The 44,056-nt window shown below is 69.6% G+C and carries 44 protein-coding genes (1 of these 44 running past the window's edge); 22 read left to right on the top strand and 22 right to left on the bottom strand.

The features are described from left to right. Positions 1-400 precede the first annotated feature (400 nt). The 3 genes from Ahu01nite_RS10175 (at position 401) to Ahu01nite_RS10165 (ending at position 2,075) form a co-directional block, all read left to right on the top strand. Positions 401-1,012, top strand: a complete 612-nt coding sequence (locus Ahu01nite_RS10175; protein ID WP_203836197.1) for a YdeI/OmpD-associated family protein — start codon at positions 401-403, stop codon at positions 1,010-1,012. An 86-nt stretch (positions 1,013-1,098) separates the two neighbouring features. Next, positions 1,099-1,440 (top strand): immunity protein Imm33 domain-containing protein, encoded by a 342-nt coding sequence (locus Ahu01nite_RS10170; RefSeq protein WP_438874765.1) that lies wholly within the window; start codon positions 1,099-1,101, stop codon positions 1,438-1,440. Between the two features lie 164 nt (positions 1,441-1,604). Further along, the gene (locus tag Ahu01nite_RS10165) at positions 1,605-2,075 is read left to right on the top strand and encodes a hypothetical protein (protein ID WP_203836196.1); all 471 of its coding nucleotides are present in this window, start codon (positions 1,605-1,607) and stop codon (positions 2,073-2,075) included. Positions 2,076-2,098: 23 nt separating this feature from the next. On the opposite strand, the gene Ahu01nite_RS10160 is transcribed toward Ahu01nite_RS10165, so the two are convergent. Continuing rightward, positions 2,099-3,043, bottom strand: a complete 945-nt coding sequence (locus Ahu01nite_RS10160) for an SDR family oxidoreductase (protein ID WP_203836195.1) — start codon at positions 3,041-3,043, stop codon at positions 2,099-2,101. Positions 3,044-3,139: 96 nt separating this feature from the next. On the opposite strand from Ahu01nite_RS10160, the gene Ahu01nite_RS10155 reads away from it, so the two are divergent. Beyond that, positions 3,140-3,991, top strand: coding sequence for a helix-turn-helix transcriptional regulator (locus tag Ahu01nite_RS10155; protein ID WP_203836194.1), 852 nt, complete (start codon positions 3,140-3,142; stop codon positions 3,989-3,991). 10 nt (positions 3,992-4,001) lie between these two features. Here the strand turns inward: Ahu01nite_RS10155 and Ahu01nite_RS10150 are convergent, their stop codons facing one another. From Ahu01nite_RS10150 to Ahu01nite_RS10120, 7 genes are all read right to left on the bottom strand, one after another. After that, positions 4,002-4,619 carry a TetR/AcrR family transcriptional regulator gene (locus tag Ahu01nite_RS10150; RefSeq protein ID WP_203836193.1) on the bottom strand — a complete coding sequence of 206 codons (618 nt, stop codon included), beginning with the start codon at positions 4,617-4,619 and terminating at the stop codon, positions 4,002-4,004. A gap of 573 nt (positions 4,620-5,192) precedes the next feature. Then, positions 5,193-6,236: a helix-turn-helix domain-containing protein gene (locus Ahu01nite_RS50315; protein ID WP_239158756.1), complete on the bottom strand. Its 1,044-nt coding sequence runs from the start codon at positions 6,234-6,236 to the stop codon at positions 5,193-5,195. Then, the gene (locus Ahu01nite_RS10140; protein WP_203836192.1) at positions 6,233-6,802 is read right to left on the bottom strand and encodes an RNA polymerase sigma factor; all 570 of its coding nucleotides are present in this window, start codon (positions 6,800-6,802) and stop codon (positions 6,233-6,235) included. Before Ahu01nite_RS10140 ends, Ahu01nite_RS50315 begins: the two co-directional genes overlap by 4 nt. A 663-nt stretch (positions 6,803-7,465) precedes the next feature. Next, positions 7,466-8,404, bottom strand: coding sequence for a hypothetical protein (locus Ahu01nite_RS10135; RefSeq protein WP_203836191.1), 939 nt, complete (start codon positions 8,402-8,404; stop codon positions 7,466-7,468). 20 nt (positions 8,405-8,424) lie between these two features. Beyond that, a complete protein-coding gene (locus Ahu01nite_RS51795) occupies positions 8,425-8,589 on the bottom strand; it encodes a GrpB family protein (protein WP_369076630.1) in 165 nt (54 codons plus the stop codon). Between the two features lie 38 nt (positions 8,590-8,627). Continuing rightward, positions 8,628-8,690, bottom strand: a complete 63-nt coding sequence (locus tag Ahu01nite_RS51790) for a hypothetical protein (RefSeq protein WP_369076629.1) — start codon at positions 8,688-8,690, stop codon at positions 8,628-8,630. A gap of 28 nt (positions 8,691-8,718) precedes the next feature. Beyond that, positions 8,719-9,417: a hypothetical protein gene (locus Ahu01nite_RS10120; RefSeq protein ID WP_203836188.1), complete on the bottom strand. Its 699-nt coding sequence runs from the start codon at positions 9,415-9,417 to the stop codon at positions 8,719-8,721. 332 nt (positions 9,418-9,749) lie between these two features. Between Ahu01nite_RS10120 and Ahu01nite_RS10115 the strand changes: the two genes are divergently transcribed. Further along, entirely contained in the window at positions 9,750-10,217 is a 468-nt protein-coding gene (locus tag Ahu01nite_RS10115; protein ID WP_203836187.1) for a hypothetical protein, read from the top strand. 50 nt (positions 10,218-10,267) lie between these two features. Here the strand turns inward: Ahu01nite_RS10115 and Ahu01nite_RS10110 are convergent, their stop codons facing one another. The 4 genes from Ahu01nite_RS10110 to Ahu01nite_RS10095 form a co-directional block, all read right to left on the bottom strand. Further along, positions 10,268-12,445, bottom strand: a complete 2,178-nt coding sequence (locus Ahu01nite_RS10110) for an MMPL family transporter (RefSeq protein ID WP_203836186.1) — start codon at positions 12,443-12,445, stop codon at positions 10,268-10,270. Between the two features lie 3 nt (positions 12,446-12,448). After that, positions 12,449-13,048 (bottom strand): TetR/AcrR family transcriptional regulator, encoded by a 600-nt coding sequence (locus Ahu01nite_RS10105; RefSeq protein WP_203836185.1) that lies wholly within the window; start codon positions 13,046-13,048, stop codon positions 12,449-12,451. Positions 13,049-13,126: 78 nt separating this feature from the next. Then, positions 13,127-14,173 carry a diguanylate cyclase domain-containing protein gene (locus tag Ahu01nite_RS10100; RefSeq protein WP_203836184.1) on the bottom strand — a complete coding sequence of 349 codons (1,047 nt, stop codon included), beginning with the start codon at positions 14,171-14,173 and terminating at the stop codon, positions 13,127-13,129. Positions 14,174-14,257: 84 nt separating this feature from the next. Continuing rightward, on the bottom strand, positions 14,258-14,734 hold the full coding sequence (locus Ahu01nite_RS10095) for a nucleoside 2-deoxyribosyltransferase domain-containing protein (RefSeq protein ID WP_203836183.1): 477 nt from the start codon (positions 14,732-14,734) through the stop codon (positions 14,258-14,260). Between the two features lie 223 nt (positions 14,735-14,957). Here Ahu01nite_RS10095 and Ahu01nite_RS10090 point away from each other — a divergent pair, with 223 nt between their 5' ends. Together Ahu01nite_RS10090 and Ahu01nite_RS10085 are read left to right on the top strand one after the other, a co-directional pair. After that, positions 14,958-15,251 (top strand): hypothetical protein, encoded by a 294-nt coding sequence (locus tag Ahu01nite_RS10090; protein ID WP_203836182.1) that lies wholly within the window; start codon positions 14,958-14,960, stop codon positions 15,249-15,251. Then, entirely contained in the window at positions 15,248-15,997 is a 750-nt protein-coding gene (locus Ahu01nite_RS10085; RefSeq protein WP_203836181.1) for an alpha/beta fold hydrolase, read from the top strand. Before Ahu01nite_RS10090 ends, Ahu01nite_RS10085 begins: the two co-directional genes overlap by 4 nt. On the opposite strand, the gene Ahu01nite_RS10080 is transcribed toward Ahu01nite_RS10085, so the two are convergent. Both Ahu01nite_RS10080 and Ahu01nite_RS10075 read right to left on the bottom strand, forming a co-directional pair. Beyond that, positions 15,917-16,312 carry an STAS domain-containing protein gene (locus tag Ahu01nite_RS10080; RefSeq protein ID WP_203836180.1) on the bottom strand — a complete coding sequence of 132 codons (396 nt, stop codon included), beginning with the start codon at positions 16,310-16,312 and terminating at the stop codon, positions 15,917-15,919. The genes Ahu01nite_RS10085 and Ahu01nite_RS10080 overlap by 81 nt on opposite strands. Next, on the bottom strand, positions 16,309-16,614 hold the full coding sequence (locus tag Ahu01nite_RS10075) for an STAS domain-containing protein (protein ID WP_203836179.1): 306 nt from the start codon (positions 16,612-16,614) through the stop codon (positions 16,309-16,311). Before Ahu01nite_RS10075 ends, Ahu01nite_RS10080 begins: the two co-directional genes overlap by 4 nt. 122 nt (positions 16,615-16,736) lie before the next feature. Between Ahu01nite_RS10075 and Ahu01nite_RS10070 the strand changes: the two genes are divergently transcribed. From Ahu01nite_RS10070 to Ahu01nite_RS10040, 7 genes are all read left to right on the top strand, one after another. Beyond that, a complete protein-coding gene (locus tag Ahu01nite_RS10070; protein WP_203836178.1) occupies positions 16,737-17,414 on the top strand; it encodes a response regulator transcription factor in 678 nt (225 codons plus the stop codon). Continuing rightward, positions 17,411-18,763, top strand: coding sequence for a sensor histidine kinase (locus Ahu01nite_RS10065; protein ID WP_203836177.1), 1,353 nt, complete (start codon positions 17,411-17,413; stop codon positions 18,761-18,763). Before Ahu01nite_RS10070 ends, Ahu01nite_RS10065 begins: the two co-directional genes overlap by 4 nt. Then, positions 18,760-19,308 carry a GerMN domain-containing protein gene (locus Ahu01nite_RS10060; RefSeq protein WP_203836176.1) on the top strand — a complete coding sequence of 183 codons (549 nt, stop codon included), beginning with the start codon at positions 18,760-18,762 and terminating at the stop codon, positions 19,306-19,308. The genes Ahu01nite_RS10065 and Ahu01nite_RS10060 overlap by 4 nt, the downstream gene beginning before the upstream one ends. 165 nt (positions 19,309-19,473) lie before the next feature. Continuing rightward, positions 19,474-20,004, top strand: coding sequence for a hypothetical protein (locus Ahu01nite_RS10055; RefSeq protein WP_203836175.1), 531 nt, complete (start codon positions 19,474-19,476; stop codon positions 20,002-20,004). Then, positions 20,001-20,360: a hypothetical protein gene (locus tag Ahu01nite_RS10050; RefSeq protein ID WP_203836174.1), complete on the top strand. Its 360-nt coding sequence runs from the start codon at positions 20,001-20,003 to the stop codon at positions 20,358-20,360. The genes Ahu01nite_RS10055 and Ahu01nite_RS10050 overlap by 4 nt, the downstream gene beginning before the upstream one ends. Next, the gene (locus Ahu01nite_RS10045) at positions 20,357-21,118 is read left to right on the top strand and encodes a TIR domain-containing protein (protein ID WP_203836173.1); all 762 of its coding nucleotides are present in this window, start codon (positions 20,357-20,359) and stop codon (positions 21,116-21,118) included. Before Ahu01nite_RS10050 ends, Ahu01nite_RS10045 begins: the two co-directional genes overlap by 4 nt. Positions 21,119-21,311: 193 nt before the next feature. Next, on the top strand, positions 21,312-22,256 hold the full coding sequence (locus Ahu01nite_RS10040) for an alpha/beta fold hydrolase (RefSeq protein WP_203836172.1): 945 nt from the start codon (positions 21,312-21,314) through the stop codon (positions 22,254-22,256). On the opposite strand, the gene fxsT is transcribed toward Ahu01nite_RS10040, so the two are convergent. From fxsT to pdxR, 7 genes are all read right to left on the bottom strand, one after another. After that, positions 22,207-26,040: an FxSxx-COOH system tetratricopeptide repeat protein gene (gene fxsT, locus Ahu01nite_RS10035; RefSeq protein ID WP_203836171.1), complete on the bottom strand. Its 3,834-nt coding sequence runs from the start codon at positions 26,038-26,040 to the stop codon at positions 22,207-22,209. The two genes, Ahu01nite_RS10040 and fxsT, sit on opposite strands and share 50 nt — an antisense overlap. After that, positions 26,033-27,172 carry a TIR-like protein FxsC gene (locus Ahu01nite_RS10030; RefSeq protein WP_203836170.1) on the bottom strand — a complete coding sequence of 380 codons (1,140 nt, stop codon included), beginning with the start codon at positions 27,170-27,172 and terminating at the stop codon, positions 26,033-26,035. Before Ahu01nite_RS10030 ends, fxsT begins: the two co-directional genes overlap by 8 nt. Then, entirely contained in the window at positions 27,169-27,834 is a 666-nt protein-coding gene (locus tag Ahu01nite_RS10025; protein ID WP_203836169.1) for a TIR-like protein FxsC, read from the bottom strand. Before Ahu01nite_RS10025 ends, Ahu01nite_RS10030 begins: the two co-directional genes overlap by 4 nt. Positions 27,835-27,847: 13 nt before the next feature. After that, on the bottom strand, positions 27,848-28,741 hold the full coding sequence (locus Ahu01nite_RS10020) for an AAC(3) family N-acetyltransferase (protein WP_239158755.1): 894 nt from the start codon (positions 28,739-28,741) through the stop codon (positions 27,848-27,850). Further along, complete coding sequence (locus tag Ahu01nite_RS10015) at positions 28,729-30,948, bottom strand: FxsB family cyclophane-forming radical SAM/SPASM peptide maturase (RefSeq protein WP_275411725.1); 2,220 nt, start codon at positions 30,946-30,948, stop codon at positions 28,729-28,731. Before Ahu01nite_RS10015 ends, Ahu01nite_RS10020 begins: the two co-directional genes overlap by 13 nt. Then, positions 30,917-31,084, bottom strand: coding sequence for a hypothetical protein (locus Ahu01nite_RS10010; RefSeq protein WP_203836168.1), 168 nt, complete (start codon positions 31,082-31,084; stop codon positions 30,917-30,919). The genes Ahu01nite_RS10015 and Ahu01nite_RS10010 overlap by 32 nt, the downstream gene beginning before the upstream one ends. Positions 31,085-31,219: 135 nt before the next feature. Further along, positions 31,220-32,605: a MocR-like pyridoxine biosynthesis transcription factor PdxR gene (pdxR, locus tag Ahu01nite_RS10005; RefSeq protein WP_203836167.1), complete on the bottom strand. Its 1,386-nt coding sequence runs from the start codon at positions 32,603-32,605 to the stop codon at positions 31,220-31,222. A gap of 68 nt (positions 32,606-32,673) precedes the next feature. Here pdxR and Ahu01nite_RS10000 point away from each other — a divergent pair, with 68 nt between their 5' ends. The 4 genes from Ahu01nite_RS10000 to Ahu01nite_RS09985 all read left to right on the top strand — a co-directional run bounded on the left by Ahu01nite_RS10000 (position 32,674) and on the right by Ahu01nite_RS09985 (position 37,858). After that, a complete protein-coding gene (locus Ahu01nite_RS10000; protein ID WP_203836166.1) occupies positions 32,674-33,540 on the top strand; it encodes a DMT family transporter in 867 nt (288 codons plus the stop codon). A gap of 185 nt (positions 33,541-33,725) precedes the next feature. Further along, entirely contained in the window at positions 33,726-35,015 is a 1,290-nt protein-coding gene (locus tag Ahu01nite_RS09995; protein WP_203836165.1) for a PA0049 family protein, read from the top strand. A 598-nt stretch (positions 35,016-35,613) separates the two neighbouring features. Next, entirely contained in the window at positions 35,614-35,775 is a 162-nt protein-coding gene (locus Ahu01nite_RS09990) for a hypothetical protein (protein ID WP_203836164.1), read from the top strand. A gap of 1,093 nt (positions 35,776-36,868) precedes the next feature. Next, a complete protein-coding gene (locus Ahu01nite_RS09985; protein WP_203836163.1) occupies positions 36,869-37,858 on the top strand; it encodes an ADP-ribosylglycohydrolase family protein in 990 nt (329 codons plus the stop codon). 194 nt (positions 37,859-38,052) lie between these two features. Here Ahu01nite_RS09985 and add read toward each other — a convergent pair whose 3' ends face one another. Further along, positions 38,053-39,051: an adenosine deaminase gene (gene add, locus Ahu01nite_RS09980; protein ID WP_239158753.1), complete on the bottom strand. Its 999-nt coding sequence runs from the start codon at positions 39,049-39,051 to the stop codon at positions 38,053-38,055. A 59-nt stretch (positions 39,052-39,110) separates the two neighbouring features. On the opposite strand from add, the gene Ahu01nite_RS09975 reads away from it, so the two are divergent. From Ahu01nite_RS09975 to Ahu01nite_RS09960, 4 genes are all read left to right on the top strand, one after another. After that, positions 39,111-39,830, top strand: coding sequence for a SemiSWEET transporter (locus tag Ahu01nite_RS09975; protein WP_239158752.1), 720 nt, complete (start codon positions 39,111-39,113; stop codon positions 39,828-39,830). 116 nt (positions 39,831-39,946) lie between these two features. After that, entirely contained in the window at positions 39,947-41,053 is a 1,107-nt protein-coding gene (locus tag Ahu01nite_RS09970; protein WP_203836162.1) for a sugar ABC transporter substrate-binding protein, read from the top strand. A 69-nt stretch (positions 41,054-41,122) separates the two neighbouring features. Then, entirely contained in the window at positions 41,123-43,483 is a 2,361-nt protein-coding gene (gene pepN / locus Ahu01nite_RS09965) for an aminopeptidase N (RefSeq protein WP_203836161.1), read from the top strand. 10 nt (positions 43,484-43,493) lie between these two features. Beyond that, positions 43,494-44,056, top strand: the 5' portion of a protein-coding gene (locus tag Ahu01nite_RS09960) for a hypothetical protein (RefSeq protein ID WP_203836160.1). Its footprint extends 97 nt past the window's final position; only the first 563 of its 660 coding nucleotides appear in the window; the start codon lies at positions 43,494-43,496; its stop codon lies beyond the right edge, outside the window.

Genomic DNA, 44,056 nt, shown 5'->3' with positions numbered 1-44,056 from the left:
GCCCATTGACAGGGCGGGTGGCCCCGCATCCATGCCTGCCGACGACCTAGACAGCGATGGATCACTCGCGATGGATGGCGTCCGTACGCTCAGCCTGTGGAACGGCAGGAAGGGCCGACCCTGGCGCTGGCCCGCCGGCTCGCATCCGAGCTCGACGGCGCCGCCGAGACAGAGATCAATCGAACGGGTCACGGCCTGACAGCTCGAACCGCGCCGACGCGTGTGCGATTGACTGGGCCGACCGGACGTCGAGACCGGTTACGACGGCCGCTCCCGCTATGGCCGCGTTGGTCAAGGGTCACGCAGTGTCTTACGTACCGCTGAACGCGCTTGGTCAGCGCCGGTTGCCGTTCCGCGAGCACGTCGCCACTCAGGATGATCGCTCGACTAGCCTGCTGTGGTGGGAGCAACCGAACTGGACGAGTTGATCGTGGCCGACGGCGCGGCGCTGCGCGTGTGGCTGCTCGCCAACCACACCACTTCCCCTGGTGTGTGGCTCGCCCTGACCAGGAAGGGCGGCTCGGTCACCACGCTGACCTGGCAGCAGGCGGTCGACGAGGCACTGTGCTTCGGCTGGATCGACGGGCAGGCCCGCAAGCGCGACGAGGAGAGTTCCTGGCGGCGGTTGACCCCGCGCCAGCCCCGCAGCGTCTGGTCCCAGCGCAACGTCGCCCACGTGGCCCGCCTGGAAGCAGCCGGCCTGATGCTGCCCGCGGGCCACGCCGCGGTGGAAGCCGCGAAGGCGGACGGGCGATGGACGGCCGCCTACGCGCCGCCGTCGGAAGCGCAGATGCCGGCCGACCTGCTGGCCGCGATCGCCGCCGACCCCTCGGCGCAGGCAATGTTCGACGTACTCACCAACACCAACCGTTTCTCCCTCATCACCCGCGTCAACGGCGTCAAGCGCGCCGAGACCCGCACCCGGAAGATCGCCGAGTTCGTCGCGATGCTGGCCCGGCACGAGACAATCCACCCACAGCGAGCCAGACCGGCCGACCCGCCGACGCCCTGACGCGGCGCAGCTTGCCGCACGGGAGTTCGTGCTCCACCAGGGCCTCAACGAGCACGACGATCGACGTGCAAAGATCGGGCGTGCGGATGTTCTGGGCGCAGCGTCGGGTGTGCCGCCGGCTCGGCGTCCCCTCGCTTCGACCTGGGCCTGGGACGTTGACCGGGGTTGCTCTGGGGCGAGCAACTGAGCTGGAACCGTTGAACGCCATTCGTCATCTGCCCGTCGGGCAGTCCGACGGCTGGTACGTGTGGCGAGGCGGGCAGATCCCCCACGACGACGATGAGTTCTTCAGCCCCGTCCACGTCGAACACGCCAAGGATCACTTCCCCGAATTGCTGCCGTACCTGGCGCTTCCGCCTGGGTTCGGCGTGATTCTGGCGCCCGGGTATGAGGACGTTTGGCAGGACCAAGCACTCCTTGATCCCTGACTGCCAAATCGGTAGCAGCGCACTCACATACCGCCGAGCGCTCGAGCGCCGAGTGGACACCCGCTTCCCGTTCCACAGCTATGATCTTGGTCGACTCGGGGAGTGGTTGACGACGTTGGTACGTACGCTGCAATGCCGCCGGATGGCGAAGCTTCCGGTTCTGAATGACGGGGAAGGCCTCGTTGCGCCGGCCGTTCGAGCCGGTGCCGGACAACGCTCAGGTGTTCAGCGCGTCCGGCCGGGCGTTGCGGTCGTTCCGGGTCGGCGATGGCGTCGCGCATCTCGCCGTCGACGAGCCGGGCACCATCTGGGCGGGTTACTTCGATGAGGGTGTCTACAGCGGAGATCCGTTCAGCGCCGGCGGTCTCACCCTCTTCGACGAGTACGGACGGCAACTGTGGGCCTATTGGCCGCCGTCCGGGTTTGACGACATCGCCGACTGCTACGCGTTGAACGTGGGTCCTCGCACGACGTGGGCCTACTACTACATGGGATTCCCGCTGATCCGGGTCACCGATCACCAGGCCCGGTCCGGCCGCCCTCACCCCGGTGAAGAAGATGAACGTCGTCAGCACCCGCGGAAGCCGCCTCTACCTGCGAACCACCGACTCGGTCTTCACCGCCGACCTGGCTGAATCCTGAGGATCCGGACACCTGTCTAAGCGGCGGCGACCGGGAAGGCGGTTCGCGTACGGTCCTCGGAGATCTGCCAGATGCGGCGAGCCTCGTCCTCGCTGCGCAGCCGCGAATAGAGCGCCTGCTCGGCGGGCGCACCGCCTAGGTGGCCCGGGCCGCTGGGACCGTAGAAGCGTCCCCCACCATCCACTGCGGTAGCGGCGAGCAATGCCGGGAGCGGGGCGGTCTCCAGGGTCCCGACAAGCAACCCACGCGCGGACAGCGCCCGGATGACCCGCACCCCCACCGTGTCGCGGGCCCGACCGACCTCGGGACGTGCCGCCAGCAGGCTGGTCGGGGCGATGCCCGGGTGGGCGAGGTTGCTGGTGATGCCCCAGCCCCCGGCCAGGCTGCGCCGCTGCAGCTCCAACCCGAACAGACCAAAGGCGATCTTCGATTGACTGTACGCGCGGCCCCCGTTGTACGACCGTTCCCAGTTCAGGTCGTCCCAGTTGATCGCTCCCTGGTTCGCGGCGATGCTGAGCTGCGACGTCACCCGGGCCCGGCCGGCGCGCAGCAGTGGCAGCAGGTGACCGGTGAGGGCGAAGTGACCCAGGTGGTTGCTGCCGAACTGGAGCTCGAATCCGTCCGCGGTGACCTGCCGCTCGGGCGGCGTCATGACACCGGCGTTGTTGATGAGGAGGTGGATCGGCCGGTCCTCGGCCCGCAGCGTGGCGCCGAGCGCGGCGACGGACTCCAGTGACGACAGGTCGAGCTCTCGCAGGGAGACGACGGCGTCCGGATGCTGCTTCAGGATCGCAGCGATCGCAGCTGAGCCCTTGCGCTGGTTGCGGACGGGCATGACGACCTCGGCACCGGCGCCGGCGAGCCGGGTGGCCAGGCCCAGGCCGACCCCGTCGGAGGCGCCGGTGACGACGGCGAGTTTTCCGGTGAGGCTGGGGACCGTGAAGGCAGGTGTACGTGGCATGTCTTTACGATGCGCGCCGGAAGCGGCGTTATCCACGGCTTACCGATCCCAGGCTGAGCGATCCCTCTCCACCGGGGTGAGCGGTATAACCAGACTATGATCGATCGTGCCGGGCTCGCCGCATTCCTGCGCCACCGCCGGGAGTCCCTGCAACCCGAGGATGTGGGCCTGCCCCGCGGGACGCGCCGCCGGACCAGCGGCCTGCGCCGGGAGGAGGTCGCCGCGCTCTGCCACCTCTCGGCGGACTACTACAGCCGCCTGGAACGCGAACGCGGCCCGCACCCCTCCGACCGCCTGATCGCGTCGATCGCCCAGGGCCTGCACCTGTCGCACGACGAACGCGACCACCTGTTCCGGCTGGCCGGGCACAATCCGCCCGCGACTGGTACGGGTGGCGAGCACATCAGCCCCGGCATGCTGCGCATCTTCGACCGTCTCACCGACACGCCCGCCGAGATCGTCACCGAGCTCGGTGAGACCCTGCGGCAGACAGCGCTCGGCGTGGCCCTCACCGGCGACCTCAGCCGGTACACCGGCCCGGCGCGCAGCATCGGCTACCGCTGGTTCACCGACCCGGCCTTCCGCGCTCTCTACCACCCGGACGACCACCCGCTGCACGCCCGCGTCTTCGCCTCGGGACTACGCAGGGTAGTAACCCTGCGCGGCCCGGACTCGCACGCCGCGCACCTGCAGCGCCTCCTGCTCGCCCGCAGCGAGGAATTCCGCACCCTCTGGACCGACCACGAAATCGGCGTGACCTACCAGCACGTCAAACGCTACGTCCACCCCGAGGTCGGCCACCTCGAACTCACCTGCCAGGCCCTCCTCGACCCGGACCAGGCCCATTCCCTGCTTGTCTACACGGCCGTTCCCGGCAGCGAGAGCTACGACAAACTCCAGCTACTCTCCGTCATAGCCACGACCGCATCGGACCTGAGCGCGCACTGAACCGTGTCGATCAGGTGGGCAGGGGCGTGAGCGCATCATCCAAGGCCGCCCGGGCGCCGCGCAGGGCCAGCCGGAGCTGGTCGGGTGAGCGGCGGACCTGGGCCAGCAGCAGGCCGCCCTGGATCGCGGCCATGGTGAGGTCGGCGAGCTCCGTCACGTTCACGTTCGGGAGCAGGTCGCCCGACTCCTGCATCCGGCGCAGACCCGCGATGAGGGGGGCCTCCCAGCGGGCGAAGGCGTCCACGAATGCCTGCCGGGCGAGGTCGTCCCGGCCGCCGAGCTGAGCGGCCAGCGAGCCGATCGCGCAACCACCCACGGCGTCCTGCCGGGTCCCGTTGGCCACGATCGCGTCGAACCAGTGGTCGATGCCGGTGACCGTGTCGACATGCAGGAGCAGTGGTTCCTGCGCGGCCAGCACGGTGTCCACGGTCGCGTGGACCACCGAGCGGACGAGGTCGTCCCGGTCGTCGAAGTAGTGGTAGAGCTGGCTGCGGCCGACCCCGGCGGCGCGTTCGACATCATCCAGCGTCACTGCCGCGACGCCGTGCCGCTGGATGAGCTCAGCGGCCGCGTCGAGGATGCGGCCGCGGGTCGCGCGGCCCCGCGTGGTGGTCGGCGTGTGTCCCATGAAGCTCCCTACGAAGGAAGGAGAACTGTGTTCGCCAGCCCACCCGTCCGGCTCTCCGTGCTGGACACCACGCCCATCGGCCGCACCCCGGAGTCGGCGTTCGAGTCGCCCGAACGGCCGCGGATGAAAGGTCATTCGAGGCTGTTCAAGTTTGTCGATTATTCGCCCGCATATTCGGCCTGCGAATCCCATGGGGACAATCTAAGCCGATGTAATGATCCTCTCCGTGCACTTCCAAGGTTGGACTTTTTGCCACCACATTCGGTGTCTTTAGCGAGCTCTTTAGAGAGTTGCTGTTCGGGCTTATTGCAGGGTGTGGCACCGCAGGTGGTGGTCGGATGATCCGGCGTAGCATCTGGCTGAGTGCGGCCCATCGGGTCATCTCCTCGGAGACCACCGGGTTACGTTCATAGTCACGCGCCAATCGGTGGTTCGGGGTCAGCCAGGCCAAGGTCCGCCTCGACAACCCACCCTTTCGGGACAACTCGAACCCGCGCTGCGCGGCCCGCTTGCGCACCATCACCATCACCAAAATCCGCCAGGCCACTCGACCAGCCGGTCCCCGGAACTTGGTCAGCGAACATGTGCCATGGCGTTCAGGAGCACTTCGGAGAGTTGTGCGGCGGCCCGAACCGCGGCGAGCTCACCTCGATGCAGGATGGTGAGATCTTCGACAGCGCAGGCGGGTGGCGTATGGCTCGTCGCCGCGGCAAGAGCTTCATTCTCTCGAGCCCAAGTGGACACCGATTCGATCAGGGCGGTCGTCATCTGCGCGGGCGACATGTTCTCGGAGCTCAGTCGGACTAGCAACTGTTGCCGGTACGGCCAGTAGGACCAGACCTTGGTTTCGTCGAGAAGTTGTTCCACCGGGTCAGTGCGCAGGTAGCACCAGGCGAGCTGGACTGAGTCGGGCCGGCCGTCAGCGATTAGGTCATCCACCATGCGGTGGCGGGCATGGGAACCGGCTACTTCGTAGAAGGTGCTGCGGCACCCGTAGGGCCGGGCAGCGGCGACGATACTTCTCCAGGTCAGCGGGGCGTCCGGGTGAGCGACGAGAAGCTCGTGGGCCGCCCGGAAGTAGGTGACCTTCGTCTGCCAGTGATTGCGGCGGGGCGACGTGTTGCGCGAGAGCCGGGCGTGCCACTGCCCGGTGACAGTCCGACGAAGGTCCTTCTCGACCCTCAGACTCTGGTCCGCCAGCTCTTGCCGGCACTCCTCCGCAGAAGGCTCTGCAGTTCCCCATTCCATGAGAGCCGTGGCGGTGGCCATTGCCACGCCTCCTTCGGTGAGCAACTCGGAAGCCGTTTTCCAACGCGGAACCATTCCGCTCTTCGCCATCTCATTCACCTTCTGTGTCACCACCTCCAGGGGCTCGGCGAGGCGCACAGCAAGCGCATAGTGTACAGACTCTTTTGAGACGCCCTCCTCTTGAAGCTCAAGCATTGTCCGGAGGTAGACCTTTGTGGTCGCACCCGTTCTGTCGGCCGCTCTCCCTTGCTCCGCACGGAGGAGGACGTCAGCCAACCCAGCATCCAGGTCGAGCTCGACCCGATCGGTGTCCGTGTGGTGCGCGCGATCAAGGAGATCACGGACGGGGTCGCCAGCCGAGGAAATCATGGCCGCTCACCTTCTTCGCAGGAGTGAATCTCCGTCATTCGGGCCGCGATTGGTTGAATCCGCTGACGAAGCCGTTCGGCAACGGTGCGCACCGTAGAGCTGGTGATCTCGAGGATGCCAGCGACTTCGGCGCAGGTGAAGCCTTCAAGGAAGATGAGCACGCCTACCGACCTCATGCGGGGCGTCTGCTGTGCCAGCAGAGCCCTTACTGCCTCGAAGAGCATTGTCTCGGACGCAACGGACTCGACCGGCCGGCAGAACGCCTCCTCGATGTCTTCCATCTCGGTGTCCCCAAAACGACCGAGGGCTCGATAATGATCGGCAAGCTTATTCATGACTATGCCAATGACGTACCTTCGGTTTGTGTCCTGGCCAAGGCTTGATCTCGAATTCCATCGAGGTAGAAGCGCGACGTAGGCGTTCTGCATGACATCTCCGGCCAGGAACTTGTCGCCGGCGGCGGCACGTCTTACGAGGTCGAAGATTCCCTGGGAGGTGGCCTGGTAGAACTCGGCGAAACCCGGGAAGGGGTCCTCATTGTCCAGTGATCCTGAACGGGCAGCCACGTCTTACTCCCACCGAGGCCGGTTGTCGCCTCGTTCACTTTCACCAATCTCGATCCTGCCGTTGAAGTCAACTTCAAGACGTCCCTCATCAGCGGATCTGTCGACATAGTGTCGCAGCACCTGGTCCCCTCGAGCCAGCTCGCGGACTGTCGAGTGCCGTATCCAGCTGCGCATAAGCATGATCAATTGTCGGCATACGCCGGCACTGATCAGCAAAGTGGTCACATGCTGCCAGCCGTCCATGATCTGTTGCTCCCTTCGAATGTCATCAATAGCTCGTCGAAGAGAGCCGAAGCGTCTACAAGATCCGTCCATATTTTGGGTGACACCTGACCGGCGCCCGATGGCGGGCGCCGCGGACAGCGTTCGGCTCAATACTTGAGTTGGCAGGAGATGAGCGAGACGTCTTCATGATCGACTCGTGGAAGATCGCCTGACCGGATGTCGATGTTGCGCAGCGACATCCGGAGGAGCTGAGTCGGCTGCATGCCCCGCTTGCTGGCTGGTTCACCGGGGCGGCGCCGCGGCTTGCTCCGGCAGTCACCCAACCGGGCTGGTCACATTCCTGGAGGGCCCTCCTCGACCCGGACCAGGCCCATTCCCTCCTGGTCTATACACCCGTCCCCGGCAGCGAAAGCTACGACAAACTCCAGTTCCTCGCGGTCACCGCCACGAGTTCGCACCCGTGACGGTGACGCCCGCGACGATCCCCTCCACGCCGTCGCCGGTCAGCATCACCTTCGCGCTGCGGACCGGGTCGAGCTCCGTGACCGGCACATCCTGGTAGAGCAGGATGCTCTCCAGCTCGACGGCGCCATGCTCCGTCGCGAAAGAGGCGTGCAGGTGGACCGGGCCGGCCAGGCACCGCACGATCGCGGTGACCCGGCCGGCCGCCGAGTGCACCACCTCGTGAATCTGCAGGCTCACCGGGTTCGCCAGCACCTTCGTGATCTCGACCAGGCCGGGCTTCCCCGTGGACCGCGGCGAATACTCCTCGTCGCAGACCAGCGCCCCGTCGTCCTGGGTGCTCCACCGCACGTCGCTCTCGAGCAGTTGCCGGGCCGCTTCCCCGGCGACGGCCGGATCACATCCGGGTACGGCGACGCTCAGCAGCGCCTCGGCAACCCGCGCGCCCACCGCCTGGTGAGCGTCCACATCGCTGAGCGCGGTCAGCACCAGCAGCAGCCGCTGCTCCCTCGTCCCCAGCGTGCCCCACTCGACAAGCCGCTCGGCCTCGCGCCACGACAGCCCGGGCCCGTAACCGTGCCCCTCCCGAGCGGCAACGCTGAGACACCGCCCGTCGCCGGTCAGCACGACGTGGTCCTCGCCGCCCTCGTCGTCGTACCCGAACCAGATGACCACCGCATAGCCGGCGCTGACCCGCAGCACCGGCCACTGCCCCGACTCCTGGATCAGCTCGTAGAGCTCCAGCGGATCCTCGTCGCCGAACAGGGCCTCGACCAGCTCGCCATCGACGTTCCCGTCCACCAGGGAACACCAGAACGCCCGCTCGCCGAGCAGCCAGCTCCCGTCGCTCAGCACATCCGCGGAGACACCGTCATAGCGCCGCACGTAGTCCGCGGCCTGAGCTTCGTCGAGCACGGCCAGACCCTACACAGCCCCTACGACAAAACCCCCGGCCCGCTCGATCCTGCCACGATCGCATGCTTACCTCGCGTGTACGCCCGCCCGTCCACTCCCCCAGCCAGCGAAACCTCGGCTTTGACCGCCGCGTATTCAACAGCAGCCACCGCATCGCGCCGCAATTCGTCCCGAAAGGCGAGCAGTCGCTGCCAGTAGCCGATCGCTTCGAGGCGTGCGGATCTCAGCGAAGCGGTCGTACCCCGCTGACACCGACCCTGAGATCGATGATCGGCTTGGCGGTCATGCCCGGCACGGCCGCCGACGTGGCGTGCTCACAGGACGACACCCGTCACGCGGGAGTGCTGCTCCAGGTTCGCGACGAATCCGGCGTACGCCTCATGGTCGGGGCCTGCGATCCACTTTGCCGGAGTTTTCGTCAGGAGTTCCGCGTATTGGTCCTGCAGGGGCGCCCGGACGTCCAGGAGGACACACGGGCCCGGCACCTCGACAGACACTCGCTGGTCGCCGGCGGTGACCACGATCTGGTGGTCCTCCTCGACGTCGAGCAGGCACATCCGCGCCCCCGCCCCGATCGCGAGCGTCGCGAACGTCTCCCGGATGGACGGTGACGCCAGGAAGAGTCTGCTCTGCTGGCTGACCGCGGGTGTGAAGGAGAAGTTCCAGCAGCCGGGCATCGGGGTCTCGTGCACGCTCAGATAGACGTACCCGACGGCGATCTGGTCGCCTCGGGCGTTGTCCACGACGTCGAGATAGGAGTCGCGGTAATCCTGCAGGCGGTCGTCGCAGGGAAAACAGAGCGAGAGGTCGAACTCCGGGCGTACGGCCGTCGCGAGCTCGACGATCTCACCACCCTGGAACCGGACCGTCGCGGGAAAGTGCACCGCCGGCCCCTCCGGAACGACCACCGTGGTGAACTCGTCCCGCACATCACACAGCGCCGCCACCAGGGTGAGGAACCGCCCGGCGTCACGCCCGTCCACGTACACGTCGTAGCTGTAGTCGATTCCCAAGCCATAGACCCCCGAGACGGTAGGCAGCAAGCCTAGTCAATGCCACGCCACGGCCTCGCCATGCGGTCAGGAATCGAGAAGCGCAGGTCAGGGTGGTGGTCCTAGCGTGATCGGCATGCAGAAGAACACGTGGGTCCGGCCGTTTCACCGGTGGACGTCGATTGCTTTCACCGTCACCGTGGTTGCCACGTTCGTCGCGCTGGCGCAGGAGGAACCGGTCGTCTGGGTGTCGTACGTGCCGCTTGTGCCGTTGGCTTTGTTGCTTTTACCGGGTTGTACCTGTTCGCGCTGCCGTACCTCGCGAAACGGCGCGGGTAGACATACTGGGCCGCATGCGGCGGCTACTGGGGATCTTGTTCGTGCTGGTGCTGGCCGGGTGTGGGACGCCGGCGAAGACCATGACGGGTGCGGAGGCGATCCAGCAGGTCGACGACTATCTGAAGGACGCGGTGGCGGCGGCGCCGGCGGGTGTGCGTCTGGTGCGCAAGGCCGAGGCCACGAACGGGAGCGGGTGCGTGCGGGGGCTGTCGGATTCCGGTTTCACCGGGCAGGTCAAAGCCGAGGTGGCGTACGAGGCCCAGGTCGACCCCGCAGTAGCGGCACAGTATCTCCAGGCGCTCGGTGACCTGTTCGACCGCAAGTGGGGCAAGCCGGAACGGTCCGCGGACAACGTCGGCGTGTACGTCGACGAGGTGCGGCTCTACGGCGACTACTGGCCGGGGATCAAGCGGCTGACCGTCGGCGGAAACTCCGGCTGCGTCTGGGTCGGCGGCACACCAGGCCCCGACGACCGCCCGTAAAAAGGCCGGCCCCGGGAGAGTCCCGAGGCCGGCCGGTGGAACAACAGCGATCAGGCGTTTTCGAGGGCCGGGGTGGCCGGGACCTCGCGCTCGAGGGCGGCGCCCTCGACGTCGAGGACCGGGAGCCAGGTGAGCCAGGCCGGGAGCCACCAGCCCGCGCGGCCGAGCAGGCTCAAGGCTGCCGGGACCGCGATCATGCGGACGATGATGGCGTCGAAGAGGATGCCGATGGCCAGGGCGAAGGCGATCGGTTTGATGGTGTCGTTGCCTTCCGGGACGAAGCCCGCGAAGACCGCGAACATGATGGTCGCCGCCGCGACCACGACCGGGGCGGCCTGACGGAAGCCGGTGGTGACCGCGTCGCGGGGTGAGGCGCCGTGGGCGTGGGCCTCGTGCATGCGGGAGACCAGGAAGACCTGGTAGTCCATCGCGAGGCCGAACAGGATACCGATGACGATGATGGGCGAGAGGCTGAGCAGCGGGCCGGTGGTCTCCGCGTTGACGATCTGCTGGGCCCAGCCCCACTGGAAGACGGCGGTGGTCGCGCCGAGGGCCGAGCCGATGGTGAGCAGGAAGCCGAGGACGCCGACGACCGGGACCAGGATGGAGCGGAACACCAGGATCAGCAGGATCAGGGCCAGGCCGACGACCAGGATCAGGTAGCGGGGCAGGGCCGCCTGGAGTTTCTGGGAGACGTCGACGCTGACCGCGGTCTGGCCGGTGACGTAGACGCCGTCCTGGCCGTCGAAGGAGTCCCGCATCGCGTGGACCAGGTCGACCGTCGTGGTGCTGTCCGGTTCGGAGGCCGGGATGACGGTGACCAGGGCGGCGGTGCCGGCCGGGTTGGGGGTCGGCGGGGCGACGACGGCGACGTCGGGGAGGTTCTTGACCGAGCCGGCGATCGTGGCGGCGCGGGCGGCGGCGTTGTCGCCGTCGACGAGGACCAGCAGCGGGCCGGTGAAGCCGGGGCCGAAGTGCTCGGCGATCAGGGCCTGGGCCTTGGCCTGGGTGCTGTCGGCGGCGGGCGGCTGGATCAGCGAGGTCCGCATCGAGAAGAACGGGATCGAGATCACCGCGAGTACGGCGACGGCGGCGAGCAGGCTGAGCACGCGGAACCGGGTCACCGTGGCGGACCAGTGCCGGTAGACGGCCCGGCCCTCGCCCTCGCCGTTCGCGGCGGCGGCTGCCGCGGCACCGGGGGCGCGCAGCTTGCGGGGCAGGGCGCGCAGGCCGATGAAGCCGAGCATCGCCGGGACCAGGGTGATCGCGATGAGGACCGCCACCACGATGGTCGAGGCAGCGGCGATGCCCATCTCGGTGAGGAACGGGACACCGGCGACGGACAGCCCGGCCAGGGCGATGACGACGGTCAGGCCGGCGGTCACGACCGCGGAGCCCGCTGTGCCGACGGCGAGGGCGGCGGCGTCCTGCGGCGTACGCCCGCGCAGCAGCTCCTGGCGGTGCCGCGTCACGATGAACAGCGCGTAGTCGATGCCCACGGCCAGGCCGAGCATGATGGCGAGGATCGGCGTGGTCGACTGCAGGTCGATGAACCCGGTGAGGGTGGTGATGCCGAGCGCGCCGATGCCCACGCCGACGACCGCGGTGAGCAGGTTCATCCCGGCGGTGACCAGGGAACCGTAGGTCAGGGCCAGCACGAGCAGCGCGACGACCACACCGATGAGCTCGGCGGGGCCACCGATGTCGGCGGCGTTGGCCTGGCTCGCCTCGCCGGTGACCTCGACGGTCAGGCCGGCGGTGTTGGCAGCGGCGACCGCGTCGAGCAGCGCGGCCCGGTCGGTGTCGGTGATCTCGGTGGCGACGACCGGGTACGTGACCGTGCTGTACGCGGCGCTCTGGTCCGCGGAGACCGCCGGCGCCTTCGGATCGAGGGGGTTCGACGCGGACGCCACGCCGGGCAGCTTGCCGAGCCCGGCGACGAGCGTGGCGACCTTGGCGGCGTTGGCCGGGTCGGTGACCTTGGTGCCGGCCGGGGCGGCCATGACCACCTGGGCGGTCGCGCCGTTGGCGCCGTCACCGAAGCGCTGCTCGATCAGGTTGAGCGCGGTGGTGGACTCCTGCCCCGGGATGCTGAACGTGTTGACCGTCGAGCCGGACAGCGTCGCCGCGCCCACCCCGGCGGCGATCAGGACCACGAACCAGACGGTCGTGACCCAGACCCGGTGCCGGAACGCGCCCAGCCCGAGTCGATGCAGGAAGGTAGCCATGGCCTAAGGGGTTCCTCTCGTCGCGGCCGGGTGCGGATGCCCCAGCGCGTCATAACTGGTGGCGACGAGGTGCCCGCGCACCTCGTCACGGGGGTGGTCGCGCAGGGCCAGCGCGGCGACGGCCAGCGCACCCAGTGCCCCCACGACCCGGGTCGCCCGGCCGAGGTCGGGATGCTCCGGATCAGCGGGGTGGTGCACGTCGATGCCGAACGCCGCGAGCAGCACCTGGCCGACCTCGTCGAGCAGGGCGGACTCGCCGGTCTCGGTCATCCGGCTGAACGCGCTGAGGACGAGCGCGATCAGGCCGGGGTGAGCGAGCGCCACATCGGCGAGGGCTTCCAGCACCACCCGGTCCCGCCCGGGGCCCAGCGGCTGGCCCTCGACCCGGGCACCGATCTCCCGGAGCACGCCGGTGCAGCGGCCGGAGACCGCCTCCCAGAGGGCTTCCTTGCTGGGAAAACGGTGCAGCAGGCCGGTCTTGGAGTAGCCGGCCGCGTCCGCGATCCGCTGCACGGAGGTTTCCTTGAAGCCGTGCCGGGCAAACAGAGCGGCGGCCTGATCAACGATCTCGTCGTCGATCTCCTGCTTCGTGGGGCGGCGCATGTGGACCACAGTAGTCCAGCCCGGACCAGAGTGGTCCGCAGTTGGGCGTAACGGTGCTCACGTTCTCGTCAGGGACGATCAGGCTGCGGCGCCGGCCCGGCGCTTCTGCGCGTACATGGCGTGGTCGGCCTGGGAGATCAGGAGCTGGACGTCGTCGCCCGCGTTGCCCACCGCCCAGCCCACGCTGGCACCCACCCGGTAGAGACCGGAGACGCCCTTGATCGGCTCTCCGATCGCGTCACGCAGTCGTGTCGCGGTCTCGGCGATGGTCTCCGTCAGATCCGGGCCGCTGAGCACGGCCACGAACTCGTCACCACCGGTCCGCGCGATCACGTCGCTCTCGCGCAGATGGCCGCGCAGCCGCTCGGCGACCACCACCAGCACTTCGTCGCCGGCCTCGTGCCCCGCCTCGTCGTTGACCTTCTTGAAGCCGTCGAGATCGATGACGAGCACACCCACCTGCCCGAGCGCCCCGTCGAGCCGGTCCGCGCGCGCCTTCAGCAGGGAACGGTTGGCGAGGCCGGTCAGGGAGTCGTGGGTCGCGGCGTACTCCGCCTCGGCCTGGCTGCGCTCGAGCGCCGAGTGCAGGCGGGCGTGCTGGATCGCGATGGCGGCGTGCTCGGCGAACAGCGCGAGGATCTCCTGCTGCTCGGCCCCGGGGCGGCGCAGGCCCTCGGGCAGGTCGACGCTGAGGACGCCCAGCCACTCCCCCGACGGCGACTGCAGCGGCGCGAACAGGCAGTCCATCGGATGCCACGCCCCGGGATCCTCGGTGACCTCGATGTCCGGCGTCCAGATGTAGAGGCTCTCGGGGACGCCCACGCGATGATCGACGAAGTAGAGCGTGCCCCAGCGCTCCGAGATGCGGAACAGCTCCCGCCAGCTCTCGGCCGACCCGCGGCTGCCCAGCAACTCGCTCTTCAGGTCGTCGCTGCCCGCCACCGCGACCGTCAGATAGTCACCGTTGGGCTCGGCCAGGTTGACCGCGGCCAGCCCGAAGCCGGCCACCTCGACCACACCGTTGGCGACGGCCTCGAGCGTCGCGGTCAGGTCGAGACTGGCGTGCACCCGCTTGGTAACGGCGTGCAGGGCCCGTAGAGCCTGCAGCTGGGTATCGGCGCCCAAGATCCAGGCTCCCTCCGCGCATCGCTGATCAACTGACCGTAGTGCATCCCCTCACGAGTAGTGGAATCCGCCGATCGGCGTCGTTCACCGCAATCTGAGATCTTTTCCCGCCGTTGCCATGGCGGTAGCGCCCGCAACGGCCACCGTTTCGGCGAGCGAGTCGTGCAGCGTCAGCTCCGGACGGGCCAGAGCGAGTTGCACGCGTACGTCCAGACGTCGCGGATAGTCCCGATCGGCACCCACCACCAGGGGCACACCGCGGGTCGCGTGCACACCGAGTTCGTACAGCGTAATCGGCTGGACGCTGCCCCCGCCCGCGAACCAGAACAGCACCACACCGGCGCGGTGCAGCTGCTCGTGCTCCCAGGTGATCTGCTCGACGGCGACGTGTTCGCCGTCGGCGTAGACGGGGCGGCGCGGATTGAGAACGGTCAGACCGTCGTGACCGGCGAGCATCGCGGCTGCCTGCGCCTGCCAGTCCGGGCAGCCCGTGATGCCTCCGGCGAGGAACAGGCTCGGCCCCGCGCCGGTGAACGGCTCGGGCGCGTGCACGTGTCGCATCGCGGCACCCTACCGTCACGCAACTGTCATGTGGCTGCGGGCGCACCGCCATCTGCGCGGTAGATCATGATGGCCGGGCGACGCTCCGCCAAGTGTCGTCCCGATGGCTACGCGCGGGTGTCCGGTTCGGACGCCCGCGCGTTGTCGTCTCCAGCCCTTTCAGGTCGCGAAAGTACGCAGTTGCGTACCGGACAGGCCGTCGCCCGCGGAGGAGAATGCGCGGGTGGTCAGCGGATACATCGAGCCCGGGAACGTCGTGGCCTTCCTGCAGTGGCTCAGCCTCTACATCGACCATCCCCATGACGATCTGGATCAGGTCGCGCTGGCGGGCGCCCTCAAGCCGACGGACAGCGACGACCCGGCCGCCTGGTTCGAATATCCCCTGGCGGGAACCCCCGATCTGCTGGTACGCATGGCACGCGAGGTCGGCTCCGTCGGCGTACACGTAGAAGTTGTCGGCGAGATCGACCCCGTCCTGACCGCCCGTATCGAGACCCTCATGGATGTGTACTGGTGACACTGCTCGCCCACGACGTGACCGGCGACGGCAGTCCGGTCCTGCTGCTGCACTCGACCGCCTGCGACCGCCGGATGTGGGATCCGCAAATTCCGGCATTGACCGCCACCGGTCATCGGGTGATCCGGTGCGATCTGCGCGGTTACGGCGAGAGCGCCGTGCCGGACGAGTCCTGGAGCGACGCGCAGGACGTCGTCGATCTCCTCGACCACTACGGCGTCGCGCGGACGGCGCTGGTCGGGGCGTCCGGCGGCGGGCGGGTCGCGCTCGAGGTCGCCGCGCGCTGGCCCGGCCGGATCACCTCGCTCGCCCTGCTGTGCACCGCGCTGGCCGGCCATGAACCGAGCCCGGTGCTGGCCGCCTTCGGAGCCGAGGAGGACGCGCTGCTCGAGGCCGGCGACGCGGCGGCCGCCACCGAGCTCAACGTCGCGTTGTGGCTCGGGCCGGACGCCACCGACGACGTCCGCGACAGGGTCAGGCAGATGCAGCGGCACAGCTTCGACGTGCAGCTCGCCGCCCGTCAGGACGTCGGACCGGTCCGCGCGGAGATCGACCTCGCGACCGTCACCGCGACCGCACTGGTCGTCTCCGGCACCTACGACGTGCCCGACTTCCGCGAGATCGCCGCCACGGTGGCGAGCGCGCTCAAGGCCGAGCACGTCGAACTAGAGACCGGTCACCTGCCGAGCCTCGAGGCTCCCGTGGACGTCAACACCCTGCTCACCGTTTTTCTCCAGGTCCTGTAACCACTCCAGGGCCTCGTCACGCTCGTCGAAGAGCGGGAACAGACCGTGCACCTGCATCGTGTGCAGCACGGTGATGACGAAACGGGACGGGGCGGCCAGGCAGACCAGGCCGCCCCGGCGCCGGGCGTTGCGGTGCGCGCGCACCAGCAGACCCAGGACGGTGTCGTCGAGGGTGTGCACACCGGCCAGGTCGACCACGACATGCGGTCTGCTCGCCACGGCGGCGGCCAGCGCCGCCCGCAGCTCATCGGGCTCGCAGGCGTGCACACGCACGACCGCGGCGACGGGGTGTTCCTCCAGCTCGACGGCGCTCATCGGGCTTCCTCCACCTCCAGGACATGGTCGACACGGGCCAGCCCGAGCATCCTGCGCACCCGGTCGACCGGCCCGCGCAGGGTGAGCCGGCCGTCCGTACGCATCATCTCGCGGTGCACCTGAAGCAGCACGACGATGGCCGCGGCGTCGATCCGGGGGCTGCGGCGCAGGTCCACGACGAGCCGGGCCGGGCGCAGCGCCGCCGCCTCGGCCAGGCGGGAACGCCAGCGCTCGACGGCCGCACCGTCCAGCGCCTCGGTGACCACGACGGTCGTCTCCTGCACCGTGTGTTCCGCTCGCACCCGGCAAGAGTCCCTCCGGTGTGTGGCGGAGCCCACGCGCGCGTATGACGGTTCCGTGACAAAGGGGCCACGAGCCCGCACAGAATTCGCCGCCGGCACCCCCGTCCGGCAACACTGAACGCATGTCAGCTGTGCTGGTGATCGAGGACGACGACCGCATCCGGCTCTCGCTGGTGCTCGCGCTGGAGGACGAGGGCTACGCGGCCGCCGGCGCGCCGACCGCCGAGGAGGGCCTGGCCGCGCAGCGGGACCACCCCGCCGACACGGTCCTGGTCGATCTCATGCTGCCCGGCATCGACGGCTTCGAGTGCATCCGGCAGCTGCGCCGCTCCGACGACGTACCCATCGTGGTGATCAGTGCCCGCGACGACACCCACGACATCGTCGCCGCCCTCGAGGCCGGCGCCGACGACTACCTGGTCAAGCCGGTCGCGGTGAAGGAGCTGACGGCCCGGCTGCGGGCATTGCGCCGCCGCGCCCGGGTCGCCATCGCCGACGAGGTTCCCGTGCTGCGCTTCGGTGACCTGGAGATCTCCCCCGAGGCCGGCGAGGTCCGGCTGCACGGCGAGCAGGTCGCGGTCACCCGCACGGAATTCCAGCTCCTGTGTGAACTCGCCGAGCACCCCGGCCGCGTCCTGTCCCGCCAGCAACTCCTGCAACGGGTCTGGGGCTACGACGGCGGCGACGAACGCCTGGTCGACGTGCACGTGGGCCGCCTGCGGCAGAAGATCGAGGACAGTGCGGGGACACCCCGGCGGCTGGTCACGGTCCGCGGGCTCGGCTACAAGCTGCAAAAATGAGAAGAGCCGGGCTTCGCGTACGCGTCATCGCGGGCTTCGCCGCCGGCGCGCTCGCGCTGTCCGCGACCATGGCGCTGGTGTCGTTCCAGGTCGTGCGGCAGAGCCTGCTGAGCGAGCGGGAACGCACCGCCGTCCGGGCCGCCTACTACGACGCCGCGATCGTGCGTTCCGGCCTCGGCACCCAGAGCGACCCCGACGTCGGCGCGGTCCTGCGCACCCTCGACACCGGCGAGAACAGGCGAGCGGTCCTGCAACGCCGCGGCGACTGGTATTCCCGCCAGGCCGACACCGGCGTCACCGAGGCGATCCCCGTCAGCCTGCAGGAGGCCGCCGCCCAGGGCACCCCTTCAGTCCAACGGGTACGCGCGGACGGCCGCCCCACCCTCGTCGTCGCCGTCCCCCTGTCCCGCACCGAGGTCTTCTACGAGGTCGACTCCCTGCAGGAACTCGAACACACCCTCGGCGTGCTGACAGCGGTCCTCACCGCCGTCGCCATCAGCACGGCGGCCCTCGGCGCGCTGCTCGGCTGGTACGCGAGCCGTTACGTCCTGCGCCCCCTGACCCGGGTGGCGGACGCCGCCCAGGAGATCGCCGGCGGCGCCTCCAAATATCGCCTCGACCCGGCCACCGAACCCGACCTGGCCCGCATCACCACCTCGTTCAACCACATGGTCGACGAACTGTCCGCCCGCCTCGAACGTGACCGCCGCTTCGCCGCCGACGTCAGCCACGAGCTCCGCTCCCCCCTGCAGACCCTCGCCGCGGCGGCAAGCGTCCTGGAACGCCGCCGCGACCAGCTCGACGAACGCACCGCCATGGCCGCCGGCCTGGTCAGCGACGAGATCGCCCGCTTCCAGCAACTCGTCAACGACCTGCTCGAACTGTCCCGCGGCGACCGGCCGGCCACCCGCCGCCCGGTCGACATGCCCGAATTAGCCCAGCAGATCTGCCGCGACCGCAAGGTGAGCACGGACATCGTCACCTCCGCCGGCTCAACCACCTGGTCCGTGGACAGAAGCCGGGTCGGGCAGCTCCTCGGTAACCTGCTCGACAACGCCCAGGCGTACGGCGGCGGGGCTGTGGCCGTACGCATAGCCCTGGAGGGAGAATCGGGACGCATCGAAGTGGACGATGAAGGCCCCGGAGTGAGCCCCGACGACAAGCCCTTGATCTTCGACCGTTTCGTGCGCGGACGCTCGGCCGGCGCCCGCGCGGACACCGCCGGCACGGGCCTCGGGCTCGCCCTGGTCGCCCAGCACGCGGCGGCCCACGGCGGCACGGTCACCGTCCTGGACCGGCCGGGCGGCGGCGCCCGCTTCCGCGTCGACCTGCCGGGATGTGTCTCATGAGGCGTCTGCTGGTCGTGCTGCTCACTCTCGCTCTCACGCTCGCCGGGTGCGGGGTGCCGCTGGACTCCTCGCCCCGCTCGATCGAAACCCCGGCCCGCATCGACGCCTCCGGCAACCCGGTCCCGGACGAGGCAGGATCGGCGGTGCTGCGGCTCTATCTCGTACGCGACGGCCGCCTGGTCCGCGTCCCCCGCCGGGTCACCACCGTCCTCGGCCCCCGCCAGCAACTGGCGATCCTCCTGGCCGGCCCCACCGCCGAGGAGAGCGCGGACGGCCTGACCAGCGCCCTCACCACCATGACCGTCACCGACGTCGACCTCCTCGACCGCCGCGCCACCATCACCATCGGCGACCGCCCCGACCAACTCGTCCGCAGCGACGAGGTCCTGGCATTCGGCCAAATCGTCTGCACCCTCACCAGCCAGACCGAAGTCGGCACGGTCTCCTTCATCTCCGGCGGCGAACCCTTACGAGTCCCCCGCGCCGACGGCTCCCTGGCCGACGGCGCCCTCACCATCGCCGACTACAACGGCCTCCTCGACTGAGGCCACGCGCCCGGTCGGTGGATGGCCCTCCGGGTAGTACATCGCGATCGTCGTGAGGTGCCGATATTCACATGGCTTCTGCGAAGGCGACCCCCGGAACCGCAGACTCGCGATCAGGTCATCGCCGTGCTCCGGGGCAGAGTGGACGCCGGTGAGCCGCTTGCGGTGATCGAGCTCGCCGGACTCCTCGACCTCGACGGACGCGGGGAGGAGGCGCTGCAGCTGCTCCTCGTCGAGGCGGGGAAGGGCAATTTCGGAGCGCTCAAAATCTCCGCGAGGATGATCGCTGACCGAGGCGAGGAATCGTGGGCGTTGAGCCTCATCGCCGGCGACACGCACCACCCCGCCGCCGTCAAGGACGAGATCCGGGTCGACATCTACGACCGGGTCGGCAATATTGCAGCGCTCCGGCGGATGGCCGAGGCCGGTGACCGCCGCGCCGCTGTGCGGCTCAGAACGCGCACTCAGAACCAGCCGGCGCCATCGTCCGACCCCCTGAGGTCGGAGGTCGCAAACGCCTTCCGGGATCCGGAGCGAGCGCGCGAGGCTGCCGGGAGGTTCGGAATCGAAGGCCGGGACATCGACAGCGCCACCGTTGCGTTCGATCATGTCCTGAACCTGCTCGGGCCGCCGCCCGAAGGCGCAGCCAGCCGGCTGCCCACTTCGCCGCCGCGGGTGCCCGCAGGTGCCCAGTGACCTCGTCCTGGTCGACCCTGGATCCCTGGGACAAGGCGGCACAGTGGGCGCAGACCGCTCCCGAGCTGGCGGCTGATGTCATCTTCATGGCGAAGGACTACGCGGAGTTCCGCAAACAGGAGGAGCGGCGCGAATCTGAGCACCGCCGTGACATGGACCGGAGGATCTGGTGGACGCAAGCGGCCGCCGTGGTCACGAACTGCCTGTGCCTGGTGGCCCTGGTTGTCCTCGCGCTCACCCTGCACAGCGATGATGTAGTGCCCGCCTTGGTCGTCGCAGGTGCCGGGGCAGTACTCTCGCTCATCTCGGTGATCGCCGGGGTCTCCATGCGACGGTCTTTCCGGGGCCGGGCATGATCCTGCGCACCGATCTCATCCGGTTGTTCCTGGCGTTGAAGGAACAGATCCGGGCCACGGTCCGTGAGAGCGGATCCACCACTCTCGACACAACCTTCGGATATCAGTTCAACGCGCTGGCTGACGCCGCCCGCCCGGTGGCAAGCATCCGGATCCCGCGGACCAAGATCCTCGAGAATCAGAGCTTCGCTGACCTGGCGGGTCAGATCGACTTCGCGGTCAGCGTGCTGACGCTCGGTCCGGCAAGCGCCGAGGCCCCGGACGACGCCGAAGACGCAGCGACCCCGGCCGCCGTGATGCCGGCGCCTGCGCCCCCGATCAAACCAAGGGTCTTCATCGGATGCTCGACCGAGGGCATCCGTTACGCCAAGTTGATCCAGCTCCAACTGGCCGGCGCGACGCACACCACCATCTGGAATCAGGGTGTGTTCGGCTTGTCGCGCGGCACACTGGAGACGCTCGTCGCTGAGTGCCGCTCCTACGATTACGCGGCCCTGGTGCTCACCCCGGACGACATGCGGGTCAAACGTGAGCAGGCCGGTGCGATCCCGCGGGACAACGTCGTCTTCGAGTTGGGTCTGTTCATGGGTGCCCTGGGCCGGGATCGGGTGTTCATGGTCGTGCAGCAGGGCACCGAACTTCCCACCGACCTGGCGGGAATCACCCCGGCAACGTTCGACGCGGGGGACACGACGAATGCGGTGTCCGCGCTGGGCCCGGTGACGACCAAGCTGGAGATAGCGATGGGTCTGCTCTGAAGCCCGCCGACCGGGGAATCGAACCCCAGGGACCCCGCCGCCGTATTCAGGGGCGTGGGGGCGGGTGGATTTCACCCAAAAGAAATACCGGTGGTGTCAGAATCAGGGCGGCGCGGGGCGGAACGACGCTGCGGGGCCCGGTGATGAAATAGGGTTGGGCCCGGATACCGCCGTGGGCGCAGGAGGCAGACGCGTGTTTCAGGATCGAGCCAGCCGCCGTCAGGTCGAGGCTCGAGACGGACGTGTCCTGGAGTTCGCGGTGACCGGGCATCCGCAGGGTTCGCCGGTGTTTCTGCTGCATGGGACGCCCGGGAGCAGGCTCGGGCCGAAGCCGCGCAGCAGTGTGCTCTACCGGCTCGGGGTGACGTTGATCAGTTATGACCGGCCGGGGTACGGCGGGTCGACGCGGCATCCGAAGCGGGCGGTGGCCGACGCCGCGGAGGATATCGAGACCATTGCCGACTCGCTCGGGTTGCGGGAGTTCGCCGTGGTGGGGCGGTCGGGGGGCGGGCCGCACGCGCTGGCTGCCGCCGCGTTGTGCCGGGATCGGGTGAGCCGGACCGCGGTGCTGGTCGGGATCGCGCCGTCGGATGCGAGCGGGCTGGACTGGCTCAGCGGGATGACCGACGGGAACGTCCGGGAGTACGAGACGGCTGACAACGACTGGTCGAAGCATGTCGAGCGGTTGCGGTTGCAGGCCGATCGGGCCCGGCGGGATCCGGAGAGCATGGTCGAGGTGCTGCGGACGCAGATGACCGACCCGGATCTCAAGGTTGTCGACGACATCGTGATCCGGCGGCTGCTCGCCGAGACCTATGTGGAGGCGCTGCGGGAGGGGCCGTTCGGCTGGATCGACGACGTTTCCGCGTTCCGGTCGAGCTGGGGGTTCCGGCTGGAGGACGTCCGCGGTGAGGTGCTGTTGTGGCATGGCGCCGATGACAACTTCTCGCCGGTCAGCCATGCCCGGTGGCTCGCCGGGCAGATTCCCGGCGCGCAGATCCAGATCCAGGCCTCCACCGCGCATTTCGGGGCGGTGGAGGTGCTGCCCGAGATCTTGACGTGGCTGGTCGCCGAGCGCCCGGTGCCGGTCAGAACGGGTGCGGGTCCAGCATCCGGTGCAGGTATCGCCGTTCCTTGAGGGCTGCCACCGCCGGGTGGTGATCGCCCAGCGCCCGGGACAACCGCTCCCCCGCGTCCGAGCCGTCGCCCGAGCGCATCAGGGCCCGGTTGGCGGCGCAGCGCAGCGTGTCGGGATGGTCCGGTCCGAGCACCTCGAGATGCTTCTCCATCGCGGCGTCGATGATCCGCAGACCCTCGCGGGCCTCGCCGGTCTCCGCGTGCAGTATGGCCAGGTTCAACTCGGCGGCCAGGACGTACGGGTGGTCCACCCCGAGCACCGCGCGCAGCTCCCCGGCGGCGTGCCCCGCGTAGTCCTTCGCCGTGGCCAGGTCGCCCGCCGCCCGTGACGCCGCGGCGAGGTTGTTCACGCAGGCCAGGGTGTGCGGGTGCCGCTGGCCGAGGCTGGCACCGTACGCGAGCCGGACCTCTTCCAGCTCGCTGGTGGCACTGGCCGTCTCCCCGATCGCGAGCAGGCTGACCGCGCGGCTGAGCCGGCACGCGAGGGTGTCCGGGTTGCTGGGCCCGACGACCTCGTTGAGCTGCTCGTACGCCTCTTCGAGCAGCTGCGCGGCCCGGTCGGGGCGCCCGGCGCTGCCCACCGAGACGGCGAGGTTGGCGCGGGCGCTGAGCGTGCGGTGCGACCCGGAGCCGTAGACGCTCTCGTGGCGGCGGGCGACGATCTCCAGCAGCTCGACGGAGTTGCGGTACTCGCCGGCCTCGCGCAGGTCCCGGCCGAGGTTCGTGCCGGTGCCCAGGGTGTTCGGGTGGGCCGGGCCGACGGCGTCCTTGCGGCGGTCCCAGAGCTCCTGGTCGTGCTTGCGGGCGCTGCGGAAATCGCCGGCGAGCCGCTGCGTGGTGGCGAGGTTGTTCAGCGCGGACTGCGTACGCGCATAGTCCTCCCCGAAGTGCTCCACCCAGGATGCGTACGTCTGCTCGTCGCGCTGCAGCGCCTCGGTGTAGCGGCCGAGGGCGCGCAGGTCGGCGCCGAGACCACCGGCGGTCATCAGGGTGTGCGGGTGATGCGGGCCGAGCAGCTCCAGCTGCGCGTCGAGGACCTGCTCGTCCAGCGCGCGGGCGTCCTCGAACTGCGCCATCTGCCGCATGATGTTCGCGACGTTGAACCGCAGGTGCAGGACCTGGCGGTGCAGCGCGGCCGCGGTGGCGGGCTCCAGACCCGCCGCCAGCATGCCGCTCCAGCGCCGGTCGATCTGCTCGCCGAGCAGGCGGCCCTCCTTGAGACCGCCGGTGAGCCAGATGTAGCGGATCCGGTCGATCATCAGCTGGCGTACGGCCTCGTCCTCGCACGAGTCCGCATTGGACAGCTCGAGGTGCGGCCACAGCATCCGGAACCGCGCCCACGAGCGGGGGTCGTCGATCTCGTAGCGGGGCCGCAGCCCGGCGAGGACGAGGTGGATCTGGTGACGGATATCCTCGAGCTCCTGCGGGCTCATCCGGCTGCGCAGCACGTGCTGCAGCAGCCGGTGCACCTGGATCTGGTTGCGGGCAACGTCGAGCTTCAGCAGGGCCAGGCGGTTGATGTGCTGCACCAGCGAGCCACGGTAGGCGCGTTCGGAGACCAGCGGGTCGTAGGAGCTCAGCGCCGCGGCGAGCTCGTCGCTGTAGATCAGGTCCAGCGAGATCTCCGGTGCGAGCACGGAGCAGAGCTGCAGCAGCCGGTACGCCGCCTCGGACCGTTTGCGCAGCAGCCCCAGCGACAGCTCCCACACCTCGTCCACGGCACCGCCGGGGCCCTGCTGCTCGACGTGGCTCAGGTATTCGCCGACCTGTTCGCCGGTCTCCGCGAGCCAGGCCCCGGCGGCGGCGACCGCGATCGGCAGGTCACCGAGGATCTCCGCGATCCGGTCGGCCTGGTCGAGCTTGATGCCCGGCACCCGCTGGCGCAGGTGGGCAATGCTCTCCCGGCGCTGGAACACGTCGATCTGCACCGTCTGCGCGCGGTCACCCCACTGGTTGTTGCGGGAGGTGATCACGACGTGGCCGGGGCCGCGCGGCACGAACTTCAGGACCGACTCGACGTCCTCGGCGTTGTCGAAGATCAGCAGCCAGCGGGCCGACGGGTCGCCGTGCTCCAGCGCGTGGACCACGGCTTTCGCGGCGTCCAGGACGCTGGTCTGGGGCAGCAGGAGGTTGAGCCGCGCGCCCAGCTCGGCCAGCGCGACGTCGATGAACATCACCTGCTCCGCGTCGATCCACCAGACCACGTCGTAGGCATTTTTGTAGCGGTGGGCGTACTCGAGGGCGACCTGGGTCTTGCCGATGCCGCCCATGCCCTGCAACGCCACCGGCATCGGCCCGGACAGCACCACCGGATTGCCGCCGCGCAGCCGGGAACGCAGCTCGCGCAGGTCCTTCTCCCGGCCGGTGAACCGGGCGTTGCGGGCCAGCGGGTTGAACACGAGCGCCGCCTCGCCGGGGAACCGGACCCCGGCCGAGTCGACGTCGGCCGGGGCGAGGGGCGGGCGTCCCACCAGCTTGAGCAGGCGTTCGACGGCGGCGTCCCGGGTGGTGCCGCTGAGGAACGCGGACGAGCCGATCGGGAACGCCGGCACCCTCGGGACGTCCTCGACGTAGACGGCCAGCGGCGGCCGCGGGTCGCTGCGGTCGCGGGGCACCACCCCGGCCTGCTCCCCGGCGTTGGCGTGCGAGACGACGGTCAGGCTGCGACCGGCCCCGGACCCGGCGGCGCCCGGCTCGTGCACCTGGATCCCGGTCGCGGCGAGCAGCCCGCCGATCCACTCGGCCCAGACCTGGTCCTCGGCGGCGTAGTGCAGCGTCACCTCCTCCTCGACGAAGGAGAGCTGACGCAGGAATCGCGCCACTGTGCGCGTACGCAGAGACTCGTCCATGGCCGGCAGCGATCCCACCTCGCCGTCGGTGAGGTGCCGGGTGAGCATCTCGTAGGCCGCGAGCAGTGACATGTACTGACCGGGCCGGTCACCGAACGTCGCGAGGGTCTCCTCGTAGGCGTAGAACGGCCGGTAGGGCACCTCGACGGCGTTCCAGTAGCGATCGCGGTCGCCGGCCGTCATCCCGGTCGGCATGCCGGGGAAACGCTGCATGGCGAAGGCCCGCCCGGCGTCGGCCTTGTCCTTCTCCGCGGGGTCGACCCGCATTGGCACCGGCAGGATGCGTACGCTGCGCGGCGACCGGCGTTTCGCGATCGCGGCGGCGACCCGGGCCGCACCCTCGATGCCCTGCTCGCTGAACGTGAAACAGTCGACGAGCACGTCCGGGAGGTGGATCGTGCAGATGTCGGCCACGTCGCTGAGCCCGGTACGGCTGTCGATCAGCGTGTAGTCGTAGTTCGCCTTCATGTCCTCGCGCAACGCGTCGAGGAACACGCCCCCGCCGAGCCGCTCGTAGAAGTCGTCCCAGTTCATGCCGGTGAGGTTGGCCGCGTAGTTCTGGTTCTGCCGGCCGGCGGACAGGAAGTCGAGCTGGCCCTCGCCGGGGAATTCCGTCCAGTCGAGCGAGAACGCATACTTGCTGACCCGGGCGAGCTCCTGGTGCCAGCCGTCGCGCAGGTCCTCGGCGCGGGTCGTCTGCCACTCGTACGAGCGGATCATGTCGATGACACCGCTGGTCGTCTCGATCGCCTCGGTGTCGAGGAACGGCTGGAAGAAGCGGTGCAGCCCCGGTGACTCGAGGTCCCAGTCGGCGACGAGGACGCGTTTGCCGTTCGCGGCGAGGATCCAGGCGACGTTGGCCAGCGCCATTGTCCGGCCGGTTCCCCCCTTGAACGAGTAGAACGTCACCACTTTGCCGTGCCGGTGCTCAGCCATCGATGCCCTTCCCGGGTGCCGGCGGCGGGTCACCGTCGCCGAGCCGCGGACGGGGGGACCCGCCCGGAACGTGAACGGATTCGCGGCGGAGATACTGCCGGCGTGCCTCGCTCACCGCGGACGGCATCATGTCGGCCAGTTCCTCCACTTCGAATGCCTGGTGTACGCGGTGAGCGCCGAGCGCCGTCAGCCGGGTCACCGCCCGTCCGGCGGCGTCGGCCCCGCCCTGGAGATAACGCGGCTCATGACGGTCGGTCACCACCACCGTCGTCACCCAGGGGTGCAGGTGGCCCCGCAGTTCACCGAGAGCATCGTCGCGGTCGACCGCCCTGGGGTCCACGAGGATCACCGCGGGCGAGTTGTCCACGGCTTTCAGGTCGAGGGGGCGGTCGATGATCCGGGTCGGCAGCCCGAGGCGTTCGGCGACATTCGCGACGTACTCCGCGACCGGCGGGTCCTGCGCCGCGCCGAACGGCCGCCAGCCGGACCGCTCGCCGATCACCCCGACGACGAACGGGGTCTCGTTGGTCATCTGGTCGGGCAGGGCGATCTCGTTCAGCGGCGTCACCTCGCCCGGGGGCAACTCGCCGCGCTCGGTGACCTCCACGATCCGGTGGGCGAGCCGGTTGAGGACCCTGCGGTACTGCTCCCGGTAGGACGCCAGCATGCACAGGGCGCGCAGGCCGTTCTCCGCGTACTCGGGGATGCCGGCGCCGAGCGTCAGAGCGGCGTTCAGCTCCGGGATCTTGTCCCAAGACGGCAGCGGGATCCACAGGACCGGCACGACGTGCGCGCGGGCCCGGTCGGGGCGGTCCGCGAAGGCCCGCGCGATCCGGTCGAGGAACGTGGCACGCTCGCGCAGCGGCCACGACTTGTTGAAGTAGCCCGGCGAGTAGAGCGGGACGAACACCTCCGCCCGGCCCAGGCTGTCGGTGAGCATGGCCTTCCAGTCGGCGCCGGGCTCCACGAGGTAGTCGACGAACCCGACGCGGCCCGGGTCGGTGGACAGCAGCGCCGCGACCTCCTGGGACAGGTCGTTGAAGCAGCGGCGTACCCAATAATCGGTATCGGTGTCCCGGCGCCCCGCGTCGGTGAGCGGCGCCGAGTGTGCGTAACTCAGGAAGAAGCTCATGGCATCCCCTCGCTGAAGCTCTGACGCAGGCCCGCGATGCTCTCCGGCACGCCCGGCTCGACCCAGTACAGGCTGTGGATCCGCTGGATGTGCATCGCCAGCTTCCACACGATCGCCTCGTAGATCTCGGTCTGCCCGGTCCGCAGCAGCCCGAACAGCCCGTCGGTCAGATACCGGGCGGTGTAGTCCTCGTCGGGCAGCCCCGTCGGCCGGAAGATGTTCACGTCGGCGGTCACCCCCGGCAGCATCTCGTGGAACGGTGTCCAGAGCACGGGCACGATCGCGCTCTCGATCCCCGGCGCCGCCGCGGCCCGGGGCAGCACCTTGCGGCGCGCGAACACGTCCCACTCCAGTGGACACCAGTTGCTCTGGAAGAGATAGGGCCGCGACAGCAGGCAGACGAGCACCTGACACGTTCCCGCTCCGCGCAGCACCGCCTTCTGCCAGTGCTCCCCGCCACCATGGCCGAGGTCGAGGTATCCGGGATCCTGCCCGGCCGGCGACCCGACGAGCTCGTTGACGTTCGCGGTGAGCTCGTCGAAGAACCGCATCACATATCTGTTCGGCTCGCGCGGCGCCGACACCGCACGGGCCCGGTCGGGACGCGCATAACTCAGGAAGAACACGGGGGCGCCGGGATCGTCGATGATCGCTGCGGCCACTTGCCGTCCCCCTTCAGAGCTTCCGGTTATCAGTCAACCACCGCACTGCAAAGTGGACGGCCGCCCGCACCGGCAGGACGGTGACGGTAGTGCATCCGAGGGGCCCGCTCCACGCCCCACCCGTCGCCTCGAACGCCTTCCCGAGCGCCAGGAAATCGCTGTCGTCATGGTCCACCCCGAGGAAGTCCCGGGTGATCCGCCGGCCGTGGTGCTCGACGAAGCAGCGGTACCGTTTCCGCGGCATCCGGGGCACCCTGCACTCGGCCAGGTGCAGCGCGGTGCAGCTCGACCAGTCGCACCCGATGAGCAGGGCATGACCACCGTCGCGGTACAGCGCGCCGAGCGGCGAGCGCTCCCCCAGATGCGACTCCAGATCGTGGACCGCCATCAGCTCCGCGGCCCGCGGTCCCACCGCCGCGAACGAGGTCTGCGGGTGGCCGCTACGGACCGCCCCGGGCAGCTGACGTACGTACTCCGCGAACCCCCCGCACCCGGACGACGGCATCCCGGGCGAGAACCCCGGCATCGCCGCCTCGTACCCCCGGATCTCCCGCTCGTCCATCCCCGCAACCGCCCGCCGATATGCCGGACTGGTGATCGAGTTGTGCGCCGTCTGCGCCGGCACCATGATCGTCGCCCCCGGCCCGGCCACCTCCCGCAACCCCGCCAGCAGCAGCCCCTTGTCCACCCCCAGCCGGCTCAACGACACATGCACAAGCAGATCACCACCTGTGGGTACGCCCGCCGCGCGCAACTGACCGGCCAGTGTCGCCGTGTCCCCACCGGACACCACGCTCACCGGACCCCGACCGGAAATCACGCCGGGCATCGCGCTCACCTCGGACGCCGGGCCCTGACCGGGAGTCACGCCGGGCGTCGGGTGATCGCTGCGGGTCACTTCGGCCATCGGGCGATCGTGGCTGCGATGCCGTTGACGAAGCGGCGGCCCATCGTGGTGAGCGCGGTGCCGTTGCGCAGTGCGTCGGCCGCGTGGAGGGTCCAGTCGCGGTACATCGTGTAGTGCCCGGCCGCACCCGGGGCCGAGCGCAGGGCCCGGCGGCGCCAGATGTCGGCGACGGCGAGGTGGGCATACGTTCCCTGTAACGCCAGCTCGGCGGGCCGCGGGTCCGGCCGCCAGCCCACGGTCACCGGGTCGGTCGCGTCCGGGTCGACCAGGTCGTAGAGGTCCAGCACCGCACCGAGCTTCGCGTGCTGGAACTCGTGCACCAGCATCACCGCCAGCGCAGCGGGATCGTCCGTCGCCGCGATCCCCAGCGCGCCGAACGCCTGCTGCGACGTCGCGCTGCGTAACGTCCCGTCGGTGGCCGCCACGAGCGGGGTCACCACGGTCACCAGCTCACCCAAGCCGGCCAACTGCTCCGGCGCGTCGAGGCTCAGCTCGCGCCAGGCCGCCGTGAGGCTCGTGGCCCACGCCTCGGCGTCGCCGTCCGTGAGCCGCCCGGTCGCCGGCCATTCGTGACAGTCCCGGTAGGGGTCGGCGTCCTCGAGCCGCAGCACCCGCCCGTCCACCTCGACCGTCCGAACCGGCGCGAGCCCGGCAAGCGCGCCGGGGGTGATGGTCACGTTGGCGGAGGTGGGCGCGGTGAGCGTACCTATCGTCGGGAGGTGGATCTTGCCGTTGCGGGGTGTCACCTCGACCTCGGCGTCCGCGCCGGCCGCGACCACCACCGCCGCCACCACGTCGGCGAGCCGTGCGGTGTTGTGCCCGTCGCGCAGGCATCGGACCGCCCAGGTGCGGACGAAGGGATGGGTCACCACGGCCCGCACCGCTGCCGGCGACTGCTTGTCGAGGTCGGCGAGCAGCGGCCAGGCCCGGGCGGCCGTCTCGTCGGCGTGCTCGGCGACGGCGACCAGCAGCGCCCGGCTGATCGACTCCTGCGCGGCCGTCAGATAGGCGATGGCCAGCGCGCCGCCGCCACCGGACGCGAGCTCATCGAAGACCCACTCGGGCAGGGTGGGGATCCCGGGTGCGGTGTCCATGGATGTGATGAGCTCCTTCAGATCGGCGCAGTAGACCGACGGGTTGTCGAATCCGGAGCCGGTGCGGTAGCGGTGGGCGTACAGTCCGCCTCCGCACCGGGCGACCACCGGACAGGCGCGACAGGTCGCGCTGAGCCCGGCCAGGCCGGACTGCCGGTGGCGCATCGCGGGCAGTTCGAGCAGCTCGTCGGCGGAGGTGGTGACCACGTCGCGGCCTGTGCCCGCCGCGCCGTGGAAGGCGACCTTCATCGAGTCCGGCTGCTCCCAGGTGCCGTCCGTCTCGATCACCGCCACGATGCCCCGGTCGACGCCGACGGCCTCGGTCGCGCTCCGGCCGCCCCGCGCGATCGCGTGCAGCGCGTCGAAGGAGCGGATCGGCACCGGGCGGCCGTCGGCGAGCCAGCGGTCGTGCAGGCGCAGGAGCCAGTCGGCGTACGGCGTGGTGCCCGGTTGCGCGTACGGCGGGGGCTCGTCCCAGGTCGCGTGGGGCAGCAGCAGGTCGACGTGCGGTGGCTCCTCGGCGAGCAGCGCCTCGTACACGGCGATCGGGTCGTTGCGGACGTCGATCGTGCAGAGCAGGCCCGCGTACAGCTCCCGGAATCTCGGTCTGCGCAGCAACGCCAGCCCCCGCAGGGTCTCGGGGTGACTGCCCCCGCCGTGCCGGTAGCGCCGGTGCCGGTCGTTGGCCGCCCGGTCACCGTCGAGGGAGACGCCGACCTTGACGCCGAACTCGAGGAGCAGCTCGCCGATCTCGTCGGTCAGCAGGATGCCGTTGGTCTGCATCCGCCAGTCGATCCACGCGACCGGCGCGATCGCCGCGTCGAGCACGGTCAGCGTCTCGCGCAGCCGCCGCGCGCCCATCAGCAGGGGCTCCCCGCCGTGCAGCACGATGCCGACCGCGCCGAGGCTGTGCTGCGCTGCGTGCTCGGCTATCCGGGCGGCGGCGTGGCGCACCGTCCCCGGCGCCATGAACGCGGGCTTGTCACGCCAGGTCTGGTCCGCGAGCTCGTACACGTAGCAGTGATCGCACGCCAGGTTGCACAGGCCGTGCACCTTGAGAACAAACTGGCGCAGGGGCGTCCTAGATGAAGGACTGGAAGGCGGAGACGTCACGGGACCGCTGATCACGCGCAGGGACCCGCAGGATCCGGTCGACGATCGGCGCGGCGACCGGTGCCGCCCGGCGCTCGAGCGGAACGCTCACCGCCGGTGGGCGGGTGGTGGGCTCTTCCACGGTGGACTGCTCCATGGCGCTGATTCTCCCTGGATCGGATGCCTGCACGGACGCCCCTCCGATCGGGATGGGGCGGACCATCCCACCATAGACAGTTCTCTACCCGAAGTCATCCAAAGCTGACGGAACGTGAATCGTTTGCCTGGCCCGTCACGCGGGCGTCCATCCACCCAGGATCCGGCCGATCCTGCGGACCGCCTCCAGCAGGCGATCGGGCGGCTGCGCCGCATACCCGAGGACGAGACCCGGCGGCCCCGGTCGCTGCCGATGCCAGGACAACGGCTGCACGCGTACGCCCAGAGCGCCGATCCGCGCCGCCAGCTCCGCATCGTCCGCGTCCCCCGGCAGCGTCACCAGCACGTGCAGCCCGGCTGCCACCCCCTCGACCCGCGCAGCCGGCACATACTCGCGTAACGCTGCCACCAGGGCGTCGCGGTGCCGGCGCTGACGCCGCCGGACGGTGCGCAGGTGCCGGTCGTGCTCCCCGGTGGCCAGCAGCCGGGCGAGCACGAGCTGGGCCAGCGCCGGGTTCCCCAGGTCACTGCCGTGCTTGGCGGCCACCAGCTCGGCCTGCAACTCCCGCGGCGCGACCAGCCACCCGAGCCGCATCCCGGGTGCCAGCGACTTGGAGACGCTCCCGCAGTACGCGACCCGGTCCGGCGCGGACGCCTGCAACGCGGCGACGGGCGGCCGGTCGTAGCGGTGCTCGGCGTCGTAGTCGTCCTCGACGATCAGCCCGGACCACTCCAGCAGGGCGAGCCGCCGCCGCGGGCTGAGCACCACCCCGGTCGGGAACTGGTGAGCCGGCGTGAGCAGTACCGCGCGCAGCTCCGTCGCGGCCAGTTCGGCGACCCGCAGCCCGTGCCCGTCGACCGGTATGGCGACCGGCTGCACACCCCAGTGAACGAGCTGGTCACGGGCACCGCGCGAGCCCGGGTCCTCCATCCCCCACGCTTCGATGCCCCGCGCGCACAGGACCCGGCAGAGCAGCGCGATGGCCTGGGCGACCCCGCTCACCACGAGGATGTCGTCGGCGGTGGCCCGTACGCCGCGATGCCGGCCCAGCCAGGTCGCCAGCTCCGAACGCAGCCGCGGATTACCACGCGGATCGCCGTAGCCCAGATCGGCGCCGGTGGTCTCGCCCAGCACGGTCCGTTCAGCCCGCAGCCACGCGGCGCGCGGGAACGCCGACAGATCCGGCAGCCCGGGCGAAAGGTCGAGCTCGAGCCCCCGCACGGGCGGCAACGGCAACCGCAGCCCCGGCGGCTCAGCCCGGTCCGGCCCATGCCACGCGTGCGGCGCCGGCGCGGTCACCCGGGTCCCGGCCCCCGTACGCCCACTGAGCAGCCCCTCATCGGTCAGCCGCTGATACGCCTCGACAACCACACCCCGGGACAATCCGAGCTCCTGCGCGAGCACCCGGGTGGCGGGCAGCCGCGACCCGTCGGCCAGCCGCCCGTCGGCGATCGCGGCGCGCAGGGCCTCCACGAGCCATGCGGTGCGGTCCCGGGCAGGTGGGACGCCCAGGAAATCCATTTGGCCCTCCCGCTCGGCTCGGGATTGGTCCTTCCGGAAGGACCATAGCCCCGCCGAGCATCGGTGAGGTGTCCCGTCTCCTTCCGTACCTGACCGCCGCCACCGGCATGGCCTTCGTCGGCGGCTCCGTCGCGATCTCCGGCTCCCTGTCCGACGCCCCCCAATTCACGGTCCAGGCCTTGCGCTACGCGGTCGCCTGCCTGCTCCTTTTCTTGTACGCCCGGAGCCGCCGGATCCCCGTGCTCCGCCCCCGGGGCCGCGACTGGTTCTGGCTGACCGGCATCGCAGCAACCGGCATGGTCCTGTTCAACCTGGCCCTCGTCGAGGGCGCCGGCCACGCCGAACCCGCCGTGCTCGGGGTAGCCGTGGCCTGCGTACCACCCCTGCTCGCCGTCGCCGGCCCCGCGCTCGAGGGCCGCCCGGTGAGCCGCACCGTCCTGCTCGCGGCAGCCGTCGTGACCACGGGCGCCGCCCTGGTCCAGGGCTTCGGCCGAGCCGACACCACCGGCCTCGCCTGGGCAGTCGTCACCTTCGCCTGCGAGGCCGCCTTCACCCTCCTCGCCGTCCCTGTCCTGACCCGGCACGGCGCTGTCGGCGTCTCCCTGCACACCACCTGGCTCGCCGCCCTGATCCTGACTGCACTCAGCCTGACCGTCGAAGGCCCCGGCGCCGTATCCCGCCTGACCGGCAACGACCTCCTGGCCGGCTCCTACCTGGCGGTCATGGTCACCGCCGTCGCGTTCGTCCTCTGGTACAGCAGCGTCCGCAGCCTCGGCGCCGGCCCGACAGGCCTGCTCACCGGTGTCGCCCCGGTCGCGGCAGCCCTGGCCGGAACAGCCCTCGGCGACCCTCTCCCCCGCCTGCTCGTCTGGGCCGGAATCGCCATAGTCACGGCCGGACTGGCCCTCGGCATCTCCCGCCCCCGCGCCATATAGTCAACATCTTCAATGCCTTGCAGCTACGGCCTCCGCTGCCACTACTGCTGCCCTTGTTGCCACTGCTACTACTGCCGCCCGCTGCTACTACTGCCGCCCCCTGTTACTGCCGCCCGTTGTTACTGCCGCCCGTTGTTACTGCCGCCCGTTGTTACTGCCGCCGCCCGACGAAGGTAGGTATCCCGTTGCGTCCCCTCACGGCCCGGCTCGTCACCGCTGTCACCCTCAGCGCGACCGCCGCCCTCACAGTCCCCCAGCCCGCAACGGCCGGAGCTGCGTGTTTCGACCGGACAGCTCCCACCACGTACGAGGAGAGCCGCATCGAAACACCCGCCCTCCCCGGCGGCACCCGGGTCCCGTATGAGCTCGTGTCGCTGGGCGGCTTCACGGCGTACCCCCGCAAGCTCTCGTCAGCTCTGTGCCGTGCCCCCTCGATCGCGGCCGCGCACCGGATCCTGCAACGCCAGGGCGCCACCCTCTGGCGAACCGCGGTAGCCCGGGCCCAAGGACGCACCACCATGGGCACCATCGACCGCTACGACGACCGCCCTCTCTACTGGACCCGCCTGATGGGCACCCGCGACATCCGCCAATGGAACCCCCGCTTCCCCCTCACCCAGACCACCCGCGAAGCCCTCCTCAAAACTTACGAGTACGCAGCCCGCGGCATCACGTCCACCACCTTCGGCCCCGGCGTGAAGAAGATCCTGATAAGCGGCTTCGACCCGTACCAGCTCAACGGCGAGATCCGCCGCTCGAACCCCTCAGGAGCCTCCGCCCTGCAACTGGACGGCCTCACCTATCGCTCGCAAGGCCACACGATCCGCATCCAGTCCGTCGTCCTCCCGGTCACCTGGAGCGCCTTCGACGCCGGCATCGTCGAGGACGCCTTCGGCCCCCACCTCACCCACGACGCCCCCGAACGCGCCGACCTCATCATGACCATCAGCCAGGGCAACCGAGGCCTGATGAACATCGAACAATGGGCCGGAGCCTGGCGAGGCGGCTCCCCCGACAACAACAACGAAGGCACCCCCGAACTCATCCCCCCAGCCCCCCACTGGCCCCAGCCCACCCCCACCCCCGAATTCATCGAAACCACCCTCCCCCACCAGTCCATGATCGACGCCGCCACCACCCCCTGGCCCACAGCCCTCAACCCCCGAACCTGCACCTGGCCCGACAACGACCGCCCCACCGGCCCCATCACCTGCCAAACCACCGCCCCCACCCCCACCACCCAGGCCCAATCCGGCGGCGGCGGCAACTACCTCTCCAACGAAAGCATGTACCGCACCAACCGCCTCCGCCTCCAACTGGCCGCCACCGACATCCCCGGCGGCCACCTCCACATCTCAGCCCTGACCTACCCCACAAACCCCCTGACCCTGATCGACACCCCCTTCACCCAGGACCGAACATCCACCATCACCCAAACCATCGCCCTGGTTAAAGCCGCCGGCACCGCCGCCTAACCATCCCCTATCCAATTTTCAACACACAGACCACCCACGAGAGCGCGCCCACAAACACCACCGCAATCCGCCTGGAACACCCACGCCAATCGCACCACACTTCGCGCAATATCGCCCTCCACGCCCTGCAAACAAAATCAGATTAAACCGAGCAAACACGACCCCCTTCAAAAAGCTCCAGTCGTCAAATCAGACGCCCGCCAAGAATAATGGCGTCGACAATGACGCTGCACCGGCAATGACGTCCCACAGACCGCACCCCACCTCCAATCTCGCACAATGAACCCACAATTCACCGCCGAACGAGGTGGCCCGCGGGTCCTCGGCCGGGCCGGCTGAACGCCCCCAAGCCCCGGCCGCACAGACGCTGCCCTCTCGGACCCTGCCCTCCGCGGCCCGGACCCTGAATGCCCCAACACCAGCCCCGCTCCCGCGACAGACTCTGACCCTCGCCCCGACTCCAAACGCGGCTGAGGCTGAGGGTCCGGGTCCGGGTCCGGGTCCACGGCTCGCTTTGGTGAGGAAGTCGACTCGCATCCCGGCTCGGCCGCAAGCTTGCGCGGTTGTTCAGGCCAAGGTCCAAGATCGAGTGCGGACGATGACACGGACGCCGATCCGGGTGACCGCGCTGCCATGGGCGCCGGTCCGGGCGACAAGGGCAATGGCGCCGGTGCAGGTGCAGGTGCAGGTGACGGTCCAGGCGCGGGTAAAAGCGCAGGTGACGGTCCAGGCACGCACAAAGATGCAGGTGACGGCGTAGGCACGCGTAAAGGTGCAGGTGACGGGATGCATCGAGGTGCAGGTCCGGGGGCGGGAGCAGTCACAGATTCGGGGGTCGCCGCAGAGTCGGGCGAGACGAATCTCTGCGCGGGCTCCGGCGCGGGCATGGCAGCGCGCGAACGGGGCGCAATGGGCTCTGACGACGAGGCAAGCTCGTGCGCGCCTGTGCGGGTGGGAGCAGGCAAAGGCTTGCACGCGGGCTCCAGCGTGGATGCGGCTCCGGAAGCAGGCGGCCTCACCGGTTCCTTGGGGAGGCGTGGGTTCTGTGGTGGGGGCTGAATGCGGGCGATCTCGTCCCACGGGAGGCCGCTCCGGTGCGTGGGCGAGCCTCCGTCAGCGGCGCGTAGCTGCCTGAGGCGCTCGGTGTGCAGCCTGTATTTGCCCCACGCACGGCGGTGTTCGTGTTCGAGACGGAACTCGTCACGCGCGGCGGAGTAATTGCGCGACTTCGTTCTGTCGCGCATTGCCGCCACCTGTGCCGGACTGAAGATTTGCAACTGCCCCATGCGACGATTATCGCGCCACTAATCATGATCGTTCCACCCTGATCGACGTTTGATCATGCCAATCCAGGTGACGCAGAACATGCAACACATCGACGTGACCTGAGCAACATTAAAGCGGCGATGCCGACAGCCTCCGCGGTAATGTTATGCAGCATGTCGAGTGCAGCTCCTGGAATGGAGTGGTGGTGATGAGGCGACCCTTTATGTCAGCGATGATGAGCGACGCGTCCGGGCGTCTTCACTGATGCACTACGCGTAAGGGGCTTGCTTCGTCTGGACCGGCGGCAGAGCCAAGTTCTTGCAGTGCTCAGAATCGTCAGGCCGGCACACACGGGCTGCCCGAGGACACGGGGGACTGCGTATTGGCATGCCGACCGGGGGTTCAGAGCCCCACCGTCCCGCCTTCGACCCTGGCGATGCGGGAAGGAGCCGCCGCGCCGCCCGGGACTCGATGGCCGGGGTATCAGGCCTGAGAGCCGGGACCGGGGAGCCGAGACCGGAGAGAGGGGAGCCGGGAGCGAAGGACCGGGAGCGAAGGACCGGCTGACGGCTTTCTACAGTGGCGGTATGCGTACTGCGGCGGGGTCCCTGTTTGGTTTGTCCTATGGGGACTCGCTGCGCAGGCCGACAGAGTTTCAGGACTACGGATCGATCGTCGCCGTTTATGGGCCGGGCGGGCCTCGGGAGTTGGTCGGGGAGCCGGCGCGGGTTACGGATGACACTCAGATGGCGCTGGCCGTTGGGGAGGCGTTGCTGGAGGTTGGGGCGGTTACGCCTGAGGTGTTGGAGCCGGTGTTGCGGCGGCGGTTTGTTGAGTGGCTGAAGAGCCCGGACAACACTCGTTCGCCGGGGATGACGTGCCTTCATGCGTGTGTCGGGCTGGCGGAGGGGCTGCCGTGGCTGGAGGCGACACAGGCCGGGTCAAAGGGGTGCGGCGCGAATATGCGGGTCACTCCGGTCGGGCTGGTGCCGGGGATCAGTGATGAGCAGCGGGCTGGGGCGGCGCAGCTGCAGGCGGCGCTCACGCATGGGCATCCGACGGGGCTGGCGGCGAGCGAGCTCACCGCATATGCCGTGTTCTGGCTTCGTGGCGGGCTGGCACCCGATGATCTGCTGGGTGCGCTCAGGCAGCGGTGCGCCGAGGAGCGCACGAACTACCGCGGTGACTGGCTCGGTGAGCTCTGGCGGCAGCCCGGCGTCTCCTCGCCGCGGACGTTCATGGCGCACGGCTGGGACGAGTGCGCCGACGCCCTCGAGCTCGTGCGTGTGGCGTTGGCTGCCGGGCGACATGAGGGCGATCCGTGCCGCGTTACCGGTGCGGGGTGGGTTGCCGAGGAGGCGCTCGCCACCGCGCTCTACTGCTACCTGGTCTCGCCCGGTGCGCCGGTTGATGTCCTGGGGCGCGCCGCGGCCACCAGTGGTGACTCGGATTCGATCGCCTGCCTGGCCGGCTCGTTCGCTGGTGCCTCGCTCGGAATGGCAGCCTGGCCTGACGAATGGCAGGACCGGATCGAGTATTCGGGCCGCTTGTCCCGTCTCGGCACGGCCTGGGACTGAACAAGCGGCCCGGGACCAAACAAGCGGCCCGGGACCAAACAAGCGGCTCGAGACTGAACAAAGGGCCCCGAACACTGGTCCAGGGCCGGAACAAACCGGATAAACACCCATAACGGACCGAATTGAATGTCCCGCCCAGCCGGAGCGACCGACATTGCGACGCCCGCCCACCAGCAGCGGACGGCAGCTACTCGTCAGATCTCGAGGTTGGTGAAGGCGGCTGTGACGGAGTGGTGGGCGATGGTTTGGAGTTGGGTGGGGGTGAGGCCGGTGGCGTGGCGGGCGAGGGTGTGTTCGTGGGTGAGGGTGGTGTTGCTGACTCGGGGGTTGTCGGTGTTGAGGGTGACGGGGACGCCGGCGGCGAGGAGTTGGTGGATCTGGTGGTGGGCGTAACTGGGGGCGGCGCCGGTTTGGGTGTTGCTGGTGAGGGCGCATTCGAGGGTGACCCCGGCGGCGGCGAGTGAGTTCATCAGGGCGGGGTCCTCGGCGGCGCGGACGCCGTGGCCGATTCGTTCGGCGCCGAGGTCCTGGACGGCTGCGCGGACGCTTTCCGGGCCTGCTGCCTCGCCGGCGTGGATCGTGATGTGGAGGCCGGCGTCGCGGGCCTGCTGGAAGGCGGGTTTGAACAGGGATGCCTCGTAGCCTGCCTCGTTTCCCGCCAGGTCCACCCCGCACCAGACGTCACGGCGGGTGAGGAAGGTGTGGATCTGGGAGAGAGCCAGGTCAGGGCCGAGGTCTCGCAGGACGGTGGCGATGAGGCCGACGGGGAGGCCGGTGCGGGCCGAGGCTGCTGCGACGCCTGAGGAGACGGCGTCGATGACGGCTTCCGGGGGGAGGCCGGTCTGCTGCTGGATGAAGTACGGGCTGAAGCGGAACTCCACGTAGTCGAGGCCGTCGTTGAAGGCGTCGTCGACGGCCTCCTGGGCGGCGCGGTGCCAGTCCGGGAGGGTGGCCAGGACGCCGATCTGGTCGTCGACCTTGGCCAGGTACGGGAGGAGTCCGCCCGGGGTGCCGGTGGTGGCGACCAGGGCGTTTCTGGGGTGGGGTGCTGCGGCGAGGGGGTGGCCGTCGCGGCGGGCGATGTCGACGAAGGTGCTGGAGCGTACGGAGCCTTCTAGGTGTCGGTGCAGGTCGATCAGCGGCAGCATCGTCAGCTCTCCCCGGAACTTGGGTGCGAAACGGTGGCTTTCCACCGTGGCACCTCTCACGTGTTGATCTTGTCAGGCGCGCCGGGGGCCGGGCGATGGGACTGATGTCCACGAACACCGCCTACCGGAAACGGATCATGCATACCTTCGCCCTGCTCGGCTATGTCGGTGCCGCCCTGTCCATCGCTCTTCCCTGGCCCCAGGTGTGGCGTTCATGCGCCAAGGGTCAGACGAACGGCCTCAACGCCTCCGCCTGCTTCCTGGGTGTGGCGATGCCGGTCGGATGGATCACGTACGGGGCGCTGACCGGCGAGACGGTGCAGATCATCACGAACGCCGTCACGGGCGGTGCGGGGCTCGCGGTGCTGACGACCGTACTGATCAAGCAAAGTCACCTTCGGCAGCGCCGCAAGCTGGCGACGAGCGCCGCGGGTGCGGCCGGCATCCTGACCGCGACCCTGGGCAGCGCCGCCGCGACGTGGCTGACCGCCGCGAGCAGCCACCAGGCCGCCGCGTTCCTCGGTCTGGTGCTCGCCGGGACGTCGTTCGTCTCCGCGATCCCGCAGCCGTTGTCGCTGCTGCGCGACCGCCAGCAGGACATGAGTGGACTGTCGGCGCTGCGCTGGCGGCTGGCCGCCGCGGCCTGCGCGTCCTGGATGACGTACGGGCTGAGCACCGGTCAGCCTGCCGTCTGGGCGTCGGCGATGGTCGGCCTCACGAGCGCGCTGATCGTCTGCTGGGTTCTCTTTACGTCCACCCGGACGTCGGCCGTTCGTACCACCACTGTCCGTGCCCGCGGTGTGGCGCGCGTGGCAGCCGCGTGATCTAGCAGCGCAAACCCTACGGACGGCAACACTTGGGTCACGACCGTGGTCTCCGAAATAATCTCGCCACCGGGCGCTGGTAGCCTTTGCCGCGTTTCGCCCCTGGAGGAGATCAAGTGCGTCGTAACCTCGTTGCCCTCGCGGCAGTCGGCATGCTCACTCTGGGCGGCACGGCCGCCTGCAGCGATGACGGCGACAGCGCCGCATCGGTGCCTACCCGCGGTGGTGACGGCACCGGCAAGGTCGGTGTCATCCTGCCCGACACCACCACCAGCCAGCGCTGGGGAACGGACGACCCGAAGCTGCTGAAGGCCGCGTTCGACGCCGCCGACGTGCCGGTGGAGATCGAGAACGCGCAGGGCGACGGCGAGAACTTCAAGAAGATCGGCGACCGCATGATCGCCGACGGCGTCACCGTGCTGATGATCGCCAACCTGGACCCCGACAGCGGCGCGTACGTGCTGGAGAAGGCCCGGGCCAACGGCGTCAAGACGATCGACTACGACCGGCTCACCCTCAACGGCGGCGCTGACTACTACGTCAGCTTCGACAACGAGGAGGTCGGCCGGCTGCAGGCCGTCGGGCTGGTCAAGTGCGTGACCGCCAAGAAGAAGAAGATCCCGCGCATCGTGTACCTCAACGGTTCGACGACGGACAACAACGCCACCCTGTTCAAGGAGGGCGCGGACACCGTCCTGCAGGAGAAGTTCGACTCCGGCGAGTACATGAAGGGCCCGGAGCAGGCCGTCGCCGACTGGAAGCGCGAGGAGGCGGTCACCGTCTTCCGCGAGATCTTCAACACGACCGCCGGGCAGATCGACGGCGTGCTCGCGGCCAACGACACCATCGCCAGCGCCGCGATCCAGATCCTCAAGGAGCGCAAGGTCAACGGCATCGTGCCGGTCACCGGGCAGGACGCCGAGGTGCAGGGTCTGCAGAACATCCTCGTGGGCGACCAGTGCATGACCGTCTACAAGCCGATCAAGGACGAGGCCACGGCCGCCGCCAACCTCGCGATCGGCCTGTTCAAGGGTGAGAAGGTCGCGGCCGACGGGCGCGCCAAGGACCCCGTGTCGGGCGCGTTCATCCCGGCCGTGCTGCTGAAGCCGAAGTCCATCATGAAGAAGAACGTCGCCTCGGTCATCGCCGACGGCTTCGTCACCAAGAAGGCCGTCTGCACCGGCCGCTTCGTCGAGCCCTGCACCGCTGCCGGCATCAAGTAGGCACACACGCAGTAGGAAGAGGAGCCCCGGTCGCGATGCGGCCGGGGCTCTGGCGTACACAATGTCAGGGTGTCGCTGACTCTGGACGAGGCCCGCGCCCGGGCCGCCATGCTCTCCGCCGTCTCCTACGACCTGGAGTTCGATGTCAGGTCGCCGGACGCGTTCCGGAGCCGGGCAACCGTACGGTTCCGGACCGAGGGCGGTGACACGTTCCTCGAGCTGCACCGGGCCGAGGAACTCGAGGTGACGATCAACGGCGATACAGCTCTGCCGGCGTACGACGGGAAGCGGATCTCCCTCGACGGCCTGGCACCCGGCACGCACGAAGTCGTTGTGGACGCCCGGCTGCGCTACGTCACCGACGGCGAGGGCATGCACACGTTCACCGATCCGGTGGACGGTGAGCGTTACGTCGGCGGATATCTGGGGCTGGACGCCGCCCAGCGATTGTTCGCCTGCTTCGACCAGCTCGACCTCAAAGCCCCCATCACGGTACGCGTGACCGCGGATCCGGCGTGGACGGTCCTTTCAAACGGCCTGCCCACGGGCCCCGCCGCGTTCGCCGCGACGCCGCCGATCCCGTGCAACCAGTTCGTCGTCGTGGCCGGGCCGTACCACTCGGTGCGGTGGGAGCATCGCGGGCTGCCCATGGGCTGGCACGCCCGCCGAACGCTTGCCGGTGCGCTGGAGCGGGACGCCGCGGAGCTGCGCCGGATCACCGAGGTCTGCTACGACCACTACACGGCGATCTTCGACGAGCCGTTCCCGTTCGGCTCCTACGACCAGGTCTTCGTGCCCGAGCTGAACTGGGGCGCGATGGAGAACCCCGGCTGCGTCACCGTCAACGAGAATCTGCTGCCGCGCGAGCGGGTCACCGTTGACGACCGTCGCAGGCAGGCGATGGTGATCGCGCACGAGATGTCCCACATGTGGTTCGCGGACCTGGTCTCGCCGGTGTGGTGGGAGGACGCGTGGCTAAACGAGTCCTTCGCGGACTACATGGGCTTCGAGGTGGCGGAGACCGTCGCCGGGTACGCCGGGGCGCGCGTGTCGTTCGAGGCCGCCTACAAACCCGGCGCCTACCGGGCCGACCGCCGCCGGTCCACGCACCCGGTCGCCCCGGCCGCCGAGGACGTCCCCGACGTGGACACCGGCATGACGATCTTCGACGCCATCTCCTACGGCAAGGGCAACGCCGTCCTGCGGCAGCTCGTGACCTGGCTGGGGCCGGTGGACTTCCTTGCCGGGGTGAACGCGCACCTCACCGCCCACGCGTTCGGCAACGCCACCCTGGAGGACCTGCTGTCGGCGCTCGACGCCCACTCACCGCGCGACGTGCGGGGCTGGGCTGAGGTGTGGTTGCGCAAGGCGGGCCACGACACGATCCGCGTGTCCCGGCACGGCGACGTCCCGGTCCTGACCCGCGACGGCGTACGCCCGCATCGGTTCACGGTCGCGGCGTATTCCCCGGAACTCGAGCTGGCCGGGGCGCGGATGGTCGATCTCGCGGACGAGCCGCTGGAGCTGCCCGAGTGGGCGGGGCTGGTCGTGGTGCCCAACGCGTACGGCGAGACGTTCGCGCGCATCGAGCTGGACCCGTACTCGTACGATGCCGTGACGCGCGGGCTGGCCGACCTGCCGGACCCGCTCGTCCGGGCGGTGCTGTGGGCGACGCTGCTCGACCGGGCGCCCGCCGCCGCACACCTCGACCTGATCGCGCGTCAGCTGCCCCGCGAGCCGTCGCCGACCCTGGTGACCGCTGCCCTCGACCGCACCCTGAACGACCTCCTCCGCCGCACGGACGTGCCCGCCGCCCTGGAAGTGGTCGCCGCGGCCTGCGCACCGGACGGCGAGCCGGACGAGCAGCGCGCGATCGCCCTGGCCCGGGGGCTCGCGTGGAGCACGAGCGACACCGCGACGCTGTACCGCTGGCTCGACAACGGCGCGACCGACCAGAAGCTGGCCCTCGACCCGGAGCTGCGCTGGGCGGTCGTGCACCGGCTGGCCGAGCTCGGCGGTCTCGACGCCGCTCAGATCGAGGCCGAGCGGCTGCGGGACGGCACCGCCGCGGGCGAGCTCGGCGCCGCCACCGCCCTGGCCGCCCGCCCCACCGCGGAGGCGAAAGCTGGGGCCTGGGCCGCGATGACCGAGGATCCCGGGATTTCCACCCGCCGCTTCCGGGCCCTGGCCGCCGGATACTGGTCCCCTTCCCGGCCGCAGCCCGTCGCGCCCTATCTCGCGGCCGCCCCGGCACTGGCCCGGCGCGGCTCCTCGTTCGCCACCGCGGTCGGCCGGGCTTTCCCCGCCCACCCCCTGACCAGTCAAGATCTTGATTTGGTACGCGAGGAGCTGCGCGGTGACCTCCCCACCGTCCTGCGCCGGCACTGGGAGGACGAGCTGGACGACCGCGGGGCAGCGCCGATCCGATAAGGTGCGGTCGATGAGAACGATCCCCGCCGGCGTCGCGGCCACCGCGTCGCTGGCCGCCTCGATGGTCCTGGCCGCCGGATGCGCCGCGCCCGGCACCAGCCCGACCTGGCAGGCCGGCGCGCCGATCGCCTCGTCGGCGGCGCCCTCGCCCACGACCAGGGCCCCCAAGCCGAAGATCGACACCGAGAACGGCGCCAAGGGCCCGCTCGGCGACGTGATCGACCTCGGCGGGCTCAAGGACGCGGACGGCAACCCGTACGTCATCTTCGGGGTCACCGGCAAGATCGTGAACGAGACCAGCGCGTTCGGCTTCGCCATCGGCGTGCGCCTGCCGAAGAACATCGTCCGCGAGGACCTGACGATCAGCGAGTACGAGGGCAAGGCCACGGACCCCGGTTTCCACCCGATGCAGGCCCAGATGGACCTCCTCGACAAATCCGTCCAGCCCGCGTTCGGCTACTACTCGGGCACCCCTGCCAGGATCACGGTCCGCGAGGTGAACCGCACCATCGAGGCCCACCTCGCCCCCTGGAGCGAGGACCCCGGCCAGACCGTCTTCTGGTTCGACCCCGC

Origin of the sequence: Winogradskya humida (assembly GCF_016862215.1) — a bacterium.
GTDB lineage: Bacteria > Actinomycetota > Actinomycetes > Mycobacteriales > Micromonosporaceae > Actinoplanes > Actinoplanes humidus.
The sequence above is the reverse complement of the archived record's forward strand: the minus strand, read 5'-3'. Positions and strand labels throughout refer to the sequence as shown.

Excerpts from the sequence above, each read along its gene's own strand:
- Ahu01nite_RS10170 (WP_438874765.1), top strand. The coding sequence starts at position 1,099 with ATGTTCTGGGCGCAGCGTCGGGTGTGCCGCCGGCTCGGCGTCCCCTCG.
- Ahu01nite_RS10165 (WP_203836196.1), top strand. The coding sequence starts at position 1,605 with ATGACGGGGAAGGCCTCGTTGCGCCGGCCGTTCGAGCCGGTGCCGGAC.
- Ahu01nite_RS10160 (WP_203836195.1), bottom strand. The coding sequence starts at position 3,043 with ATGCCACGTACACCTGCCTTCACGGTCCCCAGCCTCACCGGAAAACTC.
- Ahu01nite_RS10155 (WP_203836194.1), top strand. The coding sequence starts at position 3,140 with ATGATCGATCGTGCCGGGCTCGCCGCATTCCTGCGCCACCGCCGGGAG.
- Ahu01nite_RS10150 (WP_203836193.1), bottom strand. The coding sequence starts at position 4,619 with ATGGGACACACGCCGACCACCACGCGGGGCCGCGCGACCCGCGGCCGC.
- Ahu01nite_RS50315 (WP_239158756.1), bottom strand. The coding sequence starts at position 6,236 with ATGATTTCCTCGGCTGGCGACCCCGTCCGTGATCTCCTTGATCGCGCG.
- Ahu01nite_RS10115 (WP_203836187.1), top strand. The coding sequence starts at position 9,750 with ATGCGGCGGCTACTGGGGATCTTGTTCGTGCTGGTGCTGGCCGGGTGT.
- Ahu01nite_RS10110 (WP_203836186.1), bottom strand. The coding sequence starts at position 12,445 with ATGGCTACCTTCCTGCATCGACTCGGGCTGGGCGCGTTCCGGCACCGG.
- Ahu01nite_RS10105 (WP_203836185.1), bottom strand. The coding sequence starts at position 13,048 with ATGCGCCGCCCCACGAAGCAGGAGATCGACGACGAGATCGTTGATCAG.
- Ahu01nite_RS10095 (WP_203836183.1), bottom strand. The coding sequence starts at position 14,734 with ATGCGACACGTGCACGCGCCCGAGCCGTTCACCGGCGCGGGGCCGAGC.
- Ahu01nite_RS10080 (WP_203836180.1), bottom strand. The coding sequence starts at position 16,312 with ATGAGCGCCGTCGAGCTGGAGGAACACCCCGTCGCCGCGGTCGTGCGT.
- Ahu01nite_RS10070 (WP_203836178.1), top strand. The coding sequence starts at position 16,737 with ATGTCAGCTGTGCTGGTGATCGAGGACGACGACCGCATCCGGCTCTCG.
- Ahu01nite_RS10065 (WP_203836177.1), top strand. The coding sequence starts at position 17,411 with ATGAGAAGAGCCGGGCTTCGCGTACGCGTCATCGCGGGCTTCGCCGCC.
- Ahu01nite_RS10060 (WP_203836176.1), top strand. The coding sequence starts at position 18,760 with ATGAGGCGTCTGCTGGTCGTGCTGCTCACTCTCGCTCTCACGCTCGCC.
- Ahu01nite_RS10045 (WP_203836173.1), top strand. The coding sequence starts at position 20,357 with ATGATCCTGCGCACCGATCTCATCCGGTTGTTCCTGGCGTTGAAGGAA.
- fxsT (WP_203836171.1), bottom strand. The coding sequence starts at position 26,040 with ATGGCTGAGCACCGGCACGGCAAAGTGGTGACGTTCTACTCGTTCAAG.
- Ahu01nite_RS10030 (WP_203836170.1), bottom strand. The coding sequence starts at position 27,172 with ATGAGCTTCTTCCTGAGTTACGCACACTCGGCGCCGCTCACCGACGCG.
- Ahu01nite_RS10020 (WP_239158755.1), bottom strand. The coding sequence starts at position 28,741 with ATGGCCGAAGTGACCCGCAGCGATCACCCGACGCCCGGCGTGACTCCC.
- Ahu01nite_RS10010 (WP_203836168.1), bottom strand. The coding sequence starts at position 31,084 with ATGGAGCAGTCCACCGTGGAAGAGCCCACCACCCGCCCACCGGCGGTG.
- pdxR (WP_203836167.1), bottom strand. The coding sequence starts at position 32,605 with ATGGATTTCCTGGGCGTCCCACCTGCCCGGGACCGCACCGCATGGCTC.
- Ahu01nite_RS09990 (WP_203836164.1), top strand. The coding sequence starts at position 35,614 with ATGACACGGACGCCGATCCGGGTGACCGCGCTGCCATGGGCGCCGGTC.
- Ahu01nite_RS09985 (WP_203836163.1), top strand. The coding sequence starts at position 36,869 with ATGCGTACTGCGGCGGGGTCCCTGTTTGGTTTGTCCTATGGGGACTCG.
- Ahu01nite_RS09975 (WP_239158752.1), top strand. The coding sequence starts at position 39,111 with ATGTCCACGAACACCGCCTACCGGAAACGGATCATGCATACCTTCGCC.